General features: G+C 68.1%; 57 protein-coding genes and 2 tRNA genes (2 of these 59 running past the window's edge). 29 read left to right on the top strand and 30 right to left on the bottom strand.

From position 1 onward, the window contains the following. Both P73_RS16995 and P73_RS16990 read left to right on the top strand, forming a co-directional pair. Positions 1-1,261 carry the 3' portion of an acetyl-CoA carboxylase biotin carboxylase subunit gene (locus P73_RS16995; protein ID WP_043870490.1) on the top strand. The gene continues 749 nt to the left of window position 1, outside the view, so only the last 1,261 of its 2,010 coding nucleotides appear in the window; the start codon falls outside the window, past its left edge; its stop codon occupies positions 1,259-1,261. A 39-nt stretch (positions 1,262-1,300) separates the two neighbouring features. Beyond that, positions 1,301-2,335 (top strand): DUF6492 family protein, encoded by a 1,035-nt coding sequence (locus P73_RS16990; protein WP_043870489.1) that lies wholly within the window; start codon positions 1,301-1,303, stop codon positions 2,333-2,335. 3 nt (positions 2,336-2,338) lie between these two features. On the opposite strand, the gene P73_RS16985 is transcribed toward P73_RS16990, so the two are convergent. Beyond that, positions 2,339-2,770 (bottom strand): DUF4174 domain-containing protein, encoded by a 432-nt coding sequence (locus P73_RS16985; protein WP_043870488.1) that lies wholly within the window; start codon positions 2,768-2,770, stop codon positions 2,339-2,341. Between the two features lie 107 nt (positions 2,771-2,877). On the opposite strand from P73_RS16985, the gene scpA reads away from it, so the two are divergent. Beyond that, positions 2,878-5,001: a methylmalonyl-CoA mutase gene (gene scpA / locus P73_RS16980; protein ID WP_043870487.1), complete on the top strand. Its 2,124-nt coding sequence runs from the start codon at positions 2,878-2,880 to the stop codon at positions 4,999-5,001. Between the two features lie 163 nt (positions 5,002-5,164). Here scpA and nhaA read toward each other — a convergent pair whose 3' ends face one another. Further along, positions 5,165-6,391 carry a Na+/H+ antiporter NhaA gene (gene nhaA, locus P73_RS16975; protein ID WP_052453376.1) on the bottom strand — a complete coding sequence of 409 codons (1,227 nt, stop codon included), beginning with the start codon at positions 6,389-6,391 and terminating at the stop codon, positions 5,165-5,167. 136 nt (positions 6,392-6,527) lie between these two features. Between nhaA and P73_RS16970 the strand changes: the two genes are divergently transcribed. The 5 genes from P73_RS16970 to P73_RS16950 all read left to right on the top strand — a co-directional run bounded on the left by P73_RS16970 (position 6,528) and on the right by P73_RS16950 (position 9,836). Continuing rightward, on the top strand, positions 6,528-7,148 hold the full coding sequence (locus tag P73_RS16970) for a VOC family protein (RefSeq protein ID WP_043870486.1): 621 nt from the start codon (positions 6,528-6,530) through the stop codon (positions 7,146-7,148). Beyond that, a complete protein-coding gene (locus tag P73_RS16965; RefSeq protein ID WP_043870485.1) occupies positions 7,145-7,648 on the top strand; it encodes a GNAT family N-acetyltransferase in 504 nt (167 codons plus the stop codon). Before P73_RS16970 ends, P73_RS16965 begins: the two co-directional genes overlap by 4 nt. A gap of 79 nt (positions 7,649-7,727) precedes the next feature. Continuing rightward, a complete protein-coding gene (locus tag P73_RS16960) occupies positions 7,728-8,411 on the top strand; it encodes a molecular chaperone DjiA (protein WP_043870484.1) in 684 nt (227 codons plus the stop codon). Further along, complete coding sequence (locus tag P73_RS16955) at positions 8,412-9,464, top strand: endonuclease/exonuclease/phosphatase family protein (RefSeq protein WP_043870483.1); 1,053 nt, start codon at positions 8,412-8,414, stop codon at positions 9,462-9,464. 30 nt (positions 9,465-9,494) lie between these two features. Continuing rightward, entirely contained in the window at positions 9,495-9,836 is a 342-nt protein-coding gene (locus P73_RS16950) for a hypothetical protein (protein ID WP_043870482.1), read from the top strand. Between the two features lie 3 nt (positions 9,837-9,839). Here P73_RS16950 and P73_RS16945 read toward each other — a convergent pair whose 3' ends face one another. The 3 genes from P73_RS16945 to P73_RS16935 all read right to left on the bottom strand — a co-directional run bounded on the left by P73_RS16945 (position 9,840) and on the right by P73_RS16935 (position 13,328). Beyond that, a complete protein-coding gene (locus P73_RS16945) occupies positions 9,840-11,372 on the bottom strand; it encodes a Ppx/GppA family phosphatase (protein WP_043870481.1) in 1,533 nt (510 codons plus the stop codon). 125 nt (positions 11,373-11,497) lie between these two features. Beyond that, positions 11,498-12,190, bottom strand: coding sequence for a P-loop NTPase family protein (locus tag P73_RS16940; RefSeq protein ID WP_043870480.1), 693 nt, complete (start codon positions 12,188-12,190; stop codon positions 11,498-11,500). Positions 12,191-12,203: 13 nt separating this feature from the next. After that, a complete protein-coding gene (locus tag P73_RS16935; protein WP_043871878.1) occupies positions 12,204-13,328 on the bottom strand; it encodes an AI-2E family transporter in 1,125 nt (374 codons plus the stop codon). 153 nt (positions 13,329-13,481) lie between these two features. Here P73_RS16935 and proS point away from each other — a divergent pair, with 153 nt between their 5' ends. The 4 genes from proS to P73_RS16915 all read left to right on the top strand — a co-directional run bounded on the left by proS (position 13,482) and on the right by P73_RS16915 (position 17,538). Further along, entirely contained in the window at positions 13,482-14,819 is a 1,338-nt protein-coding gene (proS, locus tag P73_RS16930; protein ID WP_043870479.1) for a proline--tRNA ligase, read from the top strand. A 136-nt stretch (positions 14,820-14,955) separates the two neighbouring features. Continuing rightward, positions 14,956-15,462 carry a DUF2937 family protein gene (locus tag P73_RS16925; protein ID WP_043870478.1) on the top strand — a complete coding sequence of 169 codons (507 nt, stop codon included), beginning with the start codon at positions 14,956-14,958 and terminating at the stop codon, positions 15,460-15,462. Positions 15,463-15,569: 107 nt separating this feature from the next. Further along, complete coding sequence (locus P73_RS16920; RefSeq protein WP_043870477.1) at positions 15,570-16,865, top strand: lipoprotein-releasing ABC transporter permease subunit; 1,296 nt, start codon at positions 15,570-15,572, stop codon at positions 16,863-16,865. Continuing rightward, entirely contained in the window at positions 16,858-17,538 is a 681-nt protein-coding gene (locus P73_RS16915) for an ABC transporter ATP-binding protein (protein ID WP_043870476.1), read from the top strand. The genes P73_RS16920 and P73_RS16915 overlap by 8 nt, the downstream gene beginning before the upstream one ends. A gap of 3 nt (positions 17,539-17,541) precedes the next feature. Here the strand turns inward: P73_RS16915 and P73_RS25735 are convergent, their stop codons facing one another. Beyond that, the gene (locus tag P73_RS25735; RefSeq protein ID WP_139267066.1) at positions 17,542-18,408 is read right to left on the bottom strand and encodes a phosphotransferase; all 867 of its coding nucleotides are present in this window, start codon (positions 18,406-18,408) and stop codon (positions 17,542-17,544) included. A 411-nt stretch (positions 18,409-18,819) separates the two neighbouring features. Then, positions 18,820-20,775, bottom strand: coding sequence for a DNA topoisomerase IV subunit B (gene parE, locus P73_RS16905; protein ID WP_043870474.1), 1,956 nt, complete (start codon positions 20,773-20,775; stop codon positions 18,820-18,822). Between the two features lie 175 nt (positions 20,776-20,950). On the opposite strand from parE, the gene ppk2 reads away from it, so the two are divergent. Next, positions 20,951-21,922, top strand: a complete 972-nt coding sequence (gene ppk2 / locus P73_RS16900) for a polyphosphate kinase 2 (protein WP_043870473.1) — start codon at positions 20,951-20,953, stop codon at positions 21,920-21,922. A 62-nt stretch (positions 21,923-21,984) separates the two neighbouring features. On the opposite strand, the gene queC is transcribed toward ppk2, so the two are convergent. Together queC and P73_RS16890 are read right to left on the bottom strand one after the other, a co-directional pair. Next, the gene (gene queC / locus P73_RS16895; RefSeq protein ID WP_043870472.1) at positions 21,985-22,680 is read right to left on the bottom strand and encodes a 7-cyano-7-deazaguanine synthase QueC; all 696 of its coding nucleotides are present in this window, start codon (positions 22,678-22,680) and stop codon (positions 21,985-21,987) included. 66 nt (positions 22,681-22,746) lie between these two features. Then, positions 22,747-23,184, bottom strand: coding sequence for a DUF983 domain-containing protein (locus P73_RS16890; RefSeq protein WP_052453375.1), 438 nt, complete (start codon positions 23,182-23,184; stop codon positions 22,747-22,749). Between the two features lie 253 nt (positions 23,185-23,437). Between P73_RS16890 and P73_RS24525 the strand changes: the two genes are divergently transcribed. The 4 genes from P73_RS24525 (at position 23,438) to P73_RS16870 (ending at position 25,643) form a co-directional block, all read left to right on the top strand. Then, positions 23,438-24,007, top strand: coding sequence for an EF-hand domain-containing protein (locus P73_RS24525; protein WP_052453374.1), 570 nt, complete (start codon positions 23,438-23,440; stop codon positions 24,005-24,007). Between the two features lie 90 nt (positions 24,008-24,097). Beyond that, entirely contained in the window at positions 24,098-24,691 is a 594-nt protein-coding gene (locus P73_RS16880) for an RNA polymerase sigma factor (protein ID WP_043870471.1), read from the top strand. Then, positions 24,678-25,100, top strand: coding sequence for a hypothetical protein (locus P73_RS16875; RefSeq protein WP_052453373.1), 423 nt, complete (start codon positions 24,678-24,680; stop codon positions 25,098-25,100). The genes P73_RS16880 and P73_RS16875 overlap by 14 nt, the downstream gene beginning before the upstream one ends. 3 nt (positions 25,101-25,103) lie before the next feature. After that, a complete protein-coding gene (locus tag P73_RS16870) occupies positions 25,104-25,643 on the top strand; it encodes a periplasmic heavy metal sensor (RefSeq protein WP_052453372.1) in 540 nt (179 codons plus the stop codon). A gap of 111 nt (positions 25,644-25,754) precedes the next feature. Here the strand turns inward: P73_RS16870 and P73_RS16865 are convergent, their stop codons facing one another. Further along, the gene (locus P73_RS16865; RefSeq protein WP_043870470.1) at positions 25,755-27,131 is read right to left on the bottom strand and encodes a diguanylate cyclase; all 1,377 of its coding nucleotides are present in this window, start codon (positions 27,129-27,131) and stop codon (positions 25,755-25,757) included. 135 nt (positions 27,132-27,266) lie between these two features. Here P73_RS16865 and P73_RS16860 point away from each other — a divergent pair, with 135 nt between their 5' ends. The 5 genes from P73_RS16860 (at position 27,267) to pepT (ending at position 31,341) form a co-directional block, all read left to right on the top strand. Beyond that, positions 27,267-27,545: a DUF3572 domain-containing protein gene (locus P73_RS16860; protein ID WP_043870469.1), complete on the top strand. Its 279-nt coding sequence runs from the start codon at positions 27,267-27,269 to the stop codon at positions 27,543-27,545. Further along, positions 27,542-28,252: an HAD family hydrolase gene (locus P73_RS16855; RefSeq protein WP_074743091.1), complete on the top strand. Its 711-nt coding sequence runs from the start codon at positions 27,542-27,544 to the stop codon at positions 28,250-28,252. Before P73_RS16860 ends, P73_RS16855 begins: the two co-directional genes overlap by 4 nt. 81 nt (positions 28,253-28,333) lie before the next feature. Beyond that, positions 28,334-28,933, top strand: a complete 600-nt coding sequence (locus P73_RS16850) for a heme NO-binding domain-containing protein (RefSeq protein ID WP_043870468.1) — start codon at positions 28,334-28,336, stop codon at positions 28,931-28,933. After that, complete coding sequence (locus P73_RS16845) at positions 28,930-29,958, top strand: GGDEF domain-containing protein (protein WP_245629190.1); 1,029 nt, start codon at positions 28,930-28,932, stop codon at positions 29,956-29,958. Before P73_RS16850 ends, P73_RS16845 begins: the two co-directional genes overlap by 4 nt. Before the next feature lie 144 nt (positions 29,959-30,102). Continuing rightward, positions 30,103-31,341 carry a peptidase T gene (gene pepT / locus P73_RS16840; protein ID WP_043870467.1) on the top strand — a complete coding sequence of 413 codons (1,239 nt, stop codon included), beginning with the start codon at positions 30,103-30,105 and terminating at the stop codon, positions 31,339-31,341. Between the two features lie 12 nt (positions 31,342-31,353). Here pepT and P73_RS16835 read toward each other — a convergent pair whose 3' ends face one another. After that, the gene (locus P73_RS16835) at positions 31,354-32,295 is read right to left on the bottom strand and encodes a helix-turn-helix domain-containing protein (protein ID WP_043870466.1); all 942 of its coding nucleotides are present in this window, start codon (positions 32,293-32,295) and stop codon (positions 31,354-31,356) included. A gap of 192 nt (positions 32,296-32,487) precedes the next feature. On the opposite strand from P73_RS16835, the gene P73_RS16830 reads away from it, so the two are divergent. From P73_RS16830 to P73_RS16805, 6 genes are read left to right on the top strand one after another with little or no spacing between them, the layout of a single operon-like run. After that, positions 32,488-33,636: an amine dehydrogenase large subunit gene (locus P73_RS16830; RefSeq protein WP_052453370.1), complete on the top strand. Its 1,149-nt coding sequence runs from the start codon at positions 32,488-32,490 to the stop codon at positions 33,634-33,636. After that, a complete protein-coding gene (locus P73_RS16825; protein ID WP_052453369.1) occupies positions 33,636-34,163 on the top strand; it encodes a MauE/DoxX family redox-associated membrane protein in 528 nt (175 codons plus the stop codon). Before P73_RS16830 ends, P73_RS16825 begins: the two co-directional genes overlap by 1 nt. A gap of 18 nt (positions 34,164-34,181) precedes the next feature. Beyond that, positions 34,182-34,778, top strand: coding sequence for a thioredoxin domain-containing protein (locus P73_RS16820; protein WP_043870465.1), 597 nt, complete (start codon positions 34,182-34,184; stop codon positions 34,776-34,778). 28 nt (positions 34,779-34,806) lie between these two features. After that, on the top strand, positions 34,807-35,331 hold the full coding sequence (locus P73_RS16815; protein ID WP_043870464.1) for a methylamine dehydrogenase light chain: 525 nt from the start codon (positions 34,807-34,809) through the stop codon (positions 35,329-35,331). Positions 35,332-35,338: 7 nt separating this feature from the next. Next, positions 35,339-35,788 (top strand): c-type cytochrome, encoded by a 450-nt coding sequence (locus tag P73_RS16810; RefSeq protein WP_074743070.1) that lies wholly within the window; start codon positions 35,339-35,341, stop codon positions 35,786-35,788. Positions 35,789-35,802: 14 nt separating this feature from the next. After that, positions 35,803-36,249 (top strand): c-type cytochrome, encoded by a 447-nt coding sequence (locus tag P73_RS16805; protein ID WP_052453367.1) that lies wholly within the window; start codon positions 35,803-35,805, stop codon positions 36,247-36,249. Here the strand turns inward: P73_RS16805 and P73_RS16800 are convergent. The 16 genes from P73_RS16800 to P73_RS16730 all read right to left on the bottom strand — a co-directional run bounded on the left by P73_RS16800 (position 36,234) and on the right by P73_RS16730 (position 52,805). After that, positions 36,234-36,959, bottom strand: a complete 726-nt coding sequence (locus P73_RS16800; RefSeq protein ID WP_043870463.1) for an SURF1 family protein — start codon at positions 36,957-36,959, stop codon at positions 36,234-36,236. The two genes, P73_RS16805 and P73_RS16800, sit on opposite strands and share 16 nt — an antisense overlap. Before the next feature lie 75 nt (positions 36,960-37,034). Continuing rightward, a complete protein-coding gene (cyoD, locus tag P73_RS16795; protein WP_043870462.1) occupies positions 37,035-37,448 on the bottom strand; it encodes a cytochrome o ubiquinol oxidase subunit IV in 414 nt (137 codons plus the stop codon). Continuing rightward, positions 37,448-38,101 carry a cytochrome o ubiquinol oxidase subunit III gene (gene cyoC / locus P73_RS16790; RefSeq protein ID WP_052453366.1) on the bottom strand — a complete coding sequence of 218 codons (654 nt, stop codon included), beginning with the start codon at positions 38,099-38,101 and terminating at the stop codon, positions 37,448-37,450. Before cyoC ends, cyoD begins: the two co-directional genes overlap by 1 nt. Beyond that, positions 38,098-40,086, bottom strand: coding sequence for a cytochrome o ubiquinol oxidase subunit I (cyoB, locus tag P73_RS16785; protein ID WP_043870461.1), 1,989 nt, complete (start codon positions 40,084-40,086; stop codon positions 38,098-38,100). The genes cyoC and cyoB overlap by 4 nt, the downstream gene beginning before the upstream one ends. Further along, positions 40,079-41,155: a ubiquinol oxidase subunit II gene (gene cyoA / locus P73_RS16780; RefSeq protein WP_043870460.1), complete on the bottom strand. Its 1,077-nt coding sequence runs from the start codon at positions 41,153-41,155 to the stop codon at positions 40,079-40,081. Before cyoA ends, cyoB begins: the two co-directional genes overlap by 8 nt. Before the next feature lie 356 nt (positions 41,156-41,511). Further along, a tRNA-Glu gene (locus P73_RS16775) sits at positions 41,512-41,586 on the bottom strand. Between the two features lie 166 nt (positions 41,587-41,752). Then, positions 41,753-42,994 (bottom strand): OpgC family protein, encoded by a 1,242-nt coding sequence (locus P73_RS16770; protein WP_052453365.1) that lies wholly within the window; start codon positions 42,992-42,994, stop codon positions 41,753-41,755. Then, a complete protein-coding gene (gene mdoH, locus P73_RS16765; protein ID WP_052453364.1) occupies positions 42,981-44,792 on the bottom strand; it encodes a glucans biosynthesis glucosyltransferase MdoH in 1,812 nt (603 codons plus the stop codon). The genes P73_RS16770 and mdoH overlap by 14 nt, the downstream gene beginning before the upstream one ends. A gap of 23 nt (positions 44,793-44,815) precedes the next feature. Beyond that, the gene (locus P73_RS26015) at positions 44,816-44,971 is read right to left on the bottom strand and encodes a hypothetical protein (RefSeq protein ID WP_158401951.1); all 156 of its coding nucleotides are present in this window, start codon (positions 44,969-44,971) and stop codon (positions 44,816-44,818) included. Between the two features lie 17 nt (positions 44,972-44,988). Beyond that, positions 44,989-46,668: an OpgD/OpgG family glucan biosynthesis protein gene (locus tag P73_RS16760; RefSeq protein ID WP_420836119.1), complete on the bottom strand. Its 1,680-nt coding sequence runs from the start codon at positions 46,666-46,668 to the stop codon at positions 44,989-44,991. Between the two features lie 253 nt (positions 46,669-46,921). Next, positions 46,922-47,722, bottom strand: a complete 801-nt coding sequence (locus P73_RS16755) for a DUF6635 family protein (RefSeq protein ID WP_052453591.1) — start codon at positions 47,720-47,722, stop codon at positions 46,922-46,924. A gap of 189 nt (positions 47,723-47,911) precedes the next feature. Next, a tRNA-Glu gene (locus P73_RS16750) sits at positions 47,912-47,986 on the bottom strand. 107 nt (positions 47,987-48,093) lie between these two features. Further along, the gene (gene recJ, locus P73_RS16745) at positions 48,094-49,839 is read right to left on the bottom strand and encodes a single-stranded-DNA-specific exonuclease RecJ (protein WP_043870459.1); all 1,746 of its coding nucleotides are present in this window, start codon (positions 49,837-49,839) and stop codon (positions 48,094-48,096) included. Between the two features lie 91 nt (positions 49,840-49,930). Beyond that, positions 49,931-50,917, bottom strand: a complete 987-nt coding sequence (gene glpX / locus P73_RS16740) for a class II fructose-bisphosphatase (RefSeq protein ID WP_043870458.1) — start codon at positions 50,915-50,917, stop codon at positions 49,931-49,933. A 177-nt stretch (positions 50,918-51,094) separates the two neighbouring features. Next, on the bottom strand, positions 51,095-52,405 hold the full coding sequence (locus P73_RS16735; RefSeq protein ID WP_043870457.1) for a homoserine dehydrogenase: 1,311 nt from the start codon (positions 52,403-52,405) through the stop codon (positions 51,095-51,097). A 79-nt stretch (positions 52,406-52,484) separates the two neighbouring features. After that, on the bottom strand, positions 52,485-52,805 hold the full coding sequence (locus P73_RS16730) for a hypothetical protein (RefSeq protein ID WP_043870456.1): 321 nt from the start codon (positions 52,803-52,805) through the stop codon (positions 52,485-52,487). A 143-nt stretch (positions 52,806-52,948) separates the two neighbouring features. Here P73_RS16730 and P73_RS16725 point away from each other — a divergent pair, with 143 nt between their 5' ends. Beyond that, entirely contained in the window at positions 52,949-53,455 is a 507-nt protein-coding gene (locus P73_RS16725; RefSeq protein WP_052453363.1) for a hypothetical protein, read from the top strand. Between the two features lie 13 nt (positions 53,456-53,468). On the opposite strand, the gene P73_RS16720 is transcribed toward P73_RS16725, so the two are convergent. The 3 genes in view from P73_RS16720 to P73_RS16710 are tightly spaced (at most 59 nt apart) and all read right to left on the bottom strand, a layout consistent with a single transcriptional unit that may run on beyond the window. Then, positions 53,469-54,056 (bottom strand): TadE/TadG family type IV pilus assembly protein, encoded by a 588-nt coding sequence (locus P73_RS16720; protein WP_043870455.1) that lies wholly within the window; start codon positions 54,054-54,056, stop codon positions 53,469-53,471. Between the two features lie 17 nt (positions 54,057-54,073). Next, positions 54,074-54,550, bottom strand: coding sequence for a TadE/TadG family type IV pilus assembly protein (locus P73_RS16715; protein WP_158401950.1), 477 nt, complete (start codon positions 54,548-54,550; stop codon positions 54,074-54,076). 59 nt (positions 54,551-54,609) lie between these two features. Next, on the bottom strand, positions 54,610-55,096 hold the end of the coding sequence (locus P73_RS16710) for a TadE/TadG family type IV pilus assembly protein (RefSeq protein ID WP_043870454.1). It continues 1,250 nt past the right edge of the window; only the last 487 of its 1,737 coding nucleotides appear in the window; its start codon lies off the right edge, out of view — the gene reads right to left on this strand; its stop codon occupies positions 54,610-54,612.

Genomic DNA, 55,096 nt, shown 5'->3' with positions numbered 1-55,096 from the left:
GACGCGCAAGGCGATGGGCGAGCAGGCCGTCGCGCTGGCGAAGGCGGTGGGCTATACCTCGGCGGGTACGGTGGAATTCATCGTGGACGGGGACAGGAATTTCTACTTCCTCGAGATGAACACCCGCCTCCAGGTCGAGCACCCGGTCACCGAGCTGATCACCGGCATCGACCTCGTGGAGCAGATGATCCGCGTGGCCAATGGCGAGAAGCTCACGCTCACCCAGGACGATGTGAAGATCAACGGCTGGGCCATCGAGAGCCGCCTCTATGCCGAAGACCCCTACCGCAACTTCCTGCCCTCCATCGGACGGCTGTCGCGCTATCGCCCGCCGGCGGAGATCGTCACGGAGACCGATATCGTGCGCAACGACACGGGGGTCTACGAGGGCGGCGAGATCTCCATGTATTACGACCCGATGATCGCGAAGCTCTGCACCTGGGGGCGGGACCGCGCCTCGGCCATCGAGAACATGCGCAACGCGCTCGACGCCTTCGAGGTCGAGGGGATCGGGCACAACCTGCCGTTCCTGTCGGCGGTGATGGACCATCCGCGCTTCGTCTCGGGCGATGTCACCACGGCCTTCATCGCGGAGGAATATCCCGAGGGGTTCGCGGGCGCGGACCTGCCGCAGGAGGTTCTCGAACGTGTGGCGGCCGCCTCCGCCGCGATGTATCGCGTGGCCGAGATCCGGCGCGCCCGCGTCTCCGGCCGGATGGACAATCACGAGCGCGTGGTGGCGAACGAGTGGGTCGTGCAGATCGGCGGGCAGGATTTCCCGCTGACGATCGACGCCGACAAGCAGGGCTCGACCGTGACCCTCGGCGCGCGCGTCATGCGCTGCACCTCCGTCTGGAGGCCGGGCGACACGCTCGCGGTGATCGACATGGAGGAGGCGGGCGAGCAGAGCACGCTCACGCTCAAGGTCGGCAAGGTGCCGGGCGGGTTCCGCATCCGCAGCCGGGGCGCCGACCTGAAGGTCTACGTGCGCTCGCCGCGCGCCGCCGAGCTGTCGAAGCACATGATCGAAAAGCTGCCGCCCGACACGTCGAAGCTCCTGCTCTGCCCGATGCCGGGGCTGATCGTGAAGGTCGATGTGGAAGAGGGGCAGGAGGTGCAGGAAGGCCAGGCGCTCTGCACCGTCGAGGCGATGAAGATGGAGAACATCCTGCGCGCCGAGCGCAAGGGCATCGTCACGAAGATCAACGCCGGTCCCGGCGACAGCCTGGCCGTCGACGACGTGATCATGGAGTTCGAGTAGGGAGGGACGATGACGCGGCTCGGTACACAGGAGACGACCATGGCCGGAACGGACCCGCAGGGCGCCGCCGCTGCGCAAGGCGCCGTCGCGCTCGATTTCGTGACGGTCATCTTCCGGCCGGAGGCGCAGATGCTGCGGCTCCAGGCGCGCTCCATGGCGCGGTTTCTCGATCCGGCCTCGGTCAACTCGATCCTCGTCGTCCTCAACGACGAGGACGAGGCGGCCTGCCGGGCGGCGATCGAGCCGCTGCGCCCGGACTGGGGGCCACTTGCGGAGAAGGTGCGGATCGTTCCGGGCTCCTCCCTGCTGCGGCGGAGGCCGCAGGGGGTGCCTGCCGCGCTCGAGCGGGCCTGGGTCGCGGGGCCGCGCTGTGCCTGGCGGCACTGGCGCGACCGGGGTCTGGGGCGGCCGCGCGCGGTGTACGGCTGGGCGCGCAACAATGGCTGGCTCATGCAGCAGGCGTTCAAGCTTCTGGCCGTGGAAGAGGCGAGCGGCAGCCATGTCGTCATCCTCGATGCGAAGAATTTCTTCATCCGGCCGACCGATGCCTCGGAGTTCGTGGACCCGGAGGGGCGGCCGCGCGTCGAGGTTTCCGATCCCTCGCCGAAGATGCACCTCTGGGCCCATGCCTCCGCCGCGAAGCTCGGGCAGACATTGCCGGAGGGCATTCCCATTCCGCCGGCCCTGACGCCGGTCGTGCACCGGCGGGAGGAGATGGCGCGGGCGGTGGAGTTGATCGCGGGAAAGCTCGGCTGTCTCGAATGCTTCTTCGCCCGGCGCAGCGAGAATGCCACGGAATTCATGCTGCTGTTCGTGGCGATGGGGGGCGGCCGGCCCGGCTGGAGCGACCGCTTCGCGCCGCGTGACACGCCGCCGGTGCTGCGCGTGGAGGGCGGCACCACGCTCGGCGGGGCGATCGAGACGGCGCAATCGGGCGATTTCGCCCTCATGTCGCTGCACCGGAGGAATTTCTTCACGCTGACGCCGGAGGAGAGGGCGGGTTTTGCCGACTGGCTCTGCGCGCTCGGACTGCTGTCGCGCCCGGAAGAGATGGAGGACCTGCTTGCTGCGTGAGCTTCACAATCCCTCGCGGATCTCCTGTTGCCTGAGCGGTGTCTTGTCGATGGCGCGGCTGATCTCGCGCACGTCCCAGGCGTCGGGCTTGCGCAGCATCACGCGCCCGTCCTTGTCCACAAGCACGAGGGCGAAGCCGCGCGGGCGCAGCGTCCTGCGCACCTCCGAGGGCGTGTCGGGATCGGTGTCGGTGAGCACGACCACGTCGCGCGCGACGAGGGGCAGGGGGCGGGCGGTCAGCAGCGCGATCTGCTCGCTGAAATTCGGATCGAGCGGACTGTCGGCGAAGACGACGAGCACGCGGTTGGTCCATTTGAACTCCGACAGCACGACGTCGTCGGCGGTTTCGATCACGAGCTCTGCCTCCTGCGCGACGGCGGGCGACGAAGTGATCAAGAGAAGCGCGGCGAGCGCCGCGGAACAGAGGTTTTTCATCGGATCTCCTGGCTGTCCTCAATATAGGACCGGGAGAGCGCCAAACCAAGCTGAAGGTCCCGCCCGCGCCGCTGCGTCGCGGGCCGCCAAAGGAGAGGAGCCGTGGCATGACGGACAGGACAAAATGGGAAGAGCTCGCGACGAAGGAGCTGCGGGGCAAGCCGCTCGAGAGCCTCGACTGGGACACGCTCGAAGGCATCAGGGTCAAGCCGCTCTACGCCGAGGATGATCTCGCGGGGCTGAGCCATCTCGGCAACACGCCGGGGGTCGCGCCCTTCACGCGGGGGGTGAAGGCGACGATGTATGCCGGCCGTCCCTGGACGATCCGGCAATATGCCGGGTTTTCCACGGCGGAGGAATCGAACGCCTTCTACCGCAAGGCGCTCGCGGCCGGCCAGCAGGGCGTGTCGGTGGCCTTCGACCTGGCCACGCACCGCGGCTATGACAGCGACCATCCGCGCGTGGTGGGCGACGTGGGCAAGGCGGGCGTGGCGATCGACAGCGTCGAGGACATGAAGATCCTGTTCGACGGCATCCCGCTCGACCAGGTGTCGGTGTCGATGACGATGAACGGCGCGGTGATCCCCGTGCTCGCCAGCTTCATCGTGGTGGGCGAGGAGCAGGGGCATGACAGATCCGTGCTCTCCGGCACCATCCAGAACGACATCCTCAAGGAGTTCATGGTCCGCAACACCTATATCTATCCGCCCGAACCCTCGATGCGGATCATCGCGGACATCATCGAATACACCAGCAACGAGATGCCGAAGTTCAACTCGATCTCGATCTCCGGCTATCACATGCAGGAGGCGGGGGCGAACCTCGTGCAGGAGCTGGCCTTTACCCTGGCGGACGGGCGCGAATATGTGCGCACCGCGATCAGGGCGGGCATGGATGTGGACAAGTTCGCGGGGCGGCTGTCCTTCTTCTTCGCGATCGGGATGAATTTCTTCATGGAGGCGGCGAAGCTGCGCGCCGCGCGGCTGTTGTGGAGCCGGGTGATGGAGGAATTCGCGCCGAAGCTCGACAAGTCGAAGATGCTGCGCACCCATTGCCAGACCTCGGGCGTCTCCTTGCAGGAGCAGGACCCCTACAACAACGTCATCCGCACCGCCTATGAGGCGATGTCGGCCGCGCTCGGCGGGACGCAGTCGCTGCACACCAACGCGCTCGACGAGGCCATCGCCCTGCCCACGGAATTCTCCGCCCGGATCGCGCGCAACACCCAGCTCATCCTCCAGGAGGAAACCGGCATCACCCATGTCGTCGATCCGCTCGCGGGCTCCTATTACGTCGAGAGCCTCACCGCCGAGCTCGCCGGGAAGGCCTGGGCGCTGATGGAGGAGATCGAGGCGATGGGCGGCATGACGAAGGCCGTCAACTCCGGCATGCCCAAGCTGCGGATCGAGGAGACGGCGGCGCGGCGCCAGGCGCAGATCGACCGCGGCGAAGAGGTGATCGTCGGCGTCAACAAGTACCGCAAGGACAAGGAAGATCCGATCGACATTCTCGACGTGGACAACGTGGCCGTGCGCAACAGCCAGATCGCCCGCCTCGACAGGATCAAGGCCAGCCGTGATGCCGCCAGGGTCGAAGAAACCCTTGCAGCACTCGAAGCGGCGGCGAAATCGGGCGAGGGCAATCTCCTTGCGCTGGCGGTCGAGGCCGCCCGCGCCCGTGCCACAGTCGGGGAGATTTCGATGGCCATGGAAAAGGCGTTCGGACGGCACCGCGCCGAGGTGAAGACGCTCGCGGGCGTCTACGGGGCGGCCTATGAGGGCGACGAGGGGTTCGCGCAGATCCAGCGGGACGTGGAGGCCTTTGCCGAGCGGGAGGGCCGCCGGCCGCGGATGCTCGTCGTCAAGATGGGGCAGGACGGGCACGACCGCGGCGCGAAGGTGATCGCGACCGCCTTTGCCGACATCGGTTTCGACGTCGATGTGGGGCCGCTGTTCCAGACGCCGGAGGAGGCCGCGCAGGACGCGATCGACAACGACGTGCATATCGTCGGCATTTCCTCCCAGGCGGCGGGGCACAAGACGCTTGCGCCGAAACTCATCGAGGCGCTGAAGGCGCAGGGGGCCGGGGACATCATCGTGATCTGCGGCGGGGTGATCCCGCAGCAGGATTACGAATTCCTCTACAAGGCCGGGGTGAAGGCGATCTTCGGGCCGGGCACGAACATCCCGGCGGCGGCGCGGCAGATCCTCGATCTCATCGGGACGGCGTGAGCCGCGGGCATGTCACCGACAGGGCCGGGCCCGCGTGCCCGGCCTTTTCGGTGCGGGGGCGTTGTCCCGTCGCGTCCGTTGGGGACCGCTGCGTGCGCGGGGACAAAAGGAAAGGGGCCGGACAGCGCGTCCGGCCCCTCTTGCGATGCGTGGCGAGGCGGCGCTATTGCGCCGGGCGCGGATCTGCGGAGGGCAGGATCTCCGTCTCCTCGTCCTCCGCCTTGTGCGCCGTGGGCGCGGCGGGGGCGAGCCTCAGCACCGCGTAGCCGATGACGGCGGAAATCACCGAGCCCGACAGCACCCCGATGCGCACCTCGTTCATGTGGAACGCGTCGACGAAGCTGAGCCCGCCGATGAAGAGCGACATGGTGAAGCCGATCCCCGCCAGCGCGGCGACGCCGTAGATATGCAGCCAGGTCGCGCCATAGGGCTTTTTCGCGATGCCGAACTTCACCAGCAGCCAGGTCACGCCCATCACGCCGATCTGCTTGCCGAGGATGAGGCCGAGCGCGATGCCGAGCGGCAGCGGGGAGAACACATCCGCAAGCGTCACGCCGGTGAGCACCACGCCGGCATTGGCAAAGGCGAAGACCGGCACGATCAGGAAGAACACATAGGGGGAGAGCGCGTGTTCGAGCCCGTGGAGCGGGGATTTCCCGTAACGGTCCTTGAGCGGGATGAAGAAGGCCGTCACCACGCCCGCGAGCGTGGCATGGACGCCCGATTTCAGCACGAGCACCCAGAGCACGGTGCCAAGCAGGATGATCGGCGCGATCCGGTGAATGCCGGCCCGGTTCATGAAATACATGATCACGAGCGGGATCGCCGCGAGGAACAGGTAGTCGAGATGCAGCTCGGCGGTGTAGAAGAAGGCGATGATCAGGATCGCGCCGAGGTCGTCGAGGATCGCCAGCGTCAGCAGGAAGACCTTCAGCGAGGAGGGCACCCGGTCGCCGACGAGCGCGAGGATGCCGAGCGCGAAGGCGATGTCGGTGGCCGCGGGGATCGCCCAGCCGGAATGGGTTTCGGGCGTTCCGAAATTGAGCAGGAAATAGACGAGCGCGGGCATGGCCATGCCGCCGACCGCCGCCATGCCGGGCAGCACGACGTCGCGCGGGTTCTTGAGCTTGCCCTCGAGCAGTTCGCGTTTGAGCTCGAGGCCCACGAGCAAAAAGAAGACGGCCATCAGGCCGTCGTTGATCCAGAGGATCAATGGTTTTTCGAGTCCTCCGCCCCCAAGGGTCACGGCGAGGTAGGACGACAGGCTCGCGTCATAAAAGGGATAAAGCGAGGAGTTGGCAACGAACATGGCCGCGATTGCGGAGACCATGAGAACGATGCCTCCCGAGGCGTCGCTGTCGAAGAAGTTTTCCAGTCGGCGCAGGAGCATTGTCTTTTACTGTTCTTTCTTGGTTGAGTGTGGATGCAGGGTGCGTCATCAAGACATGGGGTCACGTTTTCGGGATTCAATGGAATACCGCGGTGATGTTAGCGTTAAATTTAGCGCCGGCGCAAAGGGATGCGGCATGAGCTATCGTATTGATCATCTGGTGATATCCGCCTCCGACCTGGAGCATGGATGCGACGCCGTGGAGGCGCTGCTCGACATCCGCTTCGGCCCCGTGGGAAAGCATGCCGAGATGGGAACCGAGGCGCGGCTCGCGGCGCTCGCGCCCGACGCCTGCCTCGAGGTGATCGCCCCCGATCCCGCGGCGCCGCGCCCGGCGGGGGCGCGATGGTTCGATCTCGACAATTTCGGCGGTCCGCCGCGGTTCACCGGCTGGGTCGTGGCCTGCGACGATCTGGAGGAGGCCTGGAAGCGCGCGCCCGCCGACGTCGGCCGCATCCTCTCCTTCCGGCGCGGCGAGTTCGCCTGGCGCATGGTCGTGCCGGAAAGCGGGGTGCTGCCCTTCGACAATTGCTTTCCCGCGCTCATCGAATGGCATTCCGGCCGGCCGGCCCGGACGCTGCCCGACCAGGGTCTGCGCCTGCGCCGCCTGAAGATCGCCCACCCGGAGGCCGGGGCGCTGCGGGAGGCCCTTGCGCCTTTCGTCTCGGCCATGGAGAATGTTCGCATCGTCCAAGCGGACCGGCCGGGTCTCATGGCCGAGATCGGCACAGCGTCAGGGGAGATCTGGATCACATGACCGTTCACACCTACCTTCGCGTCGCGACCGCCGGAGACGCGCCTGCGCTCCGGGCGATCATGGCGCCGGTCATCGCGGAGACGACCGCCTCCTTCTCCTCCGAGGAGCGCAGCGAGGCGGACTGGATCGCGATGATCTCCGACCGGCTGGCGCGCGGCCGCGCCTTCTATGTCGCGGAGCTCGCCGGCGAGGTGGTGGGCTATGCGACCTACGACCAGTTCCGGCCCGGCAACAACGGCTATCGCTTCACCATGGAGCATACCGTCTACCTCAACGACCGGGCGCAGGGGCAGGGGCTCGGCCGCATCCTCATGCTCACCATCGAGGAACATGCGCGCGAGGCGGGGCATCATTCGATGATCGGCGCGATCGACGGCGACAACAAGGCCTCGATCGCCTTCCACCGCGCCCTCGGCTACCGCAAGGCGGGGACGGTGCCGCAGGCGGGGTTCAAGTTCGGCCGCTGGCTCGACGTGCTGTTCATGCAGAAGTTCCTCTGAGCGCGCCTGACGAAAAAGCTATCGCCCTGCGCGCATTTGCGCCCTGACAGCGGCGGGGCGGGACGATAGAGTGGCAGTCATGTCGATCTGGTCCCGCATCCTCGAGGCGCTCAAGGCGCTTGGCGCCGGCGAAAGCCTTGCCGCCGTCTTCGAACGCCTGCGCTCGCCGCCCGAACAGCGGGTGGGATTCGCCATTGCCGTGATCGCCCTCGGGGCGAAGATGGCGAAGGCGGACGGGCTCGTGACCCGCAACGAGGTCACCGCCTTTCGCGAGGTGTTCCGCATCGCGCCGGAGGACGAGGCCGCCGCGGCGCGCGTCTTCAACCTCGCCCGTCACGACATCGCCGGGTTCGAGGATTATGCGAAACAGGTCAAGAAGATGTATGGCGACGACTGCCGTCCGCTGATGGACCTGCTCGACGGGCTGTTTCACATCGCGATGGCCGATGGCGACTATCATCCCGGCGAGGAGGCGTTCCTCGCGCGGGTGGCGGAGATCTTCGACATCGAACCGCGCGCCTTCCGCGCCCTGCGCGCGCGCTATGTGCCCGACGCGGTGCGCGATCCCTATGACGTGCTCGGCGTCGATCCCGCCACCCCGCTCGGGGAGATCAAGTCGGCCTGGCGCCAGCTCGTGCGCGAGACTCACCCCGACCGGATGATCGCCCGCGGCGTGCCCGAGGAGGCGGTGAAGCTGGCTTCCGACCGGCTGGTGGAGATCAACGCCGCCTGGGAGGAAATCTCGACGGAGCGTGCCGCCTGAATGCGCATCGTGACCTATAACGTCGAATGGTTCGACAATCTGTTCGACGATGCCGGGCGGCCGCAGGCCGACGGCCGCTGGTCCGCGCGCCACAACATCACCCGCGAGATGCAGCTCGAGGCGCTGGGGATCGTCTTCACCGCGCTGGACGCCGATGCGGTGATGGTGATCGAGGCGCCGGACACGAACAGCCGCCGCGACACGCGCCGGGCGCTCGAACAGTTCGCCGACTGGGCGGGGCTTCGGGCCGTGGCGGTGGAGATGGGCTTCGTCAACGACACGCAACAGGAAATCGCGTTGCTCTACGATCCGCTGGTGCTGAGCGCGCGGCACGATCCGATGGGGGCGCCGGAAGGGCTCGGCACCGGGCTCGAGCCGCCGATGTTCAATTCGGTCTACCGGCTCGACCTCGACACGGACCGGCAGCGCGAGGAGGTGCGCTTCTCGAAACCGCCGCTGGAGCTTGCCGTGACCCATCTGGCGACGGGGTTTGCCTTTCGCATGATCGGCGCGCATCTGAAGTCGAAGGCGCCGCACGGCGCCCGGCGGCATGACGACGTGATCCGGATCTCGATCGAGAACCGCCGCAAGCAGTTGGCGCAGGCGATCTGGCTGCGCGAGCGCGTGGAGGGGCACCTCGCCGCGGGCGAGCCGATGATCGTGCTCGGGGATTTCAACGACGGGCCGGGGCTCGACACCTATGAAGGGCTCTTCGGCCGCTCGGCGCTGGAGATCGTCATGGGGCGCGACGGGCCGGAAGTGCCGCCGGAGATGCGGCTCCATGATCCGAACGCCGCCGAGGCGCTGAGCCGGCGGGGCAATCTCGGCCCGACCTCGGCCCGGTTCTACATCGACAAGGAGCGGCGCTATCTCGCCGCGCTGCTCGATTACGTGATGCTGTCCCAGGAACTCGCCGCCGGCGCGGCATGGCGGATCTGGCATCCGTTCGACGATCCCGTGTGCTACGAGACGCCGGAGCTTCACCAGGCGCTGCTCACCGCCTCCGATCACTTTCCGGTCTCCGTCGACGTCGATCTGCCGCCCTGGGGGTGACAGGACCGCCCTGCGTCCTACATCGGGGCCATGAGACACCTGATTTTCGCCAGCACGCTGCTCTGGGCCGTCCCGATCGCCGCCCAGGATGCCACGCCGCCCTCCGGGGAGGCGTCGCCGCCCGCCTCGGAGGAGGACTGGTCGGAGGGTTTCCGGATGCTGCGCGAAGGGTCGCGGCGGCTGCTCGAGCGGCTGCTCGACGAATTCGGCCCCGCGCTCGAGGAGCTGGAGGGGTTCGTCGACGATATCGACGCCTACGAAGCGCCCGTGATCCTGCCGAACGGCGATATCCTCATCCGCCGCAAGCAGGACGTGCCGCCGCCCGACGGGGCAGGGCCGGACATCGACCCCGAGGAGGGCATCGAGCTCTGAGCGTCAGCGGCGGAGGTGCCGGACCTGCGTCATCGCGCCGAGGCTGCCGGCGAGCGACTGGAACCGGGCCTGCGCGACTTCTCCGAACAGGTCTTCGGCATCGGGTCTGAGCGTCAGGATGAGTTCCTTCTTCTTCGGGAAATAGACGAGCTTCGCGATCTCGTCGGGCGCGCCCACGCCGAACATCGCCCCGAATCTCATGGCCTTGCCGAGCACTTCGGCATCCCGGACCTCCTTTTCCGTCAGCATGTCGATGAGCGGGGCGAAGGGCGTGCCGTCGCGCGAATTCTTGTAGCGGTGCAGAAGGGCGAGCCCGAGGAAGATCCGTTCGTTATGGGTCAGCCCGCCCAGGTTGGCACGGGTCGCATTGTCGAAACAGACCTCGGCCCGGTAGTCGGGATGGGCGCGCCAGGTCACGTCGTGCAGGAGGCAGGCGGCGCGGATCAGCCGCATCTTTTCATATTGCCGCGCCCGGAAGATCGGCTCGATGAACATGTGGAGCCGCTTGCCGAAACCCGGCATCCGCGCATCCTTCATCTCGGAGAAGCGGCAGGCCTCGATCAGCGGATCGCGCTCGCGCACGCTTTGCGGCATCTGCTCGTAGAGCAGGCCCTCGCGGATGCCGTAGGAGGAGGTGCAGATCTCCTTCGGATGGAAGGTGCGCACGAGCTGGCGCAGCACCTCCGCGGCGAGCGGGACGAGCGACATGCGCGCCGAGGAGGTGCCGGTGCGCGCCCGCAGCGTGGCGATATCGGACTTGCGGATGAACTTGATCGTGTCGGTGACCGCGCGGCTCGACATCCGGTATTCGTGCAGGACGTGCAGCGGATAGTTGCGCCGCTCCATGTCGATCCGCGCGATGGCGCGCCAGGAGCCGCCGACGAGGTAGATCCGCTTGTGATCCGTGCCCATCTTCTCGCCGAGCTCGGCCATGATCGGTGCGATGTGGTCCTTGAGCCCCTTGCGGCCGCCGCCCAGCCCCTGGAGTTTCAGCGGCCCGAGGGGGGAGGTGACGCGGGCGCCGACCTCGCCGCCCCGGACCACCGCGAGCTCCATCGAGGAGCCGCCGATGTCGCAGACGAGCCCGTCCGCCTCCGGCCAGCCGAGCAGCACGCCCTGCGCCGACAGGCGCGCCTCCTCCTCGCCGTCGATAACCCAGAGGCTGAGGCCGGTCTCCCGCTCGATCTCCTCCCGAAAAGCGGGACCGTCCTCAGCCTCCCGCATCGCGGCCGTGGCAACGGCCGTGAGCGGTGGGATCTGCATGCCCTGCGCCAGTTTCTGGAACCGCTTGATCGCGGCCATGGCGCGTTCCTTGCCTTCGGGGTTGAGCCGCCCCGTCTCCCTCAGTCCCGCCCCAAGACCACACATGATCTTTTCGTTGTAGAAATAGGCCGGGCTGCGCGTCGCGCCGTCGAAGACGACGAGACGCACGGAGTTGGATCCCACATCGACCACGCCGACACGGGACAGGGCCCGCGCGTCATCGTCCAGGAACAGAGGCCGGCCGAATACGCCCCAGTCGTGGAGCGTCTCCATGCTCGGCGGGACATCCGTCGGTATGGTCAAGTGTCATCCCCTAACTTGTCTGTGACAGTGCCAAGGCGCGGGCGTTCTGTCAATCGCCTCAAATCTGTGCGGAATGTGAAGCCGGGATTACGGCGTCATTCCTCCTCCTCGTCGTCTCCGAGCAGCCGGGCGGCGAGGGCGCGGGTGACGGGGCGGCCTTCGCGCAGCGCCTCGCGGTCGAGCCGTTCGACGAGGTCGCGGGCGGAGGCGGCGGAGCGTTCCATGCGCTTCACGAGCCAGCCGATCAGGCTCCGGGAGACGACGAGCTGGCGGTCCTCGAACTGCTTGACGAGCATCGCGCTCAGCAGCATGTCGTCGGGCGGCGCGATGCGCACCACCGAAGTGCCCTGCATTCGCGACGCGAGGTCGGGCAGGCCGAGCCGCCAGCGGTTCGGCGGCGTCGAGGCGGTGACGAGAAGGCGCCCGCCCTCCGCCAGCACCAGGTTGTGCAGGTGGAACAGCGCCTCCTCGGCCCCCGCCACGTCGGGCAGGGCGGGGAGGGTGTCGGCATCCTCCACCACGACGAAGTGGCGGGCGGCGAGGGTCGGAATGTCGGCGCGGGCGAGCCTGTCGGGCGTCAGGATCACCGCGCCGCGATCGCCGGCCCAGACATGGGCGAGATGGGTCTTTCCGGCGCCGGCGGGGCCGACGAGGGCGAGCTTGCCCGAAGGCCAGAGATCCGCACCGTCGAGCGTGGCGAGCGCCACGGCGTTGGAGGGGGCGACGAAAAACGCGTCGCGTCCCAGCGCCTCGCGGGTGGGCAGGTTGAGGACGAGCTGCTTGGCCATGTCTCGGTCCGCTTCAGTCCGGTGTCCTGTAGGATCTGGTTTCCGCCTCGATCGCGGCCTGGTCGGGGGGCAGGGGAACGGCGTGGTCCGTCTGTCCCTTGTAGAGGCGGCTCGTGCGATAGTGGTCGAGCGCGAAGCGCGCGATCACGCCGAAGGCGGCGGCGACGGGCACGGCGACGAGCATGCCGACAAAGCCGAACACCGTGCCGAAGGCCGAGAGGGCGAAGATCAGCCAGACCGGATGCAGGCCCACGGAGGACCCGACGAGATTGGGCGTGAGGATATTGCCCTCGACGAACTGGCCGATCGCGAAGATGCCCGCGACCGCGGCGATCATCCACCAGTCGCCCCAGAACTGGAACAGCGCGAGCCCGATCGAGAGCGCGCCGCCCACGATGGCCCCGACATAGGGGATGAAGGTGAGCGCGCCGGCGATGGCCCCGGCGACGAGGCCGAAGTTGAGGCCGGTGAGCATGAGCGCGACGGCATAGAAGGTGCCGAGGATGAGGCAGACCGTTCCCTGTCCGCGGATGAAGGAGGCGAGCGTGCGGTCGATGTTGCCGGCGAGCTGGCGGATCACCGGGGCATGGTCGCGCGGCAGGAGCTTGTCGATCTCCGCCACCATCCTGTCCCAGTCGAGCAGCAGGTAGAAGGTGATCACCGGCACGAGGACGAGCAGCATGAGCACGTTGACGAGGCTCATCGCCGAGGTGAGCGCGGTCGAGAGCAGCGCGCCGCCCCGCGACTGGATGGTCTCGCCGATCTGGAGGAGGGAGCGGTAGACCTGGCTGTCCTCGTCGAGCAGCGCCGGGAAGCGCGTCGTCAGGAAACTCTTGAGATTGTTGAAGATGTCGGGCGCCGCGTCGATCAGGTCGGTGGTCTGGCGAATCAGCGTCGGCACGACGAGGAGCGCCGCGAGGACGAAGAGGACGACCGCGACCGCGGTGATCACGAGCGTCGCTGCCGTGCGTCGGAGCCCGAGCGCCTCGAGCTTGTCGGCCACCGGGTCGAGCATGTAGGCCACCGCCATGCCGAGCACGAAGGGCAGGATCACGTTCCCCAGCGCCCACAGAAGCACGAGGAACACCGCCGCCGCGATGCCCCAGTATTTTGCCTGATCCCGGACCGGTAGCGCCATGAAACCTCTCGTGTTCGCCCACATATCGCCCGCGTGGGCGCGCGTTGCAAGGGAAAGCATCCCCGGCGCCTGCGCTTTGTCTTGTCTTGTCTGGACCGGGTGGATCGCTTAGACCCGTGCGGAAACTCCTGAAATTCCCGAAGGGCCCACCTCATGCGTCTGTCGCGCTACTTCCTCCCGGTTCTGAAAGAAACCCCCGCCGAGGCACAGATCGCCTCCCACCGCCTCATGCTGCGCGCCGGCATGGTCCGCCAGCAATCCGCGGGGATCTATTCCTGGCTGCCGCTGGGCCTCAAGGTGCTGCGCAATGTCGAGCGGATCGTGCATGAGGAACAGCAGCGTGCCGGCCATATCCCGCTTTTGATGCCGACCCTGCAATCGGCCGATCTGTGGAAGGAGTCGGGCCGCTACGACGCCTATGGAGAGGAGCTCCTGCGCCTTACCGACCGCCATGGCCGCGACATGCTCTATTCGCCCACCGCCGAGGAATTGTTCACCGACGTCTTCCGCTCCTATGTGAAATCCTACAAGGATCTGCCGCTGACGCTCTACCAGATCCAGTGGAAGTTCCGCGACGAGATCCGCCCCCGCTTCGGCGTCATGCGCGGGCGCGAATTCCTGATGAAGGACGGATATACCTTCGACCTGACGAAGGAAGACGCGCTGCACGCCTACAACCGGCATCTCGTCACCTACCTGCGCACCTACGAGCGCATGGGGCTTCAGGCGATTCCGATGCGCGCCGACAGCGGCCCGATCGGCGGCGACGACACGCATGAGTTCCTGGTGCTGGCCGACACCGGCGAGTCGGAAGTGTTCTACGACAGCGAGATCACCGACCTGAGCTTCGGCGACCGCGAGATCGACTATGACAGCGTCGAACAGTGCCAGGCCGTGCTGGAGGAATTCACCTCGCGGTATGCGCGCACGGACGAAACCCATGACGCGGCCCTGTTCGAGCAAGTCCCGGAGGCGCGCCGGCGCGTCGCGCGCGGCATCGAGGTCGGCCAGATCTTCTATTTCGGCACGAAATATTCCGAGGCGATGGGCGCCACCGTGCAGGGGCCGGACGGAAAGCCCGTGCCGGTGCATATGGGCTCGCACGGGATCGGCGTGTCCCGCCTCGTGGGCGCGCTGATCGAGGCGAACCACGACGACAGGGGCATCATCTGGCCCGAGGGCGTCACGCCCTTTCATGTCGGCATCGTCAATCTCAAGCAGGGCGATGCGGAGGCGGACGCGGCCTGCGACAGCCTCTATGCGAGCTTCGCGGCCCTCGGGCTCGATCCGCTCTATGACGACACGAGCGAGCGCGCGGGCGGCAAGTTCGCCACGATGGACCTGATCGGCCTGCCGTGGCGCGTCACCGTGGGCCCGCGCGGGCTGAAGAACGGCGTGGTCGAGGTCACCTCCCGCCGCACCGGCGAGAGCGAGGAGATGACGCCGGAGATGGCGGTGGAAAAGATCGCCGGCATCTACGCCGGGCGCTGACCGTCCCGCCGGGTCCGTCATCGGCAAGATATCGCGAAATCCGCGCGCGGGGGCGGGGACGCATTTGTCTCACGCCCCCGAATCCTTTTAGCCTCTTTCCCGCAACTCCGCAGCAGACGGACAGAAGGGGCAGACCATGTTGAAAGCACTCGCGCTTGCGGGGGGGCTCCTCGGGGCCGCCATCGTTTCCCAGTTTCCAGAGTTCACGCAACAATACACCCAGAGGCTCGGCGGTCAGGTCGAGGCGCTCGAGGTCGTGATCGAGGATTTCGACGCTTCCGCGCGCCGGGCGGAGATGACGCGCGAGGAGGCGCTGGCCTCCATGGGCGGCTCCGTCTTTCTCGAGAATCGCCGCCGCGACATGCGCAACACCATCGACCGGCACGCGCGGCTCACGGCAGATCTCGCGGCGCTGCGCGCCTCCGGTCCGCTCGAGCGGCTGACCATGCCGCAGCGGGTGGCGGATACCGAACTGGCGCTTTCCACCTATCACGATTTCGTTCCGGCCCTGCCGCTGTCGCTGGCGGGAGGGATTTCCGCGCTCGTCGGCTACGGGCTCGGCTGGGGTCTCGTGTCGGCGCTTCTCGCCTTCCTCTTCTGGCCGTTCCGTCGCGGGCGGCGCAAGGCGGGCCTCACGTTCTGATCCTGCCCCCGTCACGAAGGTTTTTGCCGTAACCGCCCGCATCGGCTTGACCTTTGCGGGGGGAGGGGGAATGGTCTGGCAACTTCAGCCAAGGAGCAGCCCCGCCCATGGACGCGGCCAGATCGACAAAGCCCTTTTCCCGCTTCGAATGGAAGATCGCCTGGGCCTACCTGCGCGCGCGCCGCGAGGAAGGCGGCGTCTCCGTGATGACCTGGATCTCGCTCATCGGGATCACGCTCGCGGTGGCCGCCCTCATCATCACCCTCGCCGTGCGCACCGGCTTCCGCAACGAATTCGTCGACACGATCCTCGGCGCGAATGCCCATGTGACGGTCTATTCGGCGCTCTACGAGACCGAAGACGGAGGCACCGCGCGGGAGATCCCCGATTACGAGGACTGGGCGGCGAAGCTCGCCGCGGTCGAGGGCGTCACCGCCGCCGCGCCGCTCGTGCGCGGGCAGGTCATGGCGACGGCCAACGGCAAGAATGCGGGGATCGAGGTCTACGGCATCTCCGCCGAAGACCTCGCGAGGATCCCGCGCGTGGCGCGGCACCCGGACGAAAGCTGGGGCGATCTTTCGCGCTTCTCCGAAGGCATCGCCATCGGCTCGGGCGTGGCACGCGAACTGGGCGTCATGGTCGGCGACCGGGTGAGGATCATTTCGCCGGAGGGCGCGAAGACCGCCTTCGGCACGAGCCCGCGGGTCTCGTCCTTCGAGGTCGTCTATGTCTTCACCGCGGGACGCTACGACATCGACCGCACGCGGGTCTACCTGCCCTTCGCGGAGGCGCAGCGCTTCTTCAACCGCGAGGGCGTGGCGGACGAGATCGAGGTCATGGTCGAGCGGCCGGACGAGGTCGACCGCATGGCCGTGCCGCTCCTGATGGCGGTCGGCGAACGCGGCATGGTCTGGACCTGGCGCGATGCCTCCGGCGCCTTCCTGCGCGCGCTCGACATCGAGGACAACGTGATGTTCGTGATCCTCTCCGTCCTCGTGCTGATCGCGGCGATGAACATCGTGTCGGGCCTCATCATGCTGGTGAAGAACAAGGGCCGCGACATCGGCATCCTGCGCACGATCGGGCTTTCGGAAGGCTCGGTGCTGCGCGTCTTCTTCATCTGCGGGGCGGTGACGGGCGTGCTCGGCACGCTCTTCGGGGTCGTCATCGGCGGGCTCTTCGCGATCTATATCGACCAGATCATGTCCTTCGTGAACTGGCTCAACGGCGGCGGGGCCTGGGATCCGTCGATCCGCGGCATCTATGCGCTTCCGGCGGAGCTGCGATGGGAGGACGTGCTCAAGGCGGTGTCCCTGTCGCTCGGGCTGTCGTTCCTCGTGACGATTTTCCCCGCGCGCCGGGCCGCGCGCATGAACCCTGTGGAGGCGCTGCGCTATGAGTGAGATGCTGGGGCTTTCCGGGATCGAGAAGACCTACAACGCCGGCAAGCCGAGCGAGGTGCAGGTGCTGCGCGGCGTGGACCTGTCGGTGGCGCGCGGAGAGATCGTCGGGCTGATCGCCCCTTCGGGGGCGGGCAAGTCGACGCTCCTGCATATCGCCGGGCTGCTCGATGTGCCGGACGGCGGACGGGTGACGATCGCGGGCGAGGACATGACCGGGCTCGGCGATCGCAGGCGGACCGGCGTGCGCCGGGCGGGCGTCGGCTTCATCTACCAGTTCCACCACCTGCTGCCGGAATTCACCGCGCTGGACAACGTCGCTCTGCCGCAGCTCGCCAATGCCGCGCCGCAGGCGGAGGCGGAGGCGCGCGCCCTGGCGCTTCTCGACAAGGTGGGGGTCGCGCCGCGCGCCGGCCATCGCCCCGCCGCGCTCTCCGGCGGCGAACAGCAGCGGGTCGCCTTCTGCCGCGCGCTTGCGAACCGGCCGGGGCTTTTGCTCGCTGACGAGCCGACGGGCAACCTCGATCCCGAGACCTCGGACCGGGTGTTCGACACGCTGATGGGCCTTGCGCGGGAGGAGGGGCTTTCGGCGCTCATCGCGACGCACAACCTCGACCTGGCCGCGCGGATGGACCGGGTGCTGCGTCTCGAGGCGGGGCGGATCGTGCCTGTCTGAGGCTCAGAGGCCGAGAAAGCGGGCGCGTTCGTGAAGGTGGCGCAATCCGCCCGTGCCGTGGATCGTCCGGGCGAGGTGCAGGCCGTGGAACACCGGAAAGACCTGTGCCGCCTCCTCCCCCGACAGCAGCGACAGGAGCGGCGCGGCGACACGCTCCACCAGGTCATCCCCGCTGTGTCCCATCAGACCATGGGCGAAGCGCGCGATGTCCTCGGCCAGCGGAATGTCGCGCCGCCCGGCGAGGTCGATCGCGGTGATCGCCTCCGCGTCGATCATCAGATTGCCGGGCCAGAAATCGCCATGCCCGGCATGGCGCGTCAGGCTCTGCGGCGCCTCGTGCAGAAGCTGCCGGGTGCGCGCCGCCACATCCGCCGCGTCGCCATGCGAGAGCGCGTCGAGCTGCCTGTGCAGCCATGCGCGTGGAAAGGGCACGGTGTCGCGCCGCAATCCCGCCGCCCGCGACAGCCAGAGCCGCGCCGCGTCCGCCGCCCGCGGGACTTCCGCCTCCCCGCCCCTGGTCAGGAGGGTCTCGGCAGACTGGCCGGGGACGGCGGATATCACGAAAAAGCCGTCACCGGGCGCGACGTGCAACACCTCGGGCACCTGCGCCGGCCCCCGTCCGAGAAAGGCACACATCTCCCGCAGTGCCCCGGCCTGACCCGAAACCGCCTGCGCCGCCTTGCCATGCCAGATGAGCTTTGCCATGGCCGGGCGCCCGTCCCAGCAGAGGCGGAAGACGGCCCGTTCGCCACGGGCCTGAACGATGCGGACATCCGTCGCGCGGGAAGACAGATGCGGACGCTCGGCGAACATCTTGTCCAACCGCGCCCTGGCGCTGTCCAGTCCGAAAAGATCCAGGGTGCCGGCCATGGCGCCACTATGCGCGGCGCGGCGGGGGCCGGTCAAAGGATTTCCAAAGCCGCGTCGGCCCTGCGTCGGGATCGCGCCGGGCAGGACACGCCACACGGGCCGCAGGCAGCTCTCCTGACCGGGGCCGCCGGCAATCGCGGCTGCGGGATCCTGCGCCGCCGATGATCCGGCCGGGGAGGTCATAATGAATTAAGATCTTTGGGCTATCCATGGAGGCGCAGCCACCGGTGCCGGGTGGCGATGCCGCAGCTCAGACCGGGGAACAAGATGGCGATATCCGACCGACGACGTTCCGCACCGCCAGCCGCCGACGCCTGCGCCCGGACGCGGAGGCCGCGTCACAGCGGCCGGACCGGGGTGCCCTTGCAAATGCGCCGGCCCTGTCCCGTGAGACCCGCTCAGGGGACCGGATCACACGTCCAGCTCCTCCACGAACCGCGCATTCTCCTGGATATACTGGAAGCGCAACTCCGGCTTCTTGCCCATCAGCCGCTCGACCAGATCGGCGGTTTCGCCCGGTTCGTCCTCGTCGATCGTCACGCGGATCAGCTTGCGCGTGGCCGGGTCCATCGTGGTTTCCTTCAGATCCTTCGCATCCATTTCGCCGAGGCCCTTGAAGCGGCTCACGTCGATCTTGCCCTTGCCGCCGAGGCCCTTGTCCAGCCAGGCGTCGCGTTCGGCCTCGTCGAGGCAATAGACCCGCTTCGCGCCCTGGGTGAGGCGGTAGAGGGGCGGGCAGGCGAGATAGAGGTGGCCCTGGTCGATGAGCGGGCGCATCTGGGTGTAGAAGAAGGTCATGAGCAGGGAGGCGATATGGGCGCCGTCCACATCCGCGTCGGTCATGATGATGATGCGTTCGTAGCGCAGGTCATCGAGGTTGAAGCGCGTGCCCATCCCGGTGCCGAGCGCCTCGCAGAGGTCGGAAATCTCCTGGTTAGAGCTGAGCTTGCCGGAGGCGGCGCCGAGCACGTTGAGGATCTTGCCCTTGAGCGGCAAAAGCGCCTGCGTCTCGCGGAAGCGCGCGCCCTTGGCGGAGCCGCCGGCGGAATCGCCCTCGACGATGAACAATTCGGTGTTGGCGCGGTCCTTCGAACTGCAATCGGTGAGCTTGCCGGGAAGGCGGAGCTTTTTCGTGGCGGATTTGCGCGCGGTTTCCTTTTCCTGCCGCCGCCGCATCCGCTCCTCGGCGCGCAGCACGAGGAAATCGAGGATCGCGCCCGCCGATTTCGTATCCGCGGAGAGCCAGTGGTCGAAATGGTCGCGCACCGCATTCTCGACGAGCCGCGTGGCGTCGGAGGTGGCGAGCCGGTCCTTGGTCTGGCCGACGAATTCCGGATCGGCGATGAAGCAGGACACGAGCGCGCAGCCGCCGGTGATCAGGTCGTCGCGGGTGATGTCCTTCGCCTTGCGGTTGCCGACGAGCTCGCCATAGGCGCGGATGCCCTTGAGGATCGCGGCCCAGAAGCCCGCCTCATGGGTGCCGCCCTCGGGCGTGGGCACGGTGTTGCAATAGGACTGGATGAACCCGTCGCGGGAGGGCGTCCAGTTGATCGCCCATTCGACCTTGCCGGGCACGCCGAAACGCGGCTGGAATTCGACCGTGCCGGCGAAGGGGCGGTCGGAATAGGTCGAGGCGCTGCCCAGCGTCTCCGTCAGGTAGTCGGCAAGCCCGCCGGGAAAGCGGAAGGTCGCCTCGGTCGGCGTCTCCCCGTCGTCGATCTCGGATTTCCAGCGGATCTCCACCCCGGAAAAGAGATAGGCCTTGGAGCGGGCGAGGGTGAAGAGGCGCTTCGGCTTGAAGCGGAGGGAGCCGAAGATCTCCGCATCGGCATGGAATTTCACCGAGGTGCCGCGCCGGTTGGGCGCCGCGCCGATCTTCTCGACCGGGCCTTCGGGAATGCCGCGGGAAAAGCGTTGTTCGAACAGTTCCTTGTTCTTCGCCACCTGCACGATCATGGACTCCGAGAGCGCGTTGACGACGGAGGAGCCGACGCCGTGCAGCCCGCCCGAGGTCTGGTAGGCCTTGCCGGAGAACTTGCCGCCCGCGTGGAGCGTGCAGAGGATGACCTCGAGCGCGGATTTGCCGGGAAATTTCGGATGCGGGTCGATCGGGATGCCGCGGCCGTTGTCGGTGACGGTGACCGAGTAATCGGCGTGCAGGATCAGCTCGATGCGGTTGGCATGGCCGGCCACGGCCTCGTCCATCGAGTTGTCGAGGATCTCGGCCACGAGGTGATGCAGCGCGCGCTCGTCCGTGCCGCCGATATACATGCCGGGCCGTTTGCGGACGGGTTCGAGGCCTTCCAGCACTTCGATGGAGGAGGCGTCATAGGACTGGTCTGCGCCGGCCAGAAGATCTTCGGACATATGGGTTTGCTCGATTCTTGTGTCACCTTGTATGGCCAAGGATTAGACCATCGGGGCGCGCGGGACGCAAGCTATGGTGGGATCTTCGCGGCCGAACCCTGCTCTGGATCAAGGCGCGGCGCGGCGGAATGGTGTATCAGCGGACCCACAGCCGCCAGCCAAGGAGACGTGCAGCATGACGACCCCCCGGACCCCGCAGGAGACAGCATGCGAAACCCCGGACGCGAGCGTCCCCGGCGACGCCGTGCCGGCGCCCGCCGAGGCGAAGCAATTCCCGACCGTGACGCCGGACCGCATCCGCGCCGCCTTCGAAACCGGGCGATTTCCCTATCGCAGGCGGATGACCCGGCGCGATTACGAGGCGGAGAAGGTGGCGCTTCAGGCCGAGCTGCTGAAAGCGCAGCTCTGGGCGCTGGAGAGCGGGGAGAAATTCGTGGTCCTGTTCGAGGGGCGCGACGCGGCCGGGAAGGGCGGCACGATCAAGCGGTTCATGGAACATCTCAACCCGCGCCACGCCCGCGTCGTCGCGCTGAACAAGCCATCCGAGCGCGAAAGGGGCCAGTGGTTCTTTCAGCGCTATGTCGAACACCTCCCGACGAGCGGGGAATTCGTGTTCTACGACCGCAGCTGGTACAACCGGGCGGGTGTCGAGCGGGTGATGGGTTTCTGCACGCCGAACGAATATCTCGAATTCATGCGTCAGACGCCGGAATTCGAACGGATGCTGGTGCGCTCGGGCATCCGGCTCTACAAATACTGGTTCTCGGTGACGCAGGCCGAGCAGCAGCGCCGGTTCCTGGCGCGCGAAACCGATCCGCTCAAGCAATGGAAGCTTTCGCCCATCGACAAGGCGTCGCTCGACAAATGGAACGATTACACCGAGGCGAAGGAGGCGATGTTCTTCTACACGGATACGGCGGATGCGCCCTGGATCATCGTGAAGTCGAACGACAAGAAGCGCGCGCGGATCGACTGCATGAAACACTTCCTGTCCACGATCGACTATCCGGACAAGGATCCGGCGGTGGTCGGCGCGCCCGATCCGCTGATCGTCGGCCAGGCCGGGCATGTGGTGCACAGGGCCGAACACATCCTGGGCCGGGCGCTGCACCCGGACGCGCGGCGCGGGCGCAACGGCGCGGCGTGAGCCGGGCGCCTGTGCGGATGCGGCCGGCGGTCCGGCGCCTGCGGCCCGACGGATCGCGGGGATCATCTCCGGCCGGCGACGGCGTCCGTCCAGAATTCCGGATCCTCGTAGACGGTCGGGTCGGGAACCCCCGCAAGGGCGAAGGCCTCGCGCCGTTCAACGCAGGTGCCGCAGCGCCCGCAATGCCGCGCGCCGCCCCGGTAGCAGGACCATGTGTCGGCAAAGGGCGTGCCGAGGCGGGCGCCCTCCGCGACGATGTCGGCCTTGGAGCGGTGCACGAAGGGCGTCAGCAGCGTGACCGTGGCATAGCCGTCGAGCGCCGCCTCCTGCATCGCCGCGAAAGCCGCGGTGAAGGCCGGGCGGCAGTCGGGATAGATGAAGTGATCGCCGCCATGCACCGCCGTCGCGACCGCCGTGTCGCCTTCCGCGGCGGCGATGCCATAGGCGACGGCGAGCAGGATGGCGTTGCGGTTCGGCACCACGGTGATCCGCATCGTCTCCTCGGCATAATGGCCGTCGGGCACCTCGATATCGTCGGTGAGTGCGGAGCCGGTGAGCGCCGCGCCGATGGCGCGCATGTCGATGAGGTGATGCGGCACGCCGAGACGGGCCGCGGCGCGGGCGGCATGGTCGAGTTCCCGCGCGTGGCGCTGGCCGTAGTCGAAGGAGACGAGGCGGGACAGGTGTCCCTCCTGCGCCACGAGATCGGCGAGGGTGACGGAATCCAGTCCGCCGGAACAGATGACGAGGGTTCTCATGGCGTGTCCTTGTTTTGATGACCGGGTAGGCTGCGACCGGTGGTGGAGGGGCGATTCGCGCGGGGCTCAGCCCGCCTCGCCCTCCTCGCCGAAGCCGTGCATGCGCTTGGCCCACTGGAAGGCGACGATCAGCCCCTTCAGCCGCGGCAGCAGGTAGAGCGACAGCGCGACGCAGCCGGTGGCGAAGACGGCGATCAGGAACAGCGGGTCGGGACGGAAGGCGACGTAGAACCAGCCGAGGATCGGTGCCATCAGATGCCCGACGATGAGGATGGTGAGATAGGCGGGGCCGTCGTCGGCGCGGTGGTGGTGGAAGGGTTCGCCGCAGACCGGGCAGGCCTCCCGCACGGTCAGGTAGCCCTTGAGGATCGGGCCGCTGCCGCAGGCCGGGCAGCGCCGTTTCCAGCCGCGCAGGAGCGCCGGCCGCAGGGGCCGTTCGCCGTCGCCGACTGCGCCATCCGTATGGGCCGCCGTGTGGGCCCTGGGCGTGTGGGTATCGAGCATGTGCGCTTCGCCTCTCTTGAGATACGGGCGTGAGTCCGGGGAAGGTGGTGTTTTGCGGGAAACGGGCGGTGCTGTCTCTGCGTCCCGATGCCGCGCCGCCGCCTCCTTCCCGAGGGCGCCCGCGCGGGGTCACGTTCTGTTTATCGCCGCCTCCGACGGAATGCCGGCGCCTGCGCGTTTCAATTGATGTCATGCGCCACGGAACGGGTCCGCCCGCGCGGCGCGACGGGCTGTATATAAAGAGGAGTGAACCATGAAACGCAACGTATTTGTGTCGGGCCTTGCCCTCGCCGCCGTTTTCGCCGGGTCGGTCGCCGCCTTTGCCGGCGGCTCCGGGTCCGGCGGCTGGGGCCGGCATCACGGCATGGAGGGGCGGTCCGGCCACCCCTGGCAGGGGGGCATGATGTCGCGCATGGGCGGCGGGATGATGCCGTTCGGGGCAGGGGCCGATTTCGCGGAGATCGACGCGGATGGCGACGGGCAGGTTTCGGAAAGCGAACTCACGGCCTTCCGCGACGCGCGTTTCGCGGAGATCGACACGGACGGCAACGGGACCGCGGATGCGGAGGAGCTTTTCGCCTATCACGAGGCGCAGCGGGCCGCACGGATGAGGGCGATGACCGAAAAAATGGTCGCCGCGCGCGACACCGATGGCGACGGCGCGCTCAGCGTCGAGGAGCTGACGACCCGGCCGCAGCCGACCATGTTCCAGCGGCTCGACCGCAACGGTGACGGGGTCCTGAGCGAGGACGAGTTCGGCAGGCCGCGCGGGACCGGCGCGGGCGGACAGGGGACGATGCAGCCGGACGCCGGCGACGACTGACCGCGCGACGGGCGGGCGGACCGACCGCCCGCCCGGTCGCAGGGCGGGACGGTGGACGCCGCGCCCCGCCTGGGATACCGGTAAGCAGGTATGCAGATGCCATTCGACGCCCAGACCGACGACGTGACCGACGAGGCCTTGCTGATCGCATTCGGCAATGGCGACGTGACGGCGGCACGCGCCCTCACGCTGCGGCTCACGCCGCGGGTGCTGGCGCAGGCTGCCCGGATGCTGCGGGACCGGGCGGAGGCCGAGGATGTCGCGCAGGAGGCGATGCTGCGGCTGTGGAAGATCGCGCCGGACTGGCGGCAGGGCGAGGCGAAGGTGACGACATGGCTTTACCGGGTCGTGGCCAACCTCTGCACCGACCGGCTGCGGCGCGCGCGCGGAACGCGGCTCGACGAGATCGCCGAGCCGGAGGATGGCCGGCCCTCGCAGGATGCGGTGCTGATGCAGCGGCAGAGGGCGGAGGCGCTGGGTACCGCGCTTTCGACCCTGCCGGAGCGGCAGCGCGAGGCGGTGGTGCTGCGGCACATGGAAGGATTGGGCAATCCCGAGATCGCGGAGATCCTGGGTGTCAGCGTGGAGGCGGTGGAAAGTCTCATCGCCCGCGGCAAGAGAGCGCTCGCCGGGCTTCTGGCCTGCGAGCGCGAGAGACTGGGGTTCGAAGATGACGGATCGTAAGGATATCTGGACGGACGAGGCGGCGGAGGCGGCGCTCGAGACGCTGTTCGCGGAGGCGCGCGCGGCGGCGCCGACGCCGTCGGAGGCGCTTTTGCTGCGGGTGATGGCGGATGCGCAGGCCGAGACTGCCCGGCGGGAGGCGGATGCGGCGCGGCGGCGCGCGGCGGATCGCCCGCGGGCGCGGCATCCGGCGATGGCGGCGATCGTCGCCGCGCTCGGCGGCTGGCGGGCGGTGGCGGGGCTCGCCACGGCGGGAGTCGCGGGGCTCGCGATCGGGCTGGGCGCGCCGGGGATGATTTCCGGCCTTGCCGCCCGCGAGGGCTATGACCTGTCGGCGGAAGCCGCGCTTTCGGACGATGCGCTCGACAATCTGGTGCCGAGCTTTTACGACCTCGCGATGGAAGGGTGAGCGATGAGCGGAGAGACGGACATGACGCAGGGGCGCAGGCGCGGCATCCGGTGGGGCCGCATCGTGCTGGTCCTGTCCCTGGCGCTCAACCTGGCGATCCTCGGGGCGGGGATCGGCATGGCGCTGCGCTGGGACGCGGCGCGGGACCGCGCGCGGGCGATGCACACGCGCGATTTCGGCTTCGGACCCTATGTCGGCGCGTTCAGCCGCGAGGACCGGCGCGCGCTGGGCCGCGCCTTTGTCGAGGAGGCGGGCGACTGGCGCGCGGCACGGCGGGAGGCGCGAGAGAGCGTGGAGACGCTCATTGCCACGCTGCGTGCCGAACCTTTCGACGCGGAACGGTTCCAGGCGCTGCTCCTGGCGCAGCACGCGCGGTTCGCCGCACGCCAGAAGATCGGCGCCGAGCTTGTGGTCGCGCGGATCGGGGAGATGCAGCCGGAGGACCGGATCGCCTATGCCGACCGGCTCGAGGAAATTCTGACGCGCCCGCCGCACCCGCCGCATGGCGGCGATCGCCCGCGCGAGGCGGCCTCCGACCGTTGACCCAGCCGGCGCCGGCGCTGCGCGCCGGAGGTTGCGCCCGTCTCGGCACCCGTTTCAGAGCCAGTCTGGTCTGGCGCCCGTTCCGGTTCCCTGTGACTGCCGCGCGGGCGCTCAGGCGGCATGTGAGCCGAGCGTGACCTGGTTGCGCCCCTCCGCCTTGGCGCTGTAGAGCGCCTGGTCGGCCACGGCGAGAAGGTCGGGAATGGCCGAGCGGTCGGGGCCGCCCCCCATGGCCAGCCCGATCGAGACGGAGACGGTGACCGGCGTGCCGTCCGGCGCGATGGTCATCGGCCGGTCGCAGATCGTCACGCGCAGCCGCTCCGCCGCCGCGCGCGCCTCCGTCAGGGAGGTCATCGGCATGCAGACGAGGAATTCCTCCCCGCCGAAGCGCGCGACCAGGTCCATCCCGCGCAGGCTGTCGCGCAACCGCTGGCCGACCTCGGCGAGCACCGCGTCGCCGACGGCATGGCCGAACGTGTCGTTGACGGATTTGAAGCGGTCGATGTCGATCAGCATGAGCGCGAAATGCCGTCCGCCCGTGCGCGCCTCTTCCGCGATCTTTTCCAGATGCGCGAGCGCGTAGCGGCGGTTGTAGAGCCGCGTGAGGCTGTCGATCGACACGAGGCGCAGGCCCTCGTCGAGGATCTGGCGCAGCAGGTCGGCATCGCGCTTGCGCCGCATCTGCGTGCGCAGCCGGAGCGCCATTTCCTCCGGGTCGGCGCCGCGGGTGATGAGATCGTTGGCGCCGAGGTCGAGCGCCATCAGCGCCTCCCGCCGCTCCTGCTGGCCGTGGACGACGATGATGCCGGCGTGCCGCGTCGCCTCCCGCGCGCGCAGATCGGAGATGAGGCGCAGCCCCTCGCCGGTCCCCGGCCGGGTGGAGATGACGTAGAGGTCGGAATGCGCGCCGTCGTGGACCGCACGCAGCACCTTTTCCCGCCGCTCGATCACGATCTCGTCGTGGATCATGCCGCGCAGCCCCACGCGCCATCCCATCGCCTCCTCGGCGGTGGACCCGACCAGCGTGATCCGGCCCGGCCGGCCGAAGGTCGCGGGCGCTTCGGCGAAGCCGAGTGCGCGGACCGTCTCCCCCCGCCGCCGCAATTCGCCGGAGGTGGCCGAGGCACGCATGAGCGCCCGCACCCGCGCGCTGAGGGTCGGCGCGTCGAGCGGCTTGCCGAGCACCTCGTCCGCCCCCGCCTTCAGCGCCGCGATCTTCGCCTCCTGGTCGCGGGGCGGGGTGATGATGGCCACGGCGATATGGGCGGTGAGCGGATCGGCCTTCAGCGCGGCGCAGGCCGCGTAGCCGGTCATGTCGCCGAGGTCGATGTCGAGCAGGACGAGGTTCGGGCGCTCGCTGCGCGCCCGCGCGAGCGCCTCCGCCCCGCTCGTCGCCTGCGTCACCTCGTAGAAGGCCGACGACAGCTTCACCTTCAGGATGATGCGATTCGTCGGAACGTTGTCCGCGATAAGAATACTGCCCGTCATCGGGTCCTCTCGCTGCGCGATTTCTGCTGTCTGCCGCGTCTTGGGGATCATTGCCATCAGGGTGTTGCACTTCCCTGGGAAATTGGTTGAAAAAGGTTAAGATTTGGTTTCCGGGACCGGGAGGGTGACCCGCAGATGCAGCAGGACTCCGCCGAACTCATCGCGCTCAGGACGCTCGCCTGGCTTGCCGCGCAGGACGAGATCTTTCCCGTCTTTCTCGGCGCCAGCGGCATTTCCGCCGCAGAGCTGCAACAGCGGGCGAGGGATGGCGACGTGCTGCTCGCCGTGCTCGATTTCGTGACGCAGGACGACGACTGGGTGACCGCCTGTGCGCAGGACACCCGGCTCGATCCGCGGGATCTGATGCGGGCGCGCCACGCGCTTCCGGGCGGGGGAGAGGTGCATTGGACGTGACGGTCCCCGCCCGCGGCCGCATCGCGGCGGTGCTGTTCGACAAGGACGGCACGCTCATGGATTTCCAGAAGAGCTGGGGCCCCTGGGCGCGGCGCGTGATCGACGGGCTCTGCGGCGCCGATGAGGAAAAGGCCGCGGCCGTGGCGCAGGCGCTGGGTTTCGACCGGCGCGCGGCGCTGTTCCGGCCCGGCAGTCCGGTGATCGCGGGGACGCCGGAGGACGTGCTCGCCGCGCTGCGCCCCTATTTCCCGCGCGCGCGGGATGCCGAGATGCTCGACCGGCTGACGCCCGAGCCCGCGACATTCGCCCCCGTGGCGGTCGAGGGACTGGCGCAAAGCTGCGCCCGCCTCGCCGGGGCGGGGATCGCGCTGGCGGTGGTGACGAACGATTTCGAGGCGGCGGCGCGCACCCATCTGGTGCAGATGGGCGTGGCCGATGCCTTCGACGTGGTGATCGGCTATGACAGCGGCTTCGGCGGGAAGCCGCGTCCCGATCCCTGCACCGGCGCCGCCGCGCGGCTCGGCGTCGCGCCGGATGCCTGCGTGATGGTGGGCGACAGTCTGCATGACCTCAACGCCGGCCGCGCCGCCGGGATGCGCACCGTCGCCGTTCTGACGGGCGTCGCCGGCGCGGCGGAGCTCGCCCCCTTCGCCGACGCGCTCTTTCCCTCGGTCGCGGAGATGTCCGACTGGATCCTGGGAGGCTAGCCGCCCGATCTGCCGGCGTTGGTATTTTCTTAAGACCGCTGCGGTAGACATGTCCCGGAAGCAAGCGAGGGGCGTGCCGTCATGCACGGAATGATCAACAGGGCGATCCAGTGTTTTCTGCGCGACACCTACGGTCCCCGCACCTGGCAGAAGGTGGCGGAGAACGCCAATCTCGGCTTCGACAATTTCGAGGCGATGCTGAGCTATCCCGACCAGGTGACGCTCGACGTGCTCGGCCATGCCGCGCGGCACCTGCACAAACCCGTGGAGACCTTTCTGGAGGATCTCGGGACCTATCTCGTCTCCCACCCGAATGTGGAGGCGATCCGGCGGCTGCTGCGGTTCGGCGGCGAGAATTTCACGGAATTCCTGTTTTCCCTCAACGAGATCGAGGGGCGGGTGCGGCTTGCGCTCCCGGATCTGGACGTGCCCGCGCTCTCGGTCGAGGCGAATGCCGACGGCACATTCCGGCTCATCTGTTCGAACGCGATGCCGGGTTTCGGATATGCCGTGGTCGGGGTGATGCGGGCGATGGCCGACGATTACGGCGCGCTCGTCTTTCTCGAGCATGAGGGCTGGCGGGATTCGGGAGAGGAGGCCGTCACCATCCACCTGCTCGAGACGGCCTATGCGCAGGGGCGCAGCTTCGATCTGTCGGGCGGGGTCCGGGGGGTGGCGTGACAGGGGGAGATTTCGCACTGATCGAGGCCTTCCTGCCGATGAGCCTGATCTACGACGACGACGGGCGCATCGTCCATGCCGGGCCGACGCTGGCGAAGCTGCGCAGCCGGACGGCGCTCGAGGGCCGCGACGTGCGGGCGATCTTTTCCGTGCGCGACAATGGCCGCGGCTCGGGGGAGGGGCCCTTGCCGCTGTTCACCCGGCTCTACCTGACCTTCCGGGAGGGAAAGCCGACGGCGCTGAAGGGCATGGCGGTCCCGCTGCCGGAGCGGGGGCTCAACGTGCTGAACCTCGCCTTCGGCATTTCCATCGTCGATGCGGTGGCCGAATACCGCCTCACCGCGGGAGATTTCGCCCATACCGACCTGGCGATCGAGATGCTCTATCTCGTGGAGGCGAAATCGGCGGTGCTCGAGGAGACGAAGCAGCTCAACATCCGTCTCCAGGGGGCGAAACTGATGGCGGAGGAACAGGCCTATACCGATATCCTGACCGGGTTGAGGAACCGGCGCGCGATGGATCACGTCCTCCAGCGGATGCTGCGCGGGAAGATCGCCTTCGCGATACTGCATCTCGATCTCGATTATTTCAAGCGCGTCAACGACACCTTCGGCCATGCCGCGGGGGACGCGGTGTTGCAGGCCGTGGCGGTGATCCTGCGCGAGGAGAGCCGGGGCGACGACCTGGTCGCACGGGTGGGCGGGGACGAATTCATCCTCCTTTTCACCGATGTGCTTGATCGCCGCCGGCTTCTGGGCGTGGCGGAGCGGATCATCGCCCGGCTCGAGGTTCCGATCCCCTATGAGGACGGGCTGTGCCGGATTTCCGGCTCGATCGGGATCACCGCCACCGATCTCTACCGCCATCCCGACGCCGACGAGATGATCCAGGATGCGGATCTCGCGCTCTACACCTCGAAATCCGAGGGGCGGGGGCGGGCGACGCTCTTCGACCCGGCGCGGCACCACCGCCCCGCGGCCGGGACGGGGCGGGCGCGGCCGGGCGCCCGTGACAGGCCGCCTTGATGGCGCCTCGGCATCGTCCTGAGACCGGCTTGACACCCACGCGCGGGGGGCCGCTTAAGCCGCCGTCTCGATCGGTGGTGCTCGGGTCCGCTTGACACCTGCGCGCGCGGGGCGCTTTCTGGGCCCGACCGCGAAGGAGGCATCATGGCAGGGGAATTCGACCGCGAACTCGAGGACAGGCTGACGCGCTATGCCGCAATCGACAGCCAGAGCGACGACAGCTCCGCGCGCAGGCCCAGCACGGAGGTGCAGTTCGACATGCTGCGCCTGCTCGAGCGCGAGCTTCGGGAGATGGGGGCGCAGGATGTGGTGCTGACCGGCTACGGCACGGTGCTCGCCACGGTGCCGGGGCGGGCGGAGGCGCCGGCGATCGGCTTTCTCGCCCATGTGGACACCGCGCCGCAATTTTGCGCGACCGGGGTGAAACCGCGGGTGGTGCGGGGCTATGACGGGGGCGAGATCCGCTTTCCCGACGATCCCGCGCTCGTGCTTTCGCCGGAGGCCTGTCCCTATCTCGGGGAGAAGCGGGGCGACGACATCGTGACCGCCTCCGGCACAACGCTCCTGGGGGCCGACGACAAGGCGGGGGTCGCGGTCATCATGACGGCGGCGCGGCAGCTCCTGTCGCGGCAGGGGCCTGCGCACGGACCGGTGCGCATCGCCTTTACCCCGGACGAGGAGATCGGGCGCGGCGTGGATCCGCGCCTGCCGGAGGATCTGGGGGTGGAGTTCGCCTATACGTTCGACGGCGGGCGCCTGGGCGAGATCGAATACGAGACCTTTTCGGCGGACGGGGCGGAGGTGCGCATCACCGGCGTGTCGATCCATCCCGGCACGGCGAAGGGCCGGCTCGTCAACGCGCTGCATCTTGCCGCGCGGATCGTGGAGACGCTGCCGCAGGCGACGATGACGCCGGAGACGACGGAGGGGCGGGAGGGGTTCATCCATGTCACCGAGCTCGACGGCACCGCGGCGGAGGCGACGATCCGGCTGATCCTGCGCGACTTCGAGCGCGAGGGGCTGGCGCAGAAGGGCGAGATCCTGCGCAAGGTCTGTGCGGCGGTGGCGGCGGGAGAGCCGCGGGCGACGGTCGCCTGCGAGATCCGGCCGCAATATCGCAACATGCGCTATTGGCTCGAGGAGGACATGAGGCCGGTGCGGCTTGCGGAGGCGGCCTGCCGCGCCATCGGGGTCACGCCGGTCTCGACACCGATCCGGGGCGGCACGGACGGGTCGCGTCTGACCGAGATGGGCGTGCCGACGCCCAACCTGTTCACCGGCATGCAGAACCTGCACGGGCCGCTCGAATGGATCTCGGTGCAGGACATGGCGAAGGCGACGGAGCTCATGCTCGCGCTGGTCGCGGAGGCGGCGCGGGGCTGATCCGCGCCGCTCTCAGCATGGGCGCGGGCGGCGCAGGGTGTCGGAGGGGCGTTCGCCGAACATCGCGCGATAGCTCTGGGCGAAGCGTCCCCAGTGCAGGTAGCCGAATTCCATGCTGACATCGGACACGCGCGTGTCCTCCGGGCCGGCGAGGCGCAGGCGGCGGTAGACTTCGCTGAGGCGGCGGCCCTTGAGCACGTCGTCGAGCCGCATCCCGGTCTCTTCGAGGCAGATGGTGCGGAGCGTGGCGCGGTCGCGGCCGAGCAGGCGCGCGAGATGGCCGACGGAGAGCGTTTCGGCGGTCAGGCCGTCGCAGGCCGCCAGCAGGTCGTTGAGCAGGCCGCGGCGGTGCCGAAACGGCACCATGCCGCGGCTGTCGGACTGCGCCCAGAGCGTGATCCGGTCGAGCAGGAGGTCGGGCGCAAGGGCGAGCAGGCTGTCGCTGGCAAGCCCGGTGCGGGCGCTTTCGAGCAGGGCGAGCATCCAGTCGGCGATGGCCTGCGCCTCCGTCCCGCGGATGAGGCGCGCGGCGGCGCCGAACCGGTCGGGCAGCATCGCGCGCGGGACGGTCAGGAGCACGTAATCGGCATCGCCGCGGGTGATGACGTGGTAATTTTCCTCCGGCACATGCAGCGTCCCGACCCCGCGCGCCATCCGGTCGGAGACCTGTGCGAGCTTCACCGGGCGTCCGACGGAAAAGCCGAAGCACAGGTGGGTTTCGGGCAGGCGGAAGGCGTTTTCGACGCAGAGGTTGACGGTTTCGCGGCTGAGCGAGATCTCGCCCCAGTCGAGCGTGGTGACATGGCCGCTGAAGGCGCCGGGAGCGAGCTGGCGATAGATCTGGTCCCAGCCGTCGAGGGCGGCCTCCTGGTCGAGGAAACAGTCGAAATGGCTCTCGCGCAGCCGTGCGGGTGCGGAGGGAGCGGAGAGGTCGCGGGAGGCGTTGGTGAACATCTGGGGCCGGTCCGGGTGAAGCAGTGGCCTCACTCTGCGCGCGGGGCGCGAGATGAAGTCAAGGCTTTGGCTCGGGAAACTGGCGCATTTTGCAAACTGCTGAACGAATAGGCATATTTTTCCGGGAAGAGCGGATAGCGGGAGGGGGCGACGGCTTTCTAAGCTCGGCGGTGAATCCATCACGGGAGACAGATGATGAAGAGAACCGCCGCCGCCTTCCTGGCGCTGTCCGCGATCTGCGGGCAGGCCTTTGCGCAGGACGAGACCGCGCCGATCGAACCCGAGACGCTGACGGTGAAGGAGCGCATCGACGAGGGGCCGAACCTGTTCGTGCTCGACCAGAAATGGGCGGGTCCGTCCTCGGTCAACGTGCTCGGTGCGGAGGATTTCGCGATGAAGGGCAACGTGGGGCCGGGCACGACGGCGCAGATGGTGCTGTCCGGCGACGGGCGGACGCTCTACACGACCTCGGTCTATTTCGCGCGCTACACCTATGGCGAGGTGACCAACGTCTTCCACAGCTGGGACGTGGACACGCTGTCGATCAAGGGCGAGTTCGAATTCGGCAACAAGATGGCGCATGTCGAGGCCCAGCCCGCGCTGCTGTCGCTGACCGCCGACGAAGCCTATGCGCTGGCGCAGAACGCGACGCCCGCCACCTCGATCTCCGTGATCGACATTGCCGCGGGCGCCCAGATCGCGGAGATCCCGACGCCCGGCTGCTGGGGCGCGTTCCCGGCGACCTCGGGGATGAAGTTCACGACGATCTGCGGCGACGGCACCTTCCAGAGCTACAGCTTCGATGCGGAGGGCGGGTTCGGCGAGCCGGGCAAGTCCGAGCCGATCTTCGACGTGGATGCGGATGCGCTCTTTACCAATGGCGTGCGGGTGGGGGAGACGCTGGTCTACCTTTCCTATGGCGGCACGCTCTATGTGGTGGACGACAGCGGCGACGTGCCGGTGCTGTCGGAGACGATCCCGCTGACGGGGGGCGTGCTGGGCGGATGGGCGCCGGGCGGCTCCGAGGTGATCGCCTATAACGCGCCGACGAACACCGCCTTCGTGCTGATGCATTCGGCCTCCTACGACGGGTCGCACAAGAACGGCGCGACGGAGATCTGGACGGTGGACATGGAGACGAAATCCGTCGTCGGCCGCTCGCCCGCCAATCACGAGAACAGCCTCGCGGTGACCCAGACCGAGGAGCCGATGCTCTATGGCGCGAACGAGGACGGGATGGTCTATCTCTATACCGTGGAGACGGGCGAGGAGGTGACGCTCGAGCTCAGCGAGGAATTCGACATCGCGGGCTGGCCGACGGTGATGGAGCTCGATCGCTGATGGCGGGGCTCGGACAGCTTGCGGCGGCGACGCTCACCACCTTTCTCGTGCTGGTGATCGCGCGCGCGGCCTTCCACAAGTGGACGGCGTTCCACGAGACGGTCGGATTTGCGCAGGGCTATGCCATTGCGCCGCGTCACATGGTGCCCGCGATCGTGCGCGGGCTCGCGGGGCTCGAGGTGCTTGCCGTCGCGGCCCTGATCGTGCCGCTCACCCGGCCGGCCGGCGGGCTCCTCGCGGCGGGGCTCTTTGCGGGCTATGGCGGGCTCATGGCGCTGGCGCTGCTGCGCGGGCGGACCGAGATCGACTGCGGCTGCGGAGGTGTGCCGCAGGTCGTCTCCCCGCTCACGCTCGCGCGCAACGCGCTGCTGACGCTGGCCGCGCTCATCGTCGCCGCGATTCCGGTCGGCGCGCTCGGCGCGGCGGGGGCGGCGATAGCGCTCACCGCCGGGCTGACGCTCACCGCGATCTATGGCGTGGCGGAAAAGCTCGCCTCGCATCTGCCGCACATCCGCCAGGCCGGATGAGCGAGGAAGGACAAGGATATGACCATACTCATCTTTTCCAATATCGCGCTCTGGGTCGTCGTGCTCGTCCAGATCGCCATCATCTTCGCGCTTGCGCGCCAGATCGGCATCCTGTTCGAGCGGGTCTCCCCCGTGGGCGCGATGATCAGCGACAGCGGTCCCGAGATCGGGGAGGCCGTCCCGGCGATGCGCCTGCCGAACCTCAACGGGGCGGAGCTTCCGCTCGGCGGGCCGGAGGGGCGGGCGCAGCTCGTCTTCTTCCTCTCGACCACCTGCCCGATCTGCAAGGCGCTCCTGCCCGCGATCCGGTCGATCCGGGACGACGAGCGCGGCTGGCTCGACGTGGTGCTTGCCTCCGACGGGCGCGAGGCGGCGCATCGGCGGCTGATCGAGGCCGAGGCGCTCGACAGCTTCCCCTATGTGCTTTCTCCCGACCTCGGCATGACCTTCAAGGTCGCGAAACTGCCCTTTGCGGTGCTGATCGGCCCGGACGGGCGGGTGCGCGCCAAGGGGCTCGTGAATTCGCGCGAACAGCTCGAAAGCCTCTTCACCGCCTCCGAGACGGGCATCCCCTCGCTCCAGGCCGCCGTGGCCTCCGGTCGCATGACCGCCTGACCCTCACCCATTCCGAAAGGTTCCGACGATGACCAGACTGATCGACAAACTGATGAAATCCCTCGACCGGCGCGTGGAGACCGGTGCGCGCACGGCGGCGCGCAGCCTCGGGCGGCGCAGCTTCATGGCGAAGGCCGGGGCCACGATCCTCGGCGGCGTGGTGGCGAGCCCGATCCTGCCCTTCGACCGGCGCGCGAGCGCGGCGGGGGCGGCGGAGGACGACGCCTGCGGCTACTGGCGGCATTGCGCGCTCGACGGCAACCTCTGTTCCACCTCGGGCGGTTCGCTCACGCAATGCCCGCCGGGGTCCTCGGCCTCGGCCGTGTCCTGGGTCGGCACCTGTTCGAACCCGGAGGACGGGCGCGACTACCTCGTGTCCTACAACGACTGCTGCGGCAAGCCGCAGGTCGGCTCCGCGACCTTCTGCTATACGTCCGAGGGCGAACGTCCGGGCTATCGCATGGGGCTCTACAACGACATCAACTGGTGCATGGCCAACACGGACAAGGGCTATCACTGCACCGTGTCGGTGGTCGTCGGCCTTGCGGAGTGAGCCGGAGGTGCGATCGGGACTGACCGACCGGAGGGCTGCGGTGCTGGCCGCGGCCCTTCTCGCCGCCGCTCCGGCGCTGGCCGAAGACGGCGAGGCGCTGTTCGAGATCCATTGTGCCGCCTGCCACAATACGGGCGGGACCGGCAATCCGGGGCTTGCGCCGCCGCTCGACCGCCCGGCCTTCTGGCAGGGGCTTGGCGAGGCGGCGCCGGAGTATCTTGCGGGCGTGATGGTCTCGGGCCTGAACGGCACGCTCGTCGTCGAGGGGCAGACCTATGCCGGCCTCATCATGCCCCCGGTGGCGGGCACGACGGACGAGGAGCTTGCGGAGATCGGCACATGGGTGCTCGGCACGCTCGGGGAGACCGGCAGCGCGCTGGGCGTCGAGGAGATCGCGGCGGCGCGGGAGACGCGCCCGAGCCATGCGGACCTGCGCGCGATGCGCCCCGCGGAGTGAGGAAAGGAGAGAGGATGCGACGGATTGCGGCCCTCGTGCTTGCCGCCCTGCCATGCGCCGCGGCAGCGGCGGACCAGCCGGAGCGGTCGGCCTACACCAATTACGTGCTGCGCTGTGCCGGGTGTCACGGGTTCGGGGGCGCGGGCTCGCCCGAGGGCGGCATCCCGGCCTTTCCCGGCAGCGTGGGCCATATCGCCGCGACGGAGCGGGGGCGCACCTACATGATGCATGTGCCGGGCGTCGTCGGCTCCTCGCTCACGGATGCGGAGATCGCCGGGGTGATGAATTACGTCATCGACACATGGGGCGGGGCGCCGGAGGGCGGGATTGCCCGGTTCACGGGGGAGGAAGTCACCCGCCGGCGCGCCGAGGCGGTGCCCGACGTGGTGGCCTATCGCCGGCTCGTCGTCGAGGAGCTCGACGCCATGGGCGTCACGGTGGCGGATTACCCCTGGCCCTGACCGCGTCCGCGGGTCTCGAGGCGCAGGAGGAGCACGTAGCCGCCCGCCACGACCGCAGCGAGGGTGAACCATGTCAGCGCGTAGCCCAGATGGGCGTTGCGGAAATGGACGACGGTCTGCCCGCCGCGCGGCCAGCCCTGCGGGTCCGTCAATTCCTGATCGACGAAATAGGGCGCGGCGTTGCGCAGCCCCAGCGCCGCGGTGATGGAGCCGATGTCGCGGCGATTCCAGAGGCCGTTGTCGGGATCGTTGTCGCGCGAGAACAGCCAGCCCTCGTCCTCGGAGATGCGCAGGAGGCCGGTGACGGTGGTCTCTCCCGCGACGCGGGTATAGTCGCCGGCCTGCGCGCGTTCGAGCGGCACGATGCCGCGGTTGACCATCACCACGGTCCCGTCGTCGCGCGCGAGCGGCGTGAGCACGTAATCCGCCGGGCCGAAATCGGAGGGCGTGTAGATCAGGACCTCTTCCGCGTCGAGGAACCTGCCGGTGAGGGTGACGCGGGTATATTCGTCACTCTCCGCCGTGATCGCCGGCCAGTCCTCGGGACCGGGGGCAGGGACGGGATCGGCATGGATGCGGGCCTCCACCCGCTCGATCAGGTCGAGTTTCCATCCGAGCCGCTGCACCTGCCAGATCCCGAGGCTCGTGAAGCCCGCGACGCCGATCACGGCGACGAGTGTGGCGATGAGAAGGCGCGCGGAGAGACGCATCGCGAAGATCCTCGAAGGAAGGGAAAGGCCGGGGCCGCCCGGACAGGGCCCCGGCCGTGGAGTTCGGAACGACAGTTAGCCCTGTTGCGACTGAAGGCTCTTCATCCGTTCGATATGCCGGTCCATCTCGTGCTGCGGCATCATGTTCTCGTTCATGTTGTGCATCACCCAGAGTGAGCCCGCCAGCACGATGGCGAGGATGAGCACCGCGAGGATCGTCGCCATGAGCGTGTTGCCCTCCTCCTTCGAGGCGTTGAGGTGGAGGAAGAAGACGAGATGCACGACGATCTGGACCGCGCCGAGGCCCATGATGAGGGCGATGAGCGTGGACCGGCTCAGATCGACCTCGCCCATGACGAGGGCGAAGGGGATGATCGTCAGGAGCGCGGCGAGGGCGAAGCCGATCATCAGCTGGCCCATGGTGCCGTGGCCGTGCTCCGTGTGGTCGTGGTCGTGGTCGTGGTCGTGGAGTTGCGTGTCATGTGCCATCAGATCAGCCTCACGAGGTAGACGAAGGAAAAGACGCCGATCCACACGAGATCGAGGAAGTGCCAGAACATCGACAGCGTGCCGAGGCGGCGCATGTTCTCGGTGGTGAGCCCGCGCTGCGCGAGTTGCACCATCAGCGTCATGAGCCAGATCAGCCCGCCCGTGACGTGCAGCCCGTGGGTGCCGACGAGCGCGAAGAAGGCCGAGAGGAAGGCGGAGCGGTCCGGTCCCGCGCCGATATGGATCAGGTGGTTGAACTCGTAGAGCTCCATCCCGATGAAGCCCGCCCCGAGAAGGCCGGTGACGGCGAGCCATTTCAGCGTGGTTTCCCGCTTTCCCTTGTCGGCGGCCAGCATGGCAAGCCCGAAGGTGATCGAGGAGGCGAGCAGCAGCGCGGTTTCCACCGCGACGAAGCCGGCCTCGAACAGGTCTTTCGGCGCGGGGCCGCCGGCATAGTTGCCGCCGAGCACCGCATAGGTCGCGAACAGGGCCCCGAAGATGATGCAGTCGCTCATCAGGTAGATCCAGAATCCGATGGGCGTCGGGCTGACATGGGGGCCGTGGTCGAATTCCTCGGGATCGCGGCCCCGCACATGCGGGACCGGGTTCTCCGGCGGGAAGTCGATGTCGGTGTCGAACTCGGTGGTCGTCATGCCGAGGCTCCTTTCGCTTCGGTCGCGGCGATGTCCTCGGTCGGGATGAAATAGTCGCGGTTGTAGTTGAAGGTATGGGCGATCCCGAGGGCGAGCATGGCCGCGAAGCTCAGGAGGGCGAGCCACCAGATGTACCAGACCATCGCGAAGCCGAAGACGAGCGCCCCCGCCGACAGGAGCACGCCGGTCGCGGTGTTCTTCGGCATGTGGATCGGGTGATAGCGGCCCGACCATCTGAAGCCGGTCTGCTTCATGTACCAGAAGGCTTCGCGCCCGACGACCTTGATGCCCTCGGGGAAGTTGTAGGGCGCGGGCGGGGACTGCGTCGCCCATTCGAGCGTGCGCCCGTCCCAGGGATCGTTGCCGCAGGCGAGGGCGGCGCGGTCGCGGATCGAGACGTAGAAGGTGACGAAGGTCGAGAGGATGCCCATGAGGATCAGCACCGCACCGATGGCCGCGACGATGAAATAGGGCTGCCATGCCGGGTCCGGGTAGGCGTTCATGCGGCGGGTGACCCCCATGAGCCCCAGCGCGTAGAGCGGCATGAAGGCGACGTAGAACCCGGTGAGCCAGAACCAGAAGCTGCGCTTGCCCCATGTGTCGTCGAGCCGGAAGCCGAAGGCCTTCGGCCACCAGTAGGTGACGGCGGCATAGACGGCGAAGACGACGCCGCCGATGATCACGTTGTGGAAATGCGCGATCAGGAACAGCGTGTTGTGGAGCTGGAAATCCACCGGCGGCACGGCGAGGAGCACGCCCGTCATCCCGCCGATGGTGAAGGTGACGAGGAAGCCGATGGTCCAGAGCATCGGCACCTCGAGGCGCACCGATCCCTTGTACATGGTGAAGAGCCAGTTGAAGATCTTTACCCCCGTCGGCACGGCGATGATCATCGTGGTGATGCCGAAGAAGGTGTTGACGTTCGCCCCCGATCCCATGGTGAAGAAGTGGTGCAGCCAGACGACGAAGGACAGCACCATGATGCAGGCCGTGGCCCAGACCATCGTGCGATAGCCGAAGATCGGCTTGCGCGAGAAGGTTGCGACGATCTCGGAGAAGACGCCGAAACAGGGGATGATGAGGATATAGACCTCGGGGTGGCCCCAGATCCAGATCAGGTTGATATACATCATCGCATTGCCGCCGAAATCGTTCGTGAAGAAGCGGAAGTCGAGGTAGCGGTCGAGCGTGAGCAGCGCGAGCGTGGCGGTCAGCACCGGGAAGGCGACGACGATCAGCACGTTGGTGATGAGCGTGGTCCAGGCGAAGATCGGCATGTCGAACAGGCGCATGCCCTTCGCGCGCATCTTGAGGATGGTCGCGATCAGGTTGATGCCCGACAGGGTCGTACCGACGCCGGCGATCTGGAGCGCCCAAAGGTAGTAATCCATCCCCGGCCCGGTGGAATAGCTCGCCCCCGACAGGGGCGGGAAGGCGAGCCAGCCCACCCGTGCGAATTCCCCGACGAAGAGGGAGATGTTGACCAGGAGCGCCCCCGCGACGGTCATCCAGAAGGAATAGTTGTTGAGGAAGGGGAAGGCGACGTCGCGCGCCCCGATCTGGAGCGGCATGACGTAGTTCATCAGGCCGGTGACGAAGGGCATCGCGACGAAGAAGATCATGATCACCCCGTGCGCGGTGAAGACCTGATCGTAGTGATGCGGCGGCAGGTAGCCTTCGGCGCCGCCCGCGGCCATCGCCTGTTGCAGGCGCATCATGAGCGCATCGGCGAAGCCGCGCACCAGCATGACGAAGCCGAGGATCATGTACATGATCCCGATCTTCTTGTGGTCGACCGAGGTGATCCAGTCGCGCCACAGCGGCGCCCAGAGGCGGTAGCGCGTCAGCAGCGCGAGCAGGAGGAGGCCGCCGAGCGCGATGCCGGCGAAGGTGCCGACGAGGATCGGCTCGTGAAGCGGGATCCAGTCGGGGGTGAGCCGCCCGAAGACGGGGGAGAGGGTTTCAGCGGGGTGTGCGTTAGCCATTGTTTCTGGTCTCCGTGCCGGCAAAGCCGGGGCCGCAGATCGCGTCGGGGTCGTTGAGGAAGGCTTCGTGGAAGGCCGCGACATCGGGGTCGGGCAGGTCGATCCGCGTGCCGAAGCCGTCGATCGCGCGCTGGCGGTCGTAGCTGTAGGCGGGCGCGTTCGCGATGCCCTCGAGCCCGCCGCCGCCCATCTCGTCCTGCATCATCATATGGCCCATGCAGACCTTGCCCTCCTCGACGCACATGCCGGTGATCCGGTCGAACAGGCCCTCCTCGACGGAGGCGAAATGGCGCACCGGCTCGTCGATCGTCGGCGCCTCGAGCGCGAGGTAGCGGGCGCGGTCGAGCGTTTCGTCCCCGGCGCGCAGCGTGGCGATCCAGGCGTTGAACCCGTCCTCGTCCATGGCCAGCGTGTCAAAGGTCATCTGCGAGAAGCCCGGCCCGGAATAATGCGCGGAGCGGCCGGGGAAGGTGCCTTCCTCATCGGCGATGAGATGCAGCTTCGTCTCCATGCCGGCCATCGCATAGACCATGCCGCCGAGCGCGGGGATCGAGAGCGTGTTCATCACCGTCGCGGAGCTCAGGCGGAAGTTCACCGGGCGTCCCGCGGGGATCGCCAGCTCGTTGACCGAGGCGACGCCGAACTCGGGATAGATGAACAGCCATTTCCAGTCGAGCGCGACCGCTTCCACCTCGACCGGCGCGCCGGCGCCGAGATGGTCGAGCGGGCGGTAGGGGTCGAGCCGGTGGGTATAGACCCAGGTGAAATATCCGAGCGCGATCACGATGAGGATCGGGATGCTCCACATCACCGCCTCGATCTTGTTCGAGTGTTCGAAGGAGGGATCGTAATCCGACTTGTCCTCCCGGCCGGCGCGGTATCGCAGCGGGAAATAGACCGACATGAAGAGGACGGGGAGGATGACGATCAGCATGAGCAGGGTCGAGATGACGAGCAGGTTGCGCTGCTGCTCGCCGACCCATCCCTGCGGTGACAGGACGTGATACTGACATCCGGACAGCGCGAAAGCGCCGGCGAGAGCCAGCAGGAGAAGCCGTATTCTATGCAATGTGCGTGCCTTTGTTTTGTCCGGACGGCGCCGGCGGCCGAGGTCGCCGGCACGCCCGACCACGATTTATACGACAAGGGGCTAGGCCCGTTTGCGGCGAAGCTCACTGTGGCGCGTTGACGCATTCGCGGAAGAAGCCCGAGATTTCACAAAGAGTTGAGGCCGGATCGGGGGTGTGCCGGGGGACTGCCGCCGTGTGGACGGCGTTTCGGGGACCGGACCGCGGCGGCCGCTTTCCGAAGATCGGGGCGAAAGGTCGCGGGCTCGACCGCCGGTTGCGGGGGAGTCGCTTCTGAGCCGCGTACGCTGTCGCACGGGGAGACAAGGGAGAGGCCGTTCCGGGGGAGGGGGGGAAATGGCAGCCCGTAGGGGAATCGAACCCCTCTTTCCAGGTTGAAAACCTGGCGTCCTAACCGATAGACGAACGGGCCGCGCTTGGCGTGAGGCGGCTTGTATGAAATGCCGGCCCCGCGCGCAAGAGGGATTTTCGCTCCCGCCGCGCATTTTTCCGCAGTCGGGCTGCGGTCGGGCAGGAGGGCCGCCGCGCCGGCGTGCCGGAGCCGGTGTGGAGGGGCGGCGGCTGCCTTGCGCGGGCTTTTATTCCGCCGCCATCGCCCGCGGCGGAGTCGCCGGTGCGGGGCGCGGCGAGGAGGCCGGGGGGGCCTCCGCGACGCGGCGTCCGCGCTTCTGGATGTCGCCGAGCCAGGCGGCGAGGATCATCGCGAAGATCCCGAAGAGCGGGTAGAGCCAGACGACCCAGCGGGCCTCCTCCGCCGCGCCGTAGACGACATGGCCGATGAGCGACAGGATGGTGCCGGTGGCGAAGACCAGGAGCCCCTGCCGCCCGAGCAGGCGCAGGAAGGACAAGGCCCGTGTCCCGGTGAGGCGGGTGACCCAGCCCATGCAGGACAGCACATAGGCGAGCGCGAGCGCGTGGGTGAGGCGCGGCACCGCCAGGAAGGTCTTGTCATGCGAGGTGATGTTGAAGGGCAGTCCGGCCTTCGCGAGGAGCGACATCTGGTGGTTCATGAACGGGCCGAAGACGGGCAGGTAGCGCCAGGCGAGCACCATCGCGAGCCAGCCGAGGGCGAGGCCGAAGAGCCAGGGCGATTTCGGCACGAGGCGCTCGCCGCGGTGCAGGAAGATCCCGGTCAGCAGCCCGATGACGAAGATGAACTGCCAGGCGATCGGGTTGAAGAACCAGCCGCCCGAATTGGGATAGTTCGGCAGGTTCAGGCGCCAGATCCCGGCCGCGAACCAGAGCGCGGCAGAGGCGGCGAGCAGGTGCCAGGGCCGCCGGACCCCCAGGAAGATCGCGAGCGGACCCACGAAGAGGAGCACGGAATAGGCCGGAAGGATGTTCACATAGCCGAGCTGGTGTCCCAGCAGGGGGATGCCGATCAGCGCCTCCTCGGTGTTGGTGAAGACCTGCTTGAGATTGATCTGCGTCAGCAGGGTGTCGAGGCCGAAGAACACGGCACCGCCGGCGAAGATCGCGATGGCCATGGCGGTGAGGAAGATCTGCGTGAGATAGAGGGTCCAGGACCGCTTCCACATCGGGGAGACGGCATGCCAGAGGCCCTTTTCCTTCCGCGCTTCGGGCAGGAAGCGGCCGGAATAGGCCAACCCCGCGGCGACGCCCGACATGATGAAGAAGGCCTCGGCCGCATCGGAGAAGCCGATGTTGCGCACCGTGAGGTACTGGTAGGGGTTGTCCGGCGTGTGATCGAAGAAGATCATCAGGAGTGCGAGCCCGCGGAACGCGTCGATGCGCGGATCCCGCGGGCGCTTCACCTGACGGGCGAGCGCGGGGGCGACGGTCAGCTCATGCCGTGACATTGGCAGCCTCCGTCGTTTGCGGGGCGGTGTCGGACCGCGGCGGAGTGCTCTCGGCACACCAGCGGCGGTGGATCTCGCGGCAGGTCACGATCACGGGGGAGGGCGCGCCCTCCTCGGGAACGGTGAAGAGCTTGTGCGTCAGCGGCCGCGAGGTCCAGGCGATGAGGAAGGGGGCGGCGAGCATGGGCAGGCTCACCGGCAGCAGCCATGGCGTCAGGTCCGGCGCGATCCGCGCGACGATGGCGAGCGTCGCGCCGCCGGTGAGCATGATCCACAGGCCGGCGCGGAAGCCCTGGGCGAGGGTCAGCTTGCCTTCGCCGCGCTGGTTGGCCGGCCAGCCGCCGTCGCGCCCGGCGAGCACCTGAAGCACGGCGCGGGTCTGGTACATGAGCATCAGCGATGCGATCAGCGAGGACAGCAGGATCTCCGTGAGCACGGAGAAGAATGCCCGGATCGCGCCGCCGAAGCCGGCGGTGCGGCGGGTGCGCGCGGCCTCGTAGAGGATCGCGAATTTCGGCAGGATGAGAAGGCCCATGATGCCGACGATGAGCGCGGTGATCTCCTTGGTCCGGTCGTCGGGGAAGACCGGGAAGAGCATGTGCGGCTCGGGGAAGTAGTTCGGCACCGGTGCGAGGATCGTGGAGAGCACGGAGGTGACGAGGAAGGCGGCCCAGAGCAGCGAGACGAGATAGGCGAAGATGCCCTGGAGGAACACGAAGCGTGACCAGCCCGCGAATCCCGGTCCGAGGAGGAGGCGGGAATGTTGCAGGTTGCCCTGGCACCAGCGGCGGTCGCGCTTGGCATAGGACAGGATGTTCTCCGGGCCTTCCTCGTAGGAGCCGCCGATCGTGTAGTCAACCTGCACGCGCCAGCCCGCGCGGGCGAGGAGCGCGGCCTCGACATAGTCGTGGCTCAGGATATGGCCGCCGAAGGGCGGCGGGCCGGAGAGTTCGGGCAGACAGCAGCTTTCGGCGAAGGCCCTGACCCGCACCATCGCGTTATGGCCCCAGAACGGGCCGGTGTTGCCCTGGAGCCGGGCGAGGCCGCGGGTGAAGACGGGGCTGTGGAAGGAGGCCGCGAATTGCATGGCGCGGCCGAAGAAGGACTGCGCGCCGATGATCTTCGGCAGGGTCTGCAACAGGCCCATCTGCGGATCGGCCTGCATCTTTGCGGCCATTTCGCGGATGGTCTGCCCTTCCATCAGGCTGTCGGCGTCGAGGATCAGCGCGAAATCGTAGGCGCCGCCGGAGCGGCGGATGAAATCCTCGATATTGCCCGCCTTGCGTCCGCGATTGTCCGACCGGCGGCGGTAGAAGATGCGGCCCTCTCCCTCCGTCTCCTTCAGGAGGCGCAGATAGGTCTGGCGCTCCCGATGCGCGGCCATGTCGTCGCGGGTGTCGGAGAGGATCGCGATATCGGCGGCGAAATCCGCCGCGCGGATCGAGCGGTCCATCGCCGCGATGCGCGCGAAGGTCGCGACCGGATCCTCGTTGCAGATCGGCACGAGCACCACGACGCGCGGCGCCGGCGATTGCAGGTCGGGGATGGCGGGCGTCTTGCGCGAGGACCAGGCAAGCCCGACGAAGGACAGGGTCGCGCCCCAGGCGAGCCAGGCGGTCGTGATGAGGATGAGCGCGATGCGCACCACGTCCCAGATGACCGTTCCGTCCTGGATCGCCGCCTCGGCGAGGAGGGTCGAGGCGGTCACGGCCGCCAGTGCCGCAAAGGCGAGAGCCAGTGCGCGAAGCAGCCGTGTCCTGCGATCTGGCGCGAGCGCCGTGCGTTGGAGGGGCGACATGACGACCTTCGATCCTTCCGTGTTCAGACCGGCTTGCCGGGCATGAACAGCCGCAGCAGCCGGGAAAGCTCAAACCTGGCCTCCCGGCGCTCGAGCGCCTGCTCGGGCATGTCGAGAGGCGCCTCGGGAGGCGCCCATTGCGGGGAGTCTTCGATCAGTGTGTCAGTCGGTGCGTTCATGTGTTTCGGTTCCGAGATCATTCCCTCACCCACTGGTAGAGCCATGTTTCCGTCAAAGTCTGTCCATACCCCGCCAGGGATGCCTTCAGTTCCACGACCGTGCCCGGATCGCCTTTCGCTTCGATCACCAGCCGCCAGATGTCGGTGCCGCTGATCTTGCTGACGACCGCATCGGAGATCTCTCCCCGCACGGCGCTAACCTGGGCTTCAACGTCGCCCTCTGCGGAAAGTTCCGACAAAAGCCCGCCGCGGAAATCAATGACGAATTTCCGCTCATCGGTCTTCTGTTCGACCCCCGCGACGCCGCCTTCCCCGACGCGGGTGCGCACGATACGCGCGCGCGCGGGACTGCGGTCGCCGGGCGTGTTCATGCCCCAGTGCATGCGATAGGCGAACTCATGGGCATCGCCCTTCTTCATCTCGCCCTCTGGCACCCAGAAGGCGACGATGTTGTCGTTGCCCTCGAGCTTCGAGGGGATTTCCACGAGGCGCACGGAGCCCTTGCCCCAGTCGCCCAGCGGTTCGACCATCAGCGAGGGCCGGCGTTCGTAATGCGCCTGCGCGTCGAGATAGGCGTCGAAATCGCGCCGGCGCTGGACCAGTCCGAAGGAGACCGGGTTTTCCGCCCCGAGATAGGAGCTTGCAAGGCGCGGCGGGTTGTTGAGCGCCCGCAGGAAGGTGTCGCCCGAGCGCGTGTTGAGCACGAGATATTCGCTGTCGTGCACGGAGGAGCGGAAATCGTCGAAGCCGCGCGGATCGGCGCCGCCGAAGAGATACATGGAGGTGAGCGGCGCGATGCCGATCTGGCTTGCATCCTCGCGCACGAAGAGCCGGGCGGTCACCTCCATGACGGTGGTTTCTCCCGGCGTGATGTAGAAGCGGTAGGCACCGGTCACCGAGCGGCTGTCGAGCGCGGCATAGATCACCGCGGTCGTCTGCCCCGGTTGCGGGTGCTCGATCCAGAAATCGGTGAAGCGCGGGAATTCCTCGCTGCCGTTCATCGCCGTGTTCACCGCAAGCCCGCGGGCGGAGAGGCCGTAGACATTGCCGCGTCCGAGCGCGCGGAAATAGCTCGCGCCGAGGAAGACGACCAGCTCGTCGAAGATGTCGGCCCGGTTGAGCGGCGTGTGCAGGCGGAAGCCCGCGACGCCCGGCATGGTCGCGTCGGCCGGGATGTTGTCGCCGACATTGCCGCCATAGAGGAAATCGGAGGTGGAGAAATCCATCGCAACTTCCTGACCGTCCACGATTTCATGGATGTGGACCGGCTGCTCGAAGAGCCAGCCGAGATGGAAGGCGTGCAGGCGGAATTCCTGGCCGTCCTCCTGCCAGCGGGCATGGTCGGGGTTGAAGCGGATGCGCTGGTAGGCGTCGTAGTCGAGATCCGCGAGGAAGCCGCTGACCGCGCCCGCCTCGCGCCACGGCTGGGCCGCCGCCTCGCGCATGCGCTCGGTGAGCGCATCGAAGCTGAAGGGCGGCGGCGGGGCCGGTTCGGGCTCGGGCTGTGCCTCGGGCGGGGGGGCGGGCGTGTCTGCCGGTTCGGGATTGTCCTGCGCGGCGATCGCGAAAGGCGACAGCACCGCCGACGCGGCCACCCCGCTTGCGAGTGAAGCGAGGAAACGGCGGCGGCGCGGATTGTCGGGCGACAGTGTGGCGTTGGGCGAATCGGATGCGGCGGGGCCTGTAGCGATCGTCAAACCTTCACTCCATAAGTACCTGTTCAGCGTAGTTAAGACAGGAGTTCTGATGCGTTGCAGCAAGAAAAGCCGGAAAACCCCCTGCGTGGCAGAAAGCTGCTCACGATCGGAGGATTTCTTCCGACATACCAAGCGTTTCTACCAGATTCTTCGGACGGGCAAGCGGGATTTTTCGCGCGCCGCGCCGGGGCCGGGGCTCCGCGGTGCGGCACTCGCCCGTCCGGGCGGCATTTCGGCGTCGTCAGGATGTGTCTCATCCGCGCAGCAGCCGCCAGAGATTGACCGCGAGGTCGGACAGGTCCGCGGCCCGTGCGGCAACATGTTCCCGCGCGAGACCGGCCTCGCGCTCCGCCGCGATCCGGTCGATCAGGCGGCGCAGCCGCCGCCGGTGGACGCCGGTCGCGACCTGGACGGGATCGGCGATGAGGCCGGCGAATGTGGTCACGACCGAGGCGGCCATCGCGAGGAGCACGCCGGTCACGACGCCCTGCCAGAGGGGCAGGGCGGTCGGGAAGACGCTGTAATAGACCCGTCCGAGCCCGCGGCCGAGGGGGAAATTCTCCACCGCGAGCGCATGGGCGCGCAGTTCCGAGACCGGGGCGACGAGGGAGAGGATGCCGGGCGTGGCGGTGTGGAACAGCAGCGCGCCCGCGAGCAGGACGAGGAGCGTCGTGGTGATTTCCGCCACCGCGCCACGCACGCCGACATAGTCCTCGACCGCGCGGTGGCGGATGGCCGTGGGCACCTGCGGGCCGTCGGTCTCGAGAAAGGCGGTGACGGAGCGTGCGACCTCGCGCGCCATGTCGGTCTCGAGAAACACGCGCCGCGCGCCGAGCCATGCCGCGATGCGCCGCGCCCGCAGCCGGGAGGCGAGCAGCGCAAGAAGTCGCACGATCAGGAACACCGGCGCCAGGAGCACGTTCACCGGGGCGCGCAACAGATCGAGGCCGAAGGCGGCGCGATGCAGCCTGAGCGTGCCGCGCGGACCGAATCTGTCGCGGACGAACCGCCGCAGCGCGGCCTCGGGGTCTGGGATCGTGGTATCGCGGGGCAAGGGCGGGTCACTCGCAGGCGGAAGGGATGCCTGCGGATATAGGAAGTCCTTCGCCGGAAAGAAGCCCCCGTGTTTCGCGGGTGTCATATTTCTGCCGATCCGGCACCGACGCGGGGGTCTTCCCGGCACGGCCTTCGACGGCGCGGGGATTCCGCAGGGGCGCGGGTCGCGGAGACTGTCGGGGAGAAATGGCAGCCCGTAGGGGAATCGAACCCCTCTTTCCAGGTTGAAAACCTGGCGTCCTAACCGATAGACGAACGGGCCGCGCTTGGCGTGAGGCGGCTTTTAGGAAATGCGCGGGCGGGGTGCAAGGGGGATTCTGCACCTTCGTGACGTTTTTTGCGGGGCGGCCTTCCGGCGCCGGTCTGCGGTCATGCCGGGGCGGCGTCCTCGAGGCGCAATTGCACCGATTGACGGCCGCCCCAGCTGTTGAGTTCGAGCCGGCCGGCGAGGTGGAAGCGTGCGCCGCCATGGCCTTCGAGCCCGGCGCCGAGGGGGGTGTCGTAGGCGCCGAAGGCAATCGCCTCGAGCCGCGGACCGATCCCATCGGAAAAGCTGATCTTGAGATGGCTCTCGCCGATCCGGCGGGCGAAATGGATCGCGCAGTCGCAGAAGGCGAAGCGCGGTGCGGGGGCGGAGGCGCCATAGGGGCCGGCGGCATCGAGCCGGGCGACGAGATCGAGCGAGGCGGCGCCGGGCATCAGCATCCCGTCGAGCATGAGATCGGCCGGCCCCGCCGCGCCCGCGCCCTGTTTCGCCAGAAGATCGGAGAGACGCGCCATCGCCGGCTCGAGCATGTCGCGCCGCAGGGTGAGGCCCGCGGCCATCTTGTGCCCGCCGCCCTTCAGGAGCAGGCCCTCCTGCGCGAGCCGCTGGATCGAGGCGCCCAGGTCGACGCCGGAGACGGACCGCCCCGAGCCCTTGCCGATGCCCTCGGCATCGAAACCGATGACGATGGCCGGGCGGTTGGTCGCCTCCTTCAGCCGCGAGGCGACGATGCCGACGACGCCGGGATGCCAGCCATCGCCCGCCGCCCAGACGAGCGGCGTCTCGAGGCCCCGCGTCTCCGCCTGCGCCAGCGCATCGGCGCGGACCATGGTCTCGATCTCCCGCCGTTCGGAATTGAGCGCGTCGAGCCGTTCGGCGAGCGCCTGCGCCTCGGCGGGATCGTCTGTGGCCAGGAGCCGCGCCCCCAGATCCGCGGCACCGATCCGGCCGCCCGCGTTGATCCGGGGACCGAGCAGGAAGCCCAGGGAATACGAGGTGGGCGCGCTGTCCATCCGGGCGACATCGGCCAGCGCGCGCAGTCCGATGCGCTCGCGCCGGGCCATCACCTTCAGCCCCTGGCGCACCAGCGCGCGGTTGACGCCGATGAGCGGGGCGACGTCGGCGACGGTGGCGAGGGCGACGAGATCGAGCATCGCCATGAGGTCGGGACCGGTCGTGCCCTCGGCCCGCATCCGGCGGTTCACCTCGACGAGCATCAGGAAGACGACGGTGGCGGCGCAGAGATGGGCGAGCTCGCCGCTTTCGTCCTGGCGGTTCGGATTGACCACCGCCGCGCAGTCCGGCAGGGTCTCCGCCCCGAGATGGTGATCGAGAACGATCACATCCGCGCCCTTCGCCGCGGCGATCGGACCGTGGCTGAGCGTGCCGCAATCGACGCAGACGATCAGGTCGTGATCGCGGGCGAGGGCGGCCATCGCCGCGTCGTTGGGGCCGTAGCCTTCGTCGATCCGGTCGGGGATATAGAGCGTCGCGCGCCGTCCCATCTGCCGCAGCCAGGTGAGCAGGAGCGCCGCCGAACTGCCGCCATCCACGTCGTAATCGGCAAAGACCGCGATCCTCTCGCCGCGCTTCACCGCCGCGAGGAAGCGGCCGGCGGCCGCCTCCATGTCCTTGAGGCCCCGCGGATCAGGCAGCAGGTCCTTCAGTTTCGGCGCGAGGAAACGCTCCGCCTCCTCGGGGGAAATGCCGCGCCGCGCGAGGGTCTGGCACAGCGGCAGGGGCAGGGCGGTGCGCTGCGTCAGGAGTTCCGCGTGGCGGTCGTGGTCCGCCGTCGGCCCGACCCAGCGGCGCCCGGTGAGGGAGGTGGAGACGTTCAGGAAATCGCTCATGGCCCTCTGTATCCGTCATGCCGCCGGCGGATGCAACGTCCGCTGACGGGCGGCCGCAAAGGATCGCCCGGCCGGGCCGGCGGCGCGGTCGTCAGTCCCTCTTGCGCTTGACCGGGTTGCGGTAGGTCATGCGGCGGATCGAGCCGGTCTTCGAGCGCATGAGGATCGTTTCCGTGGTCAGGTAGCCGGGTTCGCGCTTGAGCCCCTGGACGATGGAGCCGTTGGTGACGCCGGTCGCGGCAAAGATCACGTCGGAGGTCACGAGTTCGTCGCGGGAATAGATCTTGTCGAGGTCGGTGATGCCGGCCTTCGCCGCGCGGCCGCGTTCGTCGTCGTTGCGGAACAGGAGCTTGCCCCACATCTGGCCGCCCATGCACTTGAGGGCGGAGGCCGCGAGAACGCCCTCGGGCGCACCGCCGGACCCCATGTACATGTCGATGCCGGTGGAGGCTTCGGCGCAGTGGATCACGCCCGCGACATCGCCGTCGGTGATGAGACGGATCGCGGCACCGGTGGCGCGCAGCTCGGCGATCATGTCCTCGTGGCGCGGGCGCTCGAGCACGCAGAGGGTGATGTCCTTCGGGGTCACGCCCTTGGCCTTGGCCAGCGCCTCGACACGTTCGGTCGGGGTCATGTCGAGGGAGACGACGTCCTTCGGATAGCCCGGCCCGATGGCGAGCTTCTCCATGTAGACGTCGGGGGCATGCAGCAGCGTGCCCCGCGGCGCCATGGCGATCACGGTGAGCGCGTTCGGCATGTCCTTGGCGGTGAGGGTCGTGCCCTCGAGCGGATCGAGGGCGATGTCGACGGCGGGGCCGTTGCCGGTGCCGACATTCTCGCCGATGTAGAGCATCGGCGCCTCGTCGCGCTCGCCCTCGCCGATCACCACGACGCCCTGGATGTCGAGCTGGTTGAGCTGGTCGCGCATCGCGTTCACCGCGGCCTGATCGGCGGCCTTCTCGTTGCCATGGCCGACGTGGTCGGCGGATGCGATGGCGGCCTGTTCCGCGACGCGGGCGAGGCCGAGGGACAGCATGCGGTCGTAAAACGCGACGGTGTTCATCTTGGGATCGGACATGGGCAGGGGATTCCTTTTCGGCGCAGCCGGTTCTTCTTGCTGCCCGATCCAGACCACATGTCTCCCCGCGCGGCAAGTGGGCGCGGGGAAGGCAGCGCTAACATGGCAGGTGTTTGCGCTACCGGCATGATATCGCATGACGTTCCCGTGTCACCGCCCCGGTTGGCGGCGGGCGGTTCAGACCTGTTCGATGCGGATCGCGACCGGTTCGGAGGCGAGGACGGAGGCCTGCGCCATGCCCTCGAGCGCGGCGTCGAGCGAGGCGCGCGAGGTCGCATCGGTGACGATCAGCACGGGCGCGACATCGGGATTGGCATCCTGCCCGTATTGCCGCATCCGGTCGATGGAGACGCCGGCATCGCCCAGGGCCGCGGCGATCTTCGCCAGCGCGCCGGGCTTGTCCAGAAGCGACATGCGCAGGTAATAGGGCGCGGGCGTCGCCGCGACGGCGGGGGTCGCCTTCTCGAGCGTGACGGCGGGGACGCCGAAGGTCGGGATGCGGATGCCGCGGGCGATGTCGAGCACGTCGGACATCACGGCGGAGGCGGTCGGTCCTTCGCCCGCGCCGGCGCCGCGCAGCACGATCTGCCCGACCTCGTCGCCTTCGAGCACGACCATGTTCGTCGCGTTCTCGAGCTGTCCGAGCGGCGAGAGGCAGGGCACGAGGCAGGGCGTCATGCGCTGTTCCAGCCCGCGGCCGGTCATCTGCGCGACGCCCAGGAGCTTGATGCGATAGCCCATGTCGGCGGCATGGCGGATATCCTCGATGGTGATCCGTTCGATGCCCTCGAGCACCATGTTCTCGAAATCGACCTGCGTGCCGAAGCCGATGGCGGCGAGCAGCGAGAGCTTGTGGCCGGCGTCGATGCCGCCCACGTCGAGGGTGGGATCGGCCTCGAGATAGCCGAGCGCCTTGGCCGCGGCGAAGACCTCGTCATAGGGAAGGCCCTCGTTCTCCATCCGCGTCAGGATGTAGTTGCAGGTGCCGTTCATCACGCCCACGATCCGCTCGATGCGGTTGCCCGCGAGACCCTCGGTCAGCGCCTTGATCACCGGGATGCCGCCGGCGACCGCCGCCTCGAAGCGCAGCACCGCCCCCTTCGCCTCGGCCCGCAGCGCGAGGTCCTGCCCGTGATGGGCGAGCATCGCCTTGTTGGCGGTCACGACGTCCTTTCCGGCGGCGAGCGCGGCCTCGGTCGCGGCCTTCGCCGGTCCGTCGGGGCCGCCCATGAGTTCGACGAAGAGATCGACGTCCTCGCGCAGGGCGAGGGCGACGGGATCGTCCTCCCAGGCGTATTTCGAGATGTCGATACCGCGGTCCTTGTCGCGCGAGCGGGCAGAGACGGCGGTGATCACCACCGGGCGTCCGCTGCGCCGGGCGATCAGGTTCGCCTTGCGCTGGACGATCTTGATCACCCCCGTGCCGACGGTGCCAAGGCCCGCGATCCCGAGGCGAAGGGGGGCGTTGGGCGAACTGTCGTGCGGCATTGGGGGGCTCCGGGTCGGATTTGAAAACTGACCGCCCTGATAGCCGCGAATGCGCGCCTCTGCAACAGGGGCGACGGGCTCAGCCGCCGTCCTCGGTCCCGCGCGCCGCGCGGTCGAGGCGGGGACGCCCGGAGGTGTCGAGCGACGGCTGCGCGGCGAGCGCCGCCGCACGCTCCGAAAGGGCGCGGGCACGGGCCGAGAGGCTGTCGGACTGCGCCGGAGCGTCCGGCGTTCCCGTGGTGCTGTCGAGCGTGGCGGCGAGGGTCTCGGTCGACAGCAGTTCCGGCCAGGGCAGGTTCGGGTCGACCGGTGCAACCCGCCCGGAAAGATCCGGTCGCGGCCCGCAAGCGGCGAGGGAGAGGGCGAGCAGCGTGGCGAAGAGGAGGCGCGGGCGAGTCATGCGGGTCCGTCGGATCGGGTTCGTCGGGCACAGTAACCGCAGGGACCGGCGGGGACAATCGGCCTTTGCGCCCCGGTGCCGGTCGCGGCTTTCCCTTCGCGGCGCGGCAGGCTAGAGGGGAGGGGACCGTCACAGGAGGCTCCATGTCCGCGTCCCCCCGATCCGAGGCCGCCCCGGCCGACCTCATCCTGAGCGTCTCGCCCGCCCGGCGGGTCGTCGCCTGCCTGATGCTCCTCCTGCTCGGTGCGCTGCTGGTCTGGGTGGTGCTGCGTCCGGAGGGAATAGGGCCGGGCTATGGCGCGATGCTGCTCGTCCTTGCGGCGGGGGCGGTCTGGCTCGCGCTCGCGCTCTGGCTGGCGACGGCGCGGCGCCTCGTGCTGACCGGGGAGGCGCTTGTCGAGGAGGGCAGCGGGCGGCTCCTGTGCCGCCTCGACGACATCGCGCGGGTGGAGCGCGGCACCTTCGCCTTCAAGCCGTCCAACGGATTCCTGCTGCGGCTGAAGACGCCGGGACCGCGGGTCTGGGCGCCGGGCCTGTGGTGGCGGATCGGACGCCGGATCGGCGTCGGCGGCGTCACCCCGGCAAGCCAGGCAAAGGCGATGGCGGATGTGATCGCGGCGCGCGTCGCCGGGGCCGGGCGCCTCGACTGAGGCGCCGCTCCGGTCAGGACGACAGCCTGCCGTCGCTGTATTCGAACACGACCTTGGGGGCGAAGCGGGGCTTGGTGACGACGAAATCGCCGAACGTGACCGTGCCGAGGCCCACCTTGAAAATCGGCTGCCAGTCTCTCGAGACTTCGACGATGACGAATTCCTCTCCCAGGGCGAGGGTGGGCAGCCGGTCCTCGACGGAGGCGAGCGTATCCTGCGTCAGCACGGTGCCGCCATTGGAGGCGTAGGACCAGATCAGCTTGTAATATTCGTTCTTGTTCCAGTCCTGAGAGCGCCGGACCGAGGTGACGCGCAGCCTTGCATCGGGGACATTGTTGAGAAAGCGATAGATCTCTTCGAGCCCGTCGATGAAGTCGGCGTTGATCGGGACGGTCTGGCGCGAAAGATAGTCGGAAATCGTGTAAGCGGCCTTGTTCGCGATGGCTTTCTGCTCGAAGGCCGCGAAATAGGAATAGGTCATGGTGATCGCGGTCACCAGGAGCGGCAGGACCAGCACGGTTTCGACCGTGAGCGTGGCCTCCGTGCGCTGACGGTAGGCGCGGTGCAGGGCCTGAAAGCGGGAGATGAGCGACTGTCGCATGGGGTTTGCGTCCTCTGTCACGGCTCGTAGACGAAGCCGGAAGTGGCGACGAGGGAATAGCCGTTCCCGGCATCGCCCGCCAATGCCGCGCCAAACGGGGTTGTCGGGAACAGCGGATCGACGTTCAGGCAGGCCCGCACGAGCATCAGCTCGTTCGGGGCGCCGGGGCTGAAGACCGTGTTGGGCAGGTCCTCGGCAGAGCGGTCGATGCAGGTCGCATAGGTGGCGGGCGGCGTGAAATGATAGGCGTCGGCGGATTCCAGGGCGATGTGGATATTGGCTTCGCAATCGGACAGGAAGTCGGCATATCCACAGACGACGGGTTTGAGCGTGTCGAGCGTCACGACCGTCATCCTGCCGAGGCGGATATCGCGGATCGCGCGATCCAGCCCCCGGTCGAGCATGGCGCCGGAGACGGTGAAATAGCCGATCTCGGCCCCGCCGAGGATCAGGGCGATGAACACCGGGAAGAGGAGGACGAATTCGATCGTCACACTTCCCTCTTCGCCGCGGTCCTGCCGCCGCGCCTTTTCGCGCACTCTGGACCACAGCCTCATTGCGTCAGCCTCAGTTCGGTGACTTCCGCGGCGATGGCGGAGAAGGCTTCGGAAATCTCGATCCCTTCGACATCGTAATAATGCGAATAGGTGGTGGCACAGCTTTTCAGCAGGGTCTTGGCGTTGCGGGTGGTTTCGAACCCGATGCTGTAGATGATGATGCCCGCGTCCTTGGCCCTGGTGCACAAATCTTCAAGGTATCTGTCCTTGGTGCTGGCGGCCGAGGTGTCGTAAACCTTGGCGTAGGAGCTTGATCTGGGCTTTTCCCCGTTGTTGTCGGCCCGGATGCGGATGTCCTCATGGCGCGGGGTCGTGTACCGGGCGAAGATATCGGCCCATTCCATCGGGGTCGCGTTGTTTCCGCCGGCGGGCGTCGTCTGGAATTTTCCGGTCGAGGGGATGTAGTATCTCGTCTCGTAACGGGTTCTCGTCTCGTAATCCGACTCTTTCCTGCATCTGGACTTGGTGCAGACCTTTTCCGTG

The sequence above is a fragment of the Celeribacter indicus genome, assembly GCF_000819565.1.
GTDB lineage: Bacteria > Pseudomonadota > Alphaproteobacteria > Rhodobacterales > Rhodobacteraceae > Celeribacter > Celeribacter indicus.
This window is presented reverse-complemented; position numbering and strand designations above follow the sequence as displayed.

Bases quoted from the DNA above. Each gene is read 5' to 3' on its own strand.
- parE (WP_043870474.1), bottom strand. From the start codon at position 20,775: ATGTCCGAAGATCTTCTGGCCGGCGCAGACCAGTCCTATGACGCCTCC.
- cyoB (WP_043870461.1), bottom strand. From the start codon at position 40,086: ATGGCTAACGCACACCCCGCTGAAACCCTCTCCCCCGTCTTCGGGCGG.
- cyoD (WP_043870462.1), bottom strand. From the start codon at position 37,448: ATGGCACATGACACGCAACTCCACGACCACGACCACGACCACGACCAC.
- ppk2 (WP_043870473.1), top strand. From the start codon at position 20,951: ATGACGACCCCCCGGACCCCGCAGGAGACAGCATGCGAAACCCCGGAC.
- P73_RS16835 (WP_043870466.1), bottom strand. From the start codon at position 32,295: ATGTTCACCAACGCCTCCCGCGACCTCTCCGCTCCCTCCGCACCCGCA.
- P73_RS16815 (WP_043870464.1), top strand. From the start codon at position 34,807: ATGACCAGACTGATCGACAAACTGATGAAATCCCTCGACCGGCGCGTG.
- P73_RS16920 (WP_043870477.1), top strand. From the start codon at position 15,570: ATGGACGCGGCCAGATCGACAAAGCCCTTTTCCCGCTTCGAATGGAAG.
- P73_RS16955 (WP_043870483.1), top strand. From the start codon at position 8,412: ATGCGCATCGTGACCTATAACGTCGAATGGTTCGACAATCTGTTCGAC.
- P73_RS16860 (WP_043870469.1), top strand. From the start codon at position 27,267: ATGCAGCAGGACTCCGCCGAACTCATCGCGCTCAGGACGCTCGCCTGG.
- P73_RS16720 (WP_043870455.1), bottom strand. From the start codon at position 54,056: ATGCGACAGTCGCTCATCTCCCGCTTTCAGGCCCTGCACCGCGCCTAC.
- P73_RS24525 (WP_052453374.1), top strand. From the start codon at position 23,438: ATGAAACGCAACGTATTTGTGTCGGGCCTTGCCCTCGCCGCCGTTTTC.
- P73_RS16870 (WP_052453372.1), top strand. From the start codon at position 25,104: ATGAGCGGAGAGACGGACATGACGCAGGGGCGCAGGCGCGGCATCCGG.
- P73_RS16965 (WP_043870485.1), top strand. From the start codon at position 7,145: ATGACCGTTCACACCTACCTTCGCGTCGCGACCGCCGGAGACGCGCCT.
- P73_RS16865 (WP_043870470.1), bottom strand. From the start codon at position 27,131: ATGACGGGCAGTATTCTTATCGCGGACAACGTTCCGACGAATCGCATC.
- scpA (WP_043870487.1), top strand. From the start codon at position 2,878: ATGACGGACAGGACAAAATGGGAAGAGCTCGCGACGAAGGAGCTGCGG.
- P73_RS16960 (WP_043870484.1), top strand. From the start codon at position 7,728: ATGTCGATCTGGTCCCGCATCCTCGAGGCGCTCAAGGCGCTTGGCGCC.
- P73_RS16940 (WP_043870480.1), bottom strand. From the start codon at position 12,190: ATGGCCAAGCAGCTCGTCCTCAACCTGCCCACCCGCGAGGCGCTGGGA.
- P73_RS16735 (WP_043870457.1), bottom strand. From the start codon at position 52,405: ATGCCGCACGACAGTTCGCCCAACGCCCCCCTTCGCCTCGGGATCGCG.
- P73_RS16830 (WP_052453370.1), top strand. From the start codon at position 32,488: ATGATGAAGAGAACCGCCGCCGCCTTCCTGGCGCTGTCCGCGATCTGC.
- P73_RS16820 (WP_043870465.1), top strand. From the start codon at position 34,182: ATGACCATACTCATCTTTTCCAATATCGCGCTCTGGGTCGTCGTGCTC.
- P73_RS16825 (WP_052453369.1), top strand. From the start codon at position 33,636: ATGGCGGGGCTCGGACAGCTTGCGGCGGCGACGCTCACCACCTTTCTC.
- P73_RS16800 (WP_043870463.1), bottom strand. From the start codon at position 36,959: ATGCGTCTCTCCGCGCGCCTTCTCATCGCCACACTCGTCGCCGTGATC.
- P73_RS16935 (WP_043871878.1), bottom strand. From the start codon at position 13,328: ATGGCGCTACCGGTCCGGGATCAGGCAAAATACTGGGGCATCGCGGCG.
- P73_RS16915 (WP_043870476.1), top strand. From the start codon at position 16,858: ATGAGTGAGATGCTGGGGCTTTCCGGGATCGAGAAGACCTACAACGCC.
- P73_RS16925 (WP_043870478.1), top strand. From the start codon at position 14,956: ATGTTGAAAGCACTCGCGCTTGCGGGGGGGCTCCTCGGGGCCGCCATC.
- P73_RS16890 (WP_052453375.1), bottom strand. From the start codon at position 23,184: ATGCTCGATACCCACACGCCCAGGGCCCACACGGCGGCCCATACGGAT.
- P73_RS16770 (WP_052453365.1), bottom strand. From the start codon at position 42,994: ATGTCACGGCATGAGCTGACCGTCGCCCCCGCGCTCGCCCGTCAGGTG.
- P73_RS16850 (WP_043870468.1), top strand. From the start codon at position 28,334: ATGCACGGAATGATCAACAGGGCGATCCAGTGTTTTCTGCGCGACACC.
- P73_RS16970 (WP_043870486.1), top strand. From the start codon at position 6,528: ATGAGCTATCGTATTGATCATCTGGTGATATCCGCCTCCGACCTGGAG.
- recJ (WP_043870459.1), bottom strand. From the start codon at position 49,839: ATGAGCGATTTCCTGAACGTCTCCACCTCCCTCACCGGGCGCCGCTGG.
- proS (WP_043870479.1), top strand. From the start codon at position 13,482: ATGCGTCTGTCGCGCTACTTCCTCCCGGTTCTGAAAGAAACCCCCGCC.
- glpX (WP_043870458.1), bottom strand. From the start codon at position 50,917: ATGTCCGATCCCAAGATGAACACCGTCGCGTTTTACGACCGCATGCTG.
- P73_RS16950 (WP_043870482.1), top strand. From the start codon at position 9,495: ATGAGACACCTGATTTTCGCCAGCACGCTGCTCTGGGCCGTCCCGATC.
- P73_RS16880 (WP_043870471.1), top strand. From the start codon at position 24,098: ATGCAGATGCCATTCGACGCCCAGACCGACGACGTGACCGACGAGGCC.
- P73_RS16945 (WP_043870481.1), bottom strand. From the start codon at position 11,372: ATGGAGACGCTCCACGACTGGGGCGTATTCGGCCGGCCTCTGTTCCTG.
- queC (WP_043870472.1), bottom strand. From the start codon at position 22,680: ATGAGAACCCTCGTCATCTGTTCCGGCGGACTGGATTCCGTCACCCTC.
- mdoH (WP_052453364.1), bottom strand. From the start codon at position 44,792: ATGTCGCCCCTCCAACGCACGGCGCTCGCGCCAGATCGCAGGACACGG.
- pepT (WP_043870467.1), top strand. From the start codon at position 30,103: ATGGCAGGGGAATTCGACCGCGAACTCGAGGACAGGCTGACGCGCTAT.
- P73_RS25735 (WP_139267066.1), bottom strand. From the start codon at position 18,408: ATGGCCGGCACCCTGGATCTTTTCGGACTGGACAGCGCCAGGGCGCGG.
- cyoC (WP_052453366.1), bottom strand. From the start codon at position 38,101: ATGACGACCACCGAGTTCGACACCGACATCGACTTCCCGCCGGAGAAC.
- P73_RS16875 (WP_052453373.1), top strand. From the start codon at position 24,678: ATGACGGATCGTAAGGATATCTGGACGGACGAGGCGGCGGAGGCGGCG.
- P73_RS16805 (WP_052453367.1), top strand. From the start codon at position 35,803: ATGCGACGGATTGCGGCCCTCGTGCTTGCCGCCCTGCCATGCGCCGCG.
- P73_RS26015 (WP_158401951.1), bottom strand. From the start codon at position 44,971: ATGAACGCACCGACTGACACACTGATCGAAGACTCCCCGCAATGGGCG.
- P73_RS16725 (WP_052453363.1), top strand. From the start codon at position 52,949: ATGTCCGCGTCCCCCCGATCCGAGGCCGCCCCGGCCGACCTCATCCTG.
- P73_RS16985 (WP_043870488.1), bottom strand. From the start codon at position 2,770: ATGAAAAACCTCTGTTCCGCGGCGCTCGCCGCGCTTCTCTTGATCACT.
- P73_RS16990 (WP_043870489.1), top strand. From the start codon at position 1,301: ATGGCCGGAACGGACCCGCAGGGCGCCGCCGCTGCGCAAGGCGCCGTC.
- P73_RS16730 (WP_043870456.1), bottom strand. From the start codon at position 52,805: ATGACTCGCCCGCGCCTCCTCTTCGCCACGCTGCTCGCCCTCTCCCTC.
- nhaA (WP_052453376.1), bottom strand. From the start codon at position 6,391: ATGCTCCTGCGCCGACTGGAAAACTTCTTCGACAGCGACGCCTCGGGA.